This window comes from Pleionea sp. CnH1-48, assembly GCF_024124665.1.
Classification (GTDB): Bacteria; Pseudomonadota; Gammaproteobacteria; order Enterobacterales; family Kangiellaceae; genus JAMXSB01.
Genome location: NZ_JAMXSB010000017.1, coordinates 57672 through 115342, shown reverse-complemented (window position 1 = coordinate 115342; position 57671 = coordinate 57672). Strand labels below are relative to the sequence as shown.

52 protein-coding genes and 1 riboswitch (2 of these 53 cut by a window edge) are annotated in these 57671 nt (G+C 43.2%); of the genes, 24 read left to right on the top strand and 28 right to left on the bottom strand.

Annotated features, from left to right (window positions below; all coding sequences use genetic code 11):
* Window positions 1–814: the 5' portion of a LamG-like jellyroll fold domain-containing protein gene (locus NH399_RS22635; protein ID WP_253043483.1), read on the bottom strand. It extends 290 nt beyond the left edge of the window; only the first 814 of its 1104 coding nucleotides appear in the window; its start codon is at window positions 812–814; its stop codon lies off the left edge, out of view.
* A gap of 788 nt (window positions 815–1602) precedes the next feature.
* On the opposite strand from NH399_RS22635, the gene rimO reads away from it, so the two are divergent.
* On the top strand, window positions 1603–2946 hold the full coding sequence (gene rimO, locus NH399_RS22630) for a 30S ribosomal protein S12 methylthiotransferase RimO (RefSeq protein ID WP_253043549.1): 1344 nt from the start codon (window positions 1603–1605) through the stop codon (window positions 2944–2946).
* 57 nt (window positions 2947–3003) lie between these two features.
* Here rimO and NH399_RS22625 read toward each other — a convergent pair whose 3' ends face one another.
* From NH399_RS22625 to NH399_RS22580, 10 genes are all read right to left on the bottom strand, one after another.
* Window positions 3004–4929 (bottom strand): S9 family peptidase, encoded by a 1926-nt coding sequence (locus NH399_RS22625; protein ID WP_253043482.1) that lies wholly within the window; start codon window positions 4927–4929, stop codon window positions 3004–3006.
* A 160-nt stretch (window positions 4930–5089) separates the two neighbouring features.
* Window positions 5090–7015, bottom strand: a complete 1926-nt coding sequence (locus NH399_RS22620) for a S9 family peptidase (RefSeq protein ID WP_253043481.1) — start codon at window positions 7013–7015, stop codon at window positions 5090–5092.
* Window positions 7016–7144: 129 nt separating this feature from the next.
* Window positions 7145–10033 (bottom strand): TonB-dependent receptor domain-containing protein, encoded by a 2889-nt coding sequence (locus tag NH399_RS22615; protein WP_253043480.1) that lies wholly within the window; start codon window positions 10031–10033, stop codon window positions 7145–7147.
* A 143-nt stretch (window positions 10034–10176) separates the two neighbouring features.
* Window positions 10177–12867: a TonB-dependent receptor domain-containing protein gene (locus NH399_RS22610; RefSeq protein WP_253043479.1), complete on the bottom strand. Its 2691-nt coding sequence runs from the start codon at window positions 12865–12867 to the stop codon at window positions 10177–10179.
* 176 nt (window positions 12868–13043) lie between these two features.
* Window positions 13044–14393, bottom strand: coding sequence for a TIGR00366 family protein (locus tag NH399_RS22605; protein ID WP_253043478.1), 1350 nt, complete (start codon window positions 14391–14393; stop codon window positions 13044–13046).
* Between the two features lie 54 nt (window positions 14394–14447).
* Window positions 14448–14729, bottom strand: a complete 282-nt coding sequence (locus NH399_RS22600; RefSeq protein ID WP_253043477.1) for a hypothetical protein — start codon at window positions 14727–14729, stop codon at window positions 14448–14450.
* A gap of 15 nt (window positions 14730–14744) precedes the next feature.
* Window positions 14745–15488, bottom strand: a complete 744-nt coding sequence (locus NH399_RS22595) for a hypothetical protein (RefSeq protein ID WP_253043476.1) — start codon at window positions 15486–15488, stop codon at window positions 14745–14747.
* A gap of 2 nt (window positions 15489–15490) precedes the next feature.
* Window positions 15491–16042, bottom strand: coding sequence for a hypoxanthine-guanine phosphoribosyltransferase (locus NH399_RS22590; protein WP_253043475.1), 552 nt, complete (start codon window positions 16040–16042; stop codon window positions 15491–15493).
* Window positions 16035–16250: a YheV family putative zinc ribbon protein gene (locus tag NH399_RS22585; protein ID WP_253043474.1), complete on the bottom strand. Its 216-nt coding sequence runs from the start codon at window positions 16248–16250 to the stop codon at window positions 16035–16037. The genes NH399_RS22590 and NH399_RS22585 overlap by 8 nt, the downstream gene beginning before the upstream one ends.
* Before the next feature lie 33 nt (window positions 16251–16283).
* Window positions 16284–18200, bottom strand: coding sequence for an ATP-binding cassette domain-containing protein (locus tag NH399_RS22580; protein WP_253043473.1), 1917 nt, complete (start codon window positions 18198–18200; stop codon window positions 16284–16286).
* A gap of 324 nt (window positions 18201–18524) precedes the next feature.
* Between NH399_RS22580 and NH399_RS22575 the strand changes: the two genes are divergently transcribed.
* A complete protein-coding gene (locus tag NH399_RS22575; RefSeq protein WP_253043472.1) occupies window positions 18525–19937 on the top strand; it encodes a sodium/proline symporter in 1413 nt (470 codons plus the stop codon).
* Here NH399_RS22575 and NH399_RS22570 read toward each other — a convergent pair.
* Window positions 19934–20089: a hypothetical protein gene (locus tag NH399_RS22570; RefSeq protein ID WP_253043471.1), complete on the bottom strand. Its 156-nt coding sequence runs from the start codon at window positions 20087–20089 to the stop codon at window positions 19934–19936. The two genes, NH399_RS22575 and NH399_RS22570, sit on opposite strands and share 4 nt — an antisense overlap.
* Window positions 20090–20297: 208 nt before the next feature.
* Here NH399_RS22570 and NH399_RS22565 point away from each other — a divergent pair, with 208 nt between their 5' ends.
* Complete coding sequence (locus tag NH399_RS22565) at window positions 20298–21692, top strand: Na+/H+ antiporter NhaC family protein (RefSeq protein WP_253043470.1); 1395 nt, start codon at window positions 20298–20300, stop codon at window positions 21690–21692.
* A 7-nt stretch (window positions 21693–21699) separates the two neighbouring features.
* On the opposite strand, the gene NH399_RS22560 is transcribed toward NH399_RS22565, so the two are convergent.
* The gene (locus tag NH399_RS22560) at window positions 21700–21951 is read right to left on the bottom strand and encodes an accessory factor UbiK family protein (protein WP_253043469.1); all 252 of its coding nucleotides are present in this window, start codon (window positions 21949–21951) and stop codon (window positions 21700–21702) included.
* A gap of 59 nt (window positions 21952–22010) precedes the next feature.
* On the opposite strand from NH399_RS22560, the gene NH399_RS22555 reads away from it, so the two are divergent.
* The 4 genes from NH399_RS22555 to NH399_RS22540 are packed head-to-tail and all read left to right on the top strand — an operon-like array spanning window position 22011 to window position 25535.
* Window positions 22011–22487, top strand: a complete 477-nt coding sequence (locus NH399_RS22555) for a DUF4124 domain-containing protein (RefSeq protein ID WP_253043468.1) — start codon at window positions 22011–22013, stop codon at window positions 22485–22487.
* Window positions 22488–22494: 7 nt separating this feature from the next.
* Complete coding sequence (speA, locus tag NH399_RS22550; RefSeq protein ID WP_253043467.1) at window positions 22495–24375, top strand: biosynthetic arginine decarboxylase; 1881 nt, start codon at window positions 22495–22497, stop codon at window positions 24373–24375.
* Window positions 24376–24396: 21 nt separating this feature from the next.
* On the top strand, window positions 24397–24636 hold the full coding sequence (locus NH399_RS22545) for a DUF6489 family protein (RefSeq protein ID WP_253043466.1): 240 nt from the start codon (window positions 24397–24399) through the stop codon (window positions 24634–24636).
* Window positions 24637–24644: 8 nt separating this feature from the next.
* Window positions 24645–25535, top strand: coding sequence for an acyltransferase (locus NH399_RS22540; protein ID WP_253043465.1), 891 nt, complete (start codon window positions 24645–24647; stop codon window positions 25533–25535).
* A 56-nt stretch (window positions 25536–25591) separates the two neighbouring features.
* Here NH399_RS22540 and NH399_RS22535 read toward each other — a convergent pair whose 3' ends face one another.
* A complete protein-coding gene (locus tag NH399_RS22535; protein ID WP_253043464.1) occupies window positions 25592–26083 on the bottom strand; it encodes a GNAT family N-acetyltransferase in 492 nt (163 codons plus the stop codon).
* Window positions 26084–26092: 9 nt separating this feature from the next.
* On the bottom strand, window positions 26093–27322 hold the full coding sequence (locus NH399_RS22530) for a Xaa-Pro peptidase family protein (protein WP_253043463.1): 1230 nt from the start codon (window positions 27320–27322) through the stop codon (window positions 26093–26095).
* A 111-nt stretch (window positions 27323–27433) separates the two neighbouring features.
* On the opposite strand from NH399_RS22530, the gene NH399_RS22525 reads away from it, so the two are divergent.
* Entirely contained in the window at window positions 27434–28318 is an 885-nt protein-coding gene (locus tag NH399_RS22525; RefSeq protein WP_253043462.1) for a LysR substrate-binding domain-containing protein, read from the top strand.
* Between the two features lie 741 nt (window positions 28319–29059).
* Window positions 29060–31954 (top strand): M14 family zinc carboxypeptidase, encoded by a 2895-nt coding sequence (locus NH399_RS22520; protein WP_253043461.1) that lies wholly within the window; start codon window positions 29060–29062, stop codon window positions 31952–31954.
* A 41-nt stretch (window positions 31955–31995) separates the two neighbouring features.
* On the opposite strand, the gene murI is transcribed toward NH399_RS22520, so the two are convergent.
* Both murI and NH399_RS22510 read right to left on the bottom strand, forming a co-directional pair.
* Window positions 31996–32766: a glutamate racemase gene (gene murI / locus NH399_RS22515; protein ID WP_253043460.1), complete on the bottom strand. Its 771-nt coding sequence runs from the start codon at window positions 32764–32766 to the stop codon at window positions 31996–31998.
* Window positions 32763–33656, bottom strand: a complete 894-nt coding sequence (locus NH399_RS22510) for a LysR family transcriptional regulator (RefSeq protein ID WP_253043459.1) — start codon at window positions 33654–33656, stop codon at window positions 32763–32765. Before NH399_RS22510 ends, murI begins: the two co-directional genes overlap by 4 nt.
* A gap of 109 nt (window positions 33657–33765) precedes the next feature.
* Between NH399_RS22510 and NH399_RS22505 the strand changes: the two genes are divergently transcribed.
* A complete protein-coding gene (locus tag NH399_RS22505) occupies window positions 33766–34365 on the top strand; it encodes an FMN-dependent NADH-azoreductase (RefSeq protein ID WP_253043458.1) in 600 nt (199 codons plus the stop codon).
* 78 nt (window positions 34366–34443) lie between these two features.
* Window positions 34444–35385: a pirin family protein gene (locus NH399_RS22500; RefSeq protein ID WP_253043457.1), complete on the top strand. Its 942-nt coding sequence runs from the start codon at window positions 34444–34446 to the stop codon at window positions 35383–35385.
* Window positions 35386–35437: 52 nt separating this feature from the next.
* Here NH399_RS22500 and NH399_RS22495 read toward each other — a convergent pair whose 3' ends face one another.
* From NH399_RS22495 to NH399_RS22480, 4 genes are all read right to left on the bottom strand, one after another.
* Window positions 35438–36553 (bottom strand): type 1 glutamine amidotransferase domain-containing protein, encoded by a 1116-nt coding sequence (locus NH399_RS22495; protein WP_253043456.1) that lies wholly within the window; start codon window positions 36551–36553, stop codon window positions 35438–35440.
* Window positions 36554–36636: 83 nt separating this feature from the next.
* Window positions 36637–37773, bottom strand: a complete 1137-nt coding sequence (locus tag NH399_RS22490) for a HAMP domain-containing sensor histidine kinase (protein WP_253043455.1) — start codon at window positions 37771–37773, stop codon at window positions 36637–36639.
* A gap of 104 nt (window positions 37774–37877) precedes the next feature.
* A complete protein-coding gene (locus NH399_RS22485; protein ID WP_253043454.1) occupies window positions 37878–38549 on the bottom strand; it encodes a response regulator transcription factor in 672 nt (223 codons plus the stop codon).
* Entirely contained in the window at window positions 38546–39949 is a 1404-nt protein-coding gene (locus tag NH399_RS22480; protein WP_253043453.1) for a S41 family peptidase, read from the bottom strand. Before NH399_RS22480 ends, NH399_RS22485 begins: the two co-directional genes overlap by 4 nt.
* 126 nt (window positions 39950–40075) lie before the next feature.
* Here NH399_RS22480 and NH399_RS22475 point away from each other — a divergent pair, with 126 nt between their 5' ends.
* Together NH399_RS22475 and NH399_RS22465 are read left to right on the top strand one after the other, a co-directional pair.
* Window positions 40076–41461, top strand: a complete 1386-nt coding sequence (locus NH399_RS22475) for an AlkA N-terminal domain-containing protein (protein ID WP_253043452.1) — start codon at window positions 40076–40078, stop codon at window positions 41459–41461.
* 42 nt (window positions 41462–41503) lie between these two features.
* Window positions 41504–41956 (top strand): methylated-DNA--[protein]-cysteine S-methyltransferase, encoded by a 453-nt coding sequence (locus NH399_RS22465; protein ID WP_256489776.1) that lies wholly within the window; start codon window positions 41504–41506, stop codon window positions 41954–41956.
* Between the two features lie 79 nt (window positions 41957–42035).
* Here NH399_RS22465 and NH399_RS22460 read toward each other — a convergent pair whose 3' ends face one another.
* The 4 genes from NH399_RS22460 to pepQ all read right to left on the bottom strand — a co-directional run bounded on the left by NH399_RS22460 (window position 42036) and on the right by pepQ (window position 45268).
* On the bottom strand, window positions 42036–42752 hold the full coding sequence (locus tag NH399_RS22460; RefSeq protein ID WP_253043451.1) for a YIP1 family protein: 717 nt from the start codon (window positions 42750–42752) through the stop codon (window positions 42036–42038).
* Between the two features lie 195 nt (window positions 42753–42947).
* A complete protein-coding gene (locus tag NH399_RS22455) occupies window positions 42948–43322 on the bottom strand; it encodes a SirB2 family protein (protein WP_253043450.1) in 375 nt (124 codons plus the stop codon).
* Window positions 43316–43915 carry a YigZ family protein gene (locus NH399_RS22450; protein ID WP_253043449.1) on the bottom strand — a complete coding sequence of 200 codons (600 nt, stop codon included), beginning with the start codon at window positions 43913–43915 and terminating at the stop codon, window positions 43316–43318. The genes NH399_RS22455 and NH399_RS22450 overlap by 7 nt, the downstream gene beginning before the upstream one ends.
* A 15-nt stretch (window positions 43916–43930) precedes the next feature.
* Window positions 43931–45268, bottom strand: coding sequence for a Xaa-Pro dipeptidase (gene pepQ / locus NH399_RS22445; RefSeq protein ID WP_253043448.1), 1338 nt, complete (start codon window positions 45266–45268; stop codon window positions 43931–43933).
* A gap of 96 nt (window positions 45269–45364) precedes the next feature.
* Between pepQ and NH399_RS25675 the strand changes: the two genes are divergently transcribed.
* The 3 genes from NH399_RS25675 (at window position 45365) to fadA (ending at window position 49420) form a co-directional block, all read left to right on the top strand.
* Window positions 45365–45487 carry a hypothetical protein gene (locus NH399_RS25675; RefSeq protein ID WP_256489775.1) on the top strand — a complete coding sequence of 41 codons (123 nt, stop codon included), beginning with the start codon at window positions 45365–45367 and terminating at the stop codon, window positions 45485–45487.
* A gap of 616 nt (window positions 45488–46103) precedes the next feature.
* Window positions 46104–48248: a fatty acid oxidation complex subunit alpha FadB gene (gene fadB / locus NH399_RS22440; RefSeq protein ID WP_253043447.1), complete on the top strand. Its 2145-nt coding sequence runs from the start codon at window positions 46104–46106 to the stop codon at window positions 48246–48248.
* 5 nt (window positions 48249–48253) lie between these two features.
* The gene (fadA, locus tag NH399_RS22435) at window positions 48254–49420 is read left to right on the top strand and encodes an acetyl-CoA C-acyltransferase FadA (protein WP_371876112.1); all 1167 of its coding nucleotides are present in this window, start codon (window positions 48254–48256) and stop codon (window positions 49418–49420) included.
* A 51-nt stretch (window positions 49421–49471) separates the two neighbouring features.
* Here fadA and NH399_RS22430 read toward each other — a convergent pair whose 3' ends face one another.
* A complete protein-coding gene (locus tag NH399_RS22430) occupies window positions 49472–49888 on the bottom strand; it encodes an ACT domain-containing protein (RefSeq protein WP_253043445.1) in 417 nt (138 codons plus the stop codon).
* A gap of 179 nt (window positions 49889–50067) precedes the next feature.
* On the opposite strand from NH399_RS22430, the gene tusA reads away from it, so the two are divergent.
* Window positions 50068–50301: a sulfurtransferase TusA gene (tusA, locus tag NH399_RS22425; RefSeq protein WP_371876111.1), complete on the top strand. Its 234-nt coding sequence runs from the start codon at window positions 50068–50070 to the stop codon at window positions 50299–50301.
* A gap of 2 nt (window positions 50302–50303) precedes the next feature.
* Here tusA and NH399_RS22420 read toward each other — a convergent pair whose 3' ends face one another.
* Complete coding sequence (locus tag NH399_RS22420; RefSeq protein WP_253043546.1) at window positions 50304–51959, bottom strand: PAS domain S-box protein; 1656 nt, start codon at window positions 51957–51959, stop codon at window positions 50304–50306.
* Between the two features lie 277 nt (window positions 51960–52236).
* Here NH399_RS22420 and NH399_RS22415 point away from each other — a divergent pair, with 277 nt between their 5' ends.
* The 5 genes from NH399_RS22415 (at window position 52237) to NH399_RS22395 (ending at window position 54474) form a co-directional block, all read left to right on the top strand.
* A complete protein-coding gene (locus tag NH399_RS22415; protein ID WP_253043444.1) occupies window positions 52237–52785 on the top strand; it encodes a DUF1285 domain-containing protein in 549 nt (182 codons plus the stop codon).
* A 19-nt stretch (window positions 52786–52804) separates the two neighbouring features.
* The gene (locus tag NH399_RS22410; RefSeq protein WP_253043443.1) at window positions 52805–53023 is read left to right on the top strand and encodes a hypothetical protein; all 219 of its coding nucleotides are present in this window, start codon (window positions 52805–52807) and stop codon (window positions 53021–53023) included.
* Window positions 53020–53394 (top strand): VOC family protein, encoded by a 375-nt coding sequence (locus NH399_RS22405; RefSeq protein ID WP_253043442.1) that lies wholly within the window; start codon window positions 53020–53022, stop codon window positions 53392–53394. Before NH399_RS22410 ends, NH399_RS22405 begins: the two co-directional genes overlap by 4 nt.
* Window positions 53384–53890, top strand: a complete 507-nt coding sequence (locus NH399_RS22400) for a M23 family metallopeptidase (RefSeq protein ID WP_253043441.1) — start codon at window positions 53384–53386, stop codon at window positions 53888–53890. The genes NH399_RS22405 and NH399_RS22400 overlap by 11 nt, the downstream gene beginning before the upstream one ends.
* 89 nt (window positions 53891–53979) lie before the next feature.
* The gene (locus NH399_RS22395) at window positions 53980–54474 is read left to right on the top strand and encodes a thioredoxin family protein (protein WP_253043440.1); all 495 of its coding nucleotides are present in this window, start codon (window positions 53980–53982) and stop codon (window positions 54472–54474) included.
* An 82-nt stretch (window positions 54475–54556) separates the two neighbouring features.
* On the opposite strand, the gene NH399_RS22390 is transcribed toward NH399_RS22395, so the two are convergent.
* Window positions 54557–55165 carry a hypothetical protein gene (locus NH399_RS22390; protein WP_253043439.1) on the bottom strand — a complete coding sequence of 203 codons (609 nt, stop codon included), beginning with the start codon at window positions 55163–55165 and terminating at the stop codon, window positions 54557–54559.
* 386 nt (window positions 55166–55551) lie between these two features.
* Here NH399_RS22390 and NH399_RS22385 point away from each other — a divergent pair, with 386 nt between their 5' ends.
* On the top strand, window positions 55552–56679 hold the full coding sequence (locus NH399_RS22385; protein WP_253043438.1) for a hypothetical protein: 1128 nt from the start codon (window positions 55552–55554) through the stop codon (window positions 56677–56679).
* A gap of 168 nt (window positions 56680–56847) precedes the next feature.
* Window positions 56848–57029, top strand: a riboswitch (cobalamin riboswitch).
* Between the two features lie 124 nt (window positions 57030–57153).
* Window positions 57154–57671, top strand: partial view of an ABC transporter ATP-binding protein gene (locus NH399_RS22380; RefSeq protein WP_253043437.1) — the 5' portion only. 289 nt of this gene lie beyond the right edge of the window; the window shows 518 of its 807 coding nt (coding positions 1–518); its start codon is at window positions 57154–57156; its stop codon lies off the right edge, out of view.

Genomic DNA, 57671 nt, shown 5'->3' with positions numbered 1-57671 from the left:
CCTTACTAATATAATTAGTGCAAGAAGACTGCTCAGATTTAGGGGCGCAAACCCAGTCTCCATCTCCATCAGCTAACTGCATAGACAAAATACCCTTGTACAGATGAAAACTAAAGCCTTTAACATTGCCACTGCGTTGTTCAAATCGTTTATCTACAATAACCACAAGATCCTGAGATTCCGTCTTGATCCACGCACTCATGGAGAAGTCGTTCTCACCAAAATTCAAAGAGGCATGGTTTTTTATCTCAACATAATCATCAATGCCATCAAAACAAAATGCCATACTTTTATCATCGGGCGCCAAGGTAATACTGGTTTTAGGAAAAATCGTTGGCAGAACCGTCATACTTTCTAGTTCTTCTTTCACATATAAAAACAGATAAATACTGAAAGCAAACATAGAGGCTACGATAACTGATGCAATGTATATAAACTTTCTACTACTGACATCAGAGCCTTGAGTGTCTAAAATTTCCTTCCGCTCTGATCCTTGTGGAATAACTTTAGCTTGTAAAACATAACCTCGTTTGGGAACCGTTTTTATACGGCTAGGCAAATCTGGTTGATCATCAATGACTTTACGCAGCGATGCAATATTGCGATTGAGAGAGTTTTCATTAACGGTTTGTTTTCCCCAAACATTACCGTAGATAGTTTCTCTCAATACCAATTGTCCCGCATGAGTCGCCAGCAATACAAGAACGGCCATCACTCTTGGTTCAATTGAAATGACTTGCTCACCATTAGTAATACGATTTTCTTGTGGTTCAACAAGTAAATGATCAACAAGAAATGGTTGAGACATATCCATGAAGGTAAAACCTCTGAAATCCCCTATTTGCTATACAAACTCTGTTTTAGAATAAGAGCATTAATTAAATATCAATGTTCTTTATTCGCCTAATATAGCAGGCTTACATATAGATTAGGATAGCAATAGTAATATTTAACATTACGAATACTCTCACAAGTACTCAATAAATCAACTTATGATTTACGAGTTTGAGAACAATCTAGAAAAATTCTCATGTCACTCTCTATAAGCTTACTAATGGATGGATATTTATTAGGGTTATTCACTCTCCTAATTTTGAAGCCATTTAACGACAGCTCTTGAAAGAGAATATCGAACACTATGCTCACATAATCACATAGGAGAATATAAAGTTTGATAAAACATTACAGAGCCATAAAATAAACTCCAAAGTACCCACTTTAATATCTGATAATGAAACAATAGCGAGCTCTCTTCTTAACAAAGTGACTTTATACGAGAAACTGGCATAAGTACTTATAGATCTTCCATCGCCCATTGATTAAATGACACAGAAACCACTTCAATTTTTAAAGACGATATGGGTTCTATTTTATGTATTGGTTTTCATCAACTGAGGCCATGTTGCTTCAGTCAAGGGAGCCTTTCATCCAGGTACTTAGGTGATAATAATGATTATTACTATCGTCTTTGTATTAAATTTCCAGTTAATCCGCTTTGCTGTATAATTCGCGCACTAAAATTTACCAGCTTTCGGATAACCTATGTCAGTCGAAAAATTTGATCCCAAGCAAACTACCACCATGGAAGCACCTAATAAGATGATGGGTGGTCAAGCGCCAACAGCTGGGAGCACTGCAAAAGACTCAATCCCTCGAGTAGGCTTTGTCAGTCTGGGCTGCCCTAAAAACACCGTCGACTCAGAGCGGATTGTCACGCAGCTAAGAGCCGAAGGTTATGAATTATCAAATAGTTATGAGAATTCTGATGTAGTCGTGGTAAACACTTGTGGTTTTATCGACGCAGCTGTTCAGGAGTCTTTGGATACTATAGGAGAAGCCTTAACCGAAAACGGCAAAGTCATTGTCACCGGTTGCCTTGGCGTTAAAGAAGATACCATTCGAGAAGTTCATCCCAACGTACTGGCAGTAACAGGCCCTCACGCCTATGACGAGGTGATGAATCAGATTCACGAGCATTTACCTCCACAACACGATCCCTTCATGGATCTGGTGCCACCCGCAGGCCTTAAACTTACGCCTCAACATTATGCCTATCTGAAAATCTCAGAGGGATGCAATCATAAATGCACCTTTTGTATTATTCCTTCGATGCGTGGCAAACTGGTCAGCAGAGATATCGGAAGCGTGCTACAAGAAGCTCAAAACCTTGTCGAATCAGGCGTTCAGGAGTTGTTGGTTGTCTCACAGGACACCAGTGCTTATGGAATTGATACCAAATACCGTACCGGTTTTTGGAACGGTATGCCCGTTAAAACGCGTTTTAAAGAACTGTGCGCTGAATTAGGTAAACTCGATGCCTGGACGCGTTTGCATTATGTCTACCCTTATCCTCATGTTGATGACATCATTCCCTATATGGCTGAAGGAAAAATACTTCCTTACTTAGATATCCCTTTCCAACACGCTAGCCAAAGTGTATTAAAAAACATGAAGCGACCAGCTGCCAGTGAGAAAGTGCTCGGCAGAATTAAACAGTGGCGAGATTTATGCCCAGATATGACCGTTCGTAGTACTTTTATTGTCGGCTTCCCAGGTGAAACCGAGGACGACTTTAAAGAACTGATCGATTTCTTGTATGAAGCTGATCTCGATCGAGCTGGCTGCTTTAAATATTCTCCAGTCGAAGGCGCCAAAGCTAATGATTTAGCTGATCATGTCGATCCAGACATTGCTCAAGAACGCTGGGAAACGTTTATGGCTGTTCAACAGGAAATCAGTGCCAATCGACTGGCAAAGAAAGTAGGAAAAGAATTAGATATTCTAATCGACGAAATCACCGAAGAAGGCGCCATCGGCAGAACAAAATACGATGCGCCAGAAATTGACGGTGTTGTACATATTAAAACGGAAGAAGAGTTAGAGGTAGGTGATATGGTGACAGCAACCATCACAGGCTCTGATGAATACGATTTGTTTGTCGAATAAATGATTCCAAAAAGATAGAAATAAAAAAGGAGGCTTAAGCCTCCTTTTTTATTGTAACTAACTACCGATATGCTTCTCTAAAAACTTTTCAATTTTTGTATACAGCTCGTAGTTGTTTTCTGGATTTCTAAAGCCGTGTCCTTCGAAAGGCTTCACTAATGATTCGTATGGATAATCAATTTCATCCAACGCTTCAGTTAATGAATAGTAATGCTCCATAGGACAAATAGGATCGTCTTTACCATGAACTAAGAACAAAGCGGCTTTTAGCTTATTCACGTGATCACGTGGTGAACGCTCTGCCATAAAGGCTTCATCACCGTAACCCCAAGCTTCTTCTTCGTTCTTTCGGCCATAGCGAGATTTATGATAAATATCATATTTAAAGGCTCGAATATCGTAAACACCTACATAAGGAATTGCGCACTTATAAAGATCAGGTTCGCGGATCGGGCCCATCATCGCAGCATAGCCACCGTAACTTGCGCCATAAATACACACACGCTCTTTATCAACGATGCCTTCCTTTACTGACCAAAGTACCGCATCGGTCAGATCGTCTTGCATTTCGCGACCCATTTTTTTGTAGTTATCATAGATGAAATCGCTACCACGACCACCAGAGCCACGATAGTTAACCTGCATTACCGCATAACCACGGTTAGCTAAGAATTGAACGGCTCTGTCATATCGCCACTCATCTTGCACACCAAAAGGTCCGCCGTGAACATACTGTACCAAAGGCAAGTTTTTCGATTTACCTTTTGGTAGAGTCAAATAACCACGGATTTCTAGACCGTCTCTAGCTTTGAAGGAGAATGGTTTCATTTCTGCCATTTCTTCTGGCTTAATCCAATCTCTAACATCCAACAAGTATTCTAATTTGAAAGACTTAGTGTCCATCATAAAGAAACGACCCGGACGACGATCACTCCAAACACGAACAAGTGCTTTGGTGCCATCAGCAACGTGGTTAATGATATCAACCTGCTCACCTGGGAAAGCCGCTTGCAAACCTGCTTGTAACTTTGCACGAGGATGTGATGGATCAAAGAAGTGTGTCTCAAGATAGCCAGGCATCATTTGAATACCCACTAACTCAGGAGTTCTATAATCACCATCGAAAACTGAACCAGAGAGGTCTGCATCACCTTCGATTTCGTAAACCAGATCCATTTTTTTGGTATTCAAGTTTAGCAGGTAAATACCTCGCTTTTTCCCTTTTTCGCGAACATTCAGATAAACATGATCATTGTCTTTGGTAAAGCTCATCGGGCTAATACCAACTGACTTGTCATCATACTCGTTTAAGAGTTCCCATTCTTTGGAGTTCTTTTTACGAGTGTGGATGCGAACTTTCTCTTCATCAGGATCTCGAGAAACTGAAACTCTGACTTCATGGTTATGGTCAGCGCGCAGGCTCGCATTCTTTTCGGGGCTTTTGTCGACCTTGCGTCGTGAACCCGTATAAACATCTAACTTATAAACTTCGGTAAAGCCACCTTTGCTCATGCTGATCAAGATATTACGAGGCTCATCTCGTAAAAAGTTCATAAAGTTATAATTTCTTGGGCGCTCTGCGCTTCTACCTGGCTTTTTTGGAGCTGGAAGAAGTTGAACTTTTTTGGTGCCATCAATGCTACCAGCAAACAAATAGCCTGTTCGAGCAGCCTGTGCTAATGGACCAATTTTTCGGATCATAGTGGCGTAAATACGCTCATTATTGAACCAACCAAAACGGCCAATTTCTAAATTATCACGCTTAAAATTAAAACGTGCCTTGATTTGCTTAGTCTTCGCATCTAACACCGCTAACTGGGTGTTACCATTAATTTTGACTGTTGCAGCATAATGTTTGCCATCTGGCGAAACATTCAAGCTGATGATGGTTGAGTCTTTAAAAAAGTCTTCAACCGGAATTTCTCTTGCCTCAATAACTGTCGTTATCGATAAACAAAGAAGAAAAATAAATAACTTTTTCATCCTTATTCCTCAAAAGTTTAAATAGGACTAGTGATCAACCCAATTATCTCTAATTCTGATTATTAGTGAAGGGAATTAATAACAAAACTCCGTGATTGCTTATGCCGCTCGCAAATAACGAACGGCATTTCACAGATAATGAACTGGATTCAGGTAGGGTTTATTTACCGATGTGCTTTTCTAGGAACTTTTGCAGCTTGGTGTATAGCTCATAGTTATTTTCTGGATTACGGAAACCGTGTCCTTCAAATGCTTTAACCAACGACTCATAAGGGTAACCTCTTTCATCTAAGGCTTCTGCCAAATCGTCATGGTTATCGATAACCACTCGCGCATCATCTTTACCATGTACCAGGAAGATAGCCGCTTTTAGCTTGTCCAGATGATTAATTGGAGAACGTTCCTTCACAAACTCAGGATCATCGATACCCCAAGCTTCTCGAACAAAACGGCGACCATACTCGCTTCTCCAGGTGTCAGCTTTTTTCCATAGGTTGATGTCATACAGACCAACATAGGCAATGGCGCATTTGTAAAGATCAGGCTCCTTCACAACACCCATCATCGACGCGTATCCACCATAGCTCGCGCCGTAGATACACAGACGCTCTTTGTCAGCATATCCCTGCTCAACAGCCCATAGAGTCGCATCGGTTAGGTCGTCCTGCATTTCCATACCCATTTGCTTATAGGCATCATACTGGTAGCTTGAACCACGACCGCCTGATCCACGATAGTTCACTTGAAATACTGCATAACCTCGATTGGCAAAAAATTGTACTTCACGGTTGTAGCCCCATCGGTCTTGCACGCCATAAGGACCACCATGAACCATCAGAATCATAGGAAGATCTTTTGACTTGCCCTTAGGTAGCGTTAGATATCCGCGAACTTCCAAGCCGTCTCTTGCTTTAAAGCTAACAGCCTTCATCTCCGCCATTTCTTCTGGCTTGACCCAATCTCTCACATCCAAAAGGTACTCAAGCTTAAATGTCTTAGTATCCATCATGAAGAAACGGCCTGGTCGACGATCACTCCATACTCTAACCAACGCTTTGTTACCATCGTCAGTCAAATTAACAAGGGAAACTTCATCTTCAGGAAACGCCGCTCTTAAACCAGCATCCAGTTTTGCTCGAGGATGGCTAACATCAAAAAATTGAGTTTCATACTTGCCAGGCATCATTCGAATGCCAACAATCTCTGGTTTATCCGTATCGTTATCGTAAACAGAACCTATAACATCAGCGTCACCTTTTATTTCATGAATGAGCTGCATGTCTTTTGTTTTCAGGTCTAGCAGATAGATACCACGTTGCTTACCTTTTTCACGAACGTTTAAGAAAACCTTCTGGTTGTCTTTCGAAAAGCCGAGAGGATCGATGCCAACAGATTTATCATCGTATTCCGCAAAGGCTTCCCAGTCGTCAGCTCCCTGCTTACGGGTGTGAATATATACTTTCTCTTCGTCGGGGTCCGTCGACACAGAAACTCGAACTTCTTTGTTATGATCGATGAGCAGTGATGCGTATTTCTTCGGGCTTTTATCAACTTTCTTTCTTGAGCCAGTATAAACATTAAGTTTATAAACTTCGGTAAAACCACCCTTGCTCATGCTAATCAGAATATTACGCGGGTCATCTTTCAAAAAGCTCATGAAGTTGTAGTTTCTTGGACGCTCTGCACTTCTGCCCGGTTTTTTAGGGGCTGGCAATAGCTGAACTTTTTTGGTGCCATCAATGCTGCCCGCAAACAAGTAGCCTGTTCGTGCTGCTTGAGCTAGTGGGCCCACTTTGCGGATCATGGTTGCGTAAACACGCTCATTATTAAACCAACCAAAACGGCCGATTTCTAAATTATCACGCTTAAAGTTAAAACGAGCTTTGATCTGTTTGGTCTTTGCATCCAATACTGCTAGTTGAGTGTCGCCATTAATTTTTACAGTAGCGGCGTAGTGCTTGCCATCAGGCGAAACATTAAGACTGATGATAGTCGAGTCTTTAAAAAATTCTTCAACAGGGATTTCTCTTGCTTCAATAACCGTTGTTATTGACAAACAAAGAAGAAAAATAATTAACTTTTTCATCCTTATTTCCTTAAAACTTAAGTTGAACCAACGATAACTTGATTATTATTAATTTTGATTCTAATTGAGGGAATTAATAACAAAAAAGCCCCTGAAACAGGGGCTTTTTTAGACTTCGATCAAAGGATCTTAGAAACGGTATTCTGCTTCTAATGACCACTCACGACCTAAACCAGCACCACCGTACATGTAGATGTTGTACCATGGGTATTGGTAGAAGTAATGAGTTGAGTCTGATGGAGGCTCACTATCGAACAAGTTAGCTACACGTAAACGTAAACGCATGTCATCGTTAAAGAAGTAAGATGCAGTGTAGTTATACGTGATGTGTGGCCCTAAGCGTGGCGCATCACCAGCAGCTTCATCAACTTCTGAACGGTTACGTTTTGGCGTAGAACCACGACGAATACCTGTTAAAGTTGTTGAGAAGTCACCGTTTTCGTAAGTGATAGAGCCAGAGAAACGTGAACGGAATGTCTGAGCAAAACCGCGAGTATCACGAGCATTAAACCAACCGCTTTCAGGGGTATTCTTATTAATTAACTTCATTACATTAGAGTAATCTAAGTTAGTACTGAAAGTACCAAACTCTGTATCCCAATTGCTAGTCAAGCTAATATCAAACGATTGAATACGAGTCTCAGCTGTATTGATCGGAGAAGCGGAGAAATCATCTAACTCACTAATCGTGTTACCATTAAGGTCAGTCTCTGTTGTTCTACTGATACGAGCAGCAACATAATCACAGCGACCTGCCTCTCGTAAGTCACGTTGAAGCTGAGTTTGGCCTACTTCATTACCATACTTACAGGTATAGTCATCATTCAATAAGCCTTGAATAGACTCAGTAGCAGCCTGATCTTTCAAATACTGCTCATTCCAAGTCATGGTTAAGCTAGTGTCATCAGTGATGTCTTTAACAAAACCTAAGAACATGCTGTAACCAGTCTCATCACGCAGAGCTTCTGCCGTGTCAGAGATTAAGTTAGCTGGATTACGTAAAGCAAAGATACCTTGGCTTTCACAGTCAGTCACATCGAAGTTAGCGCTATCACCACCATCTGCAATAAACTGCTCAAAACATGCAGTGTAGTCAGTTGCCCTAGTGTAGAAACCAGAACGAACAAATACTAAGTTCAAGTCAGGAGCACGGAAGCTACCAGAATAACCACCACGGATTAACAAGCTATCTTCTGGACGCCATTCAAAGTTAGCAGCAGGAGTGAAACGAGTTCCGATAGAAGAAGAAGTGCTATCATAGCTATCAAAACGGCCAGCTAAGTTAACAGTGAAGTTATCAGCTACTGGGATGCTTACCTCAAGACCAAGAGCAACACGATCACGCTCCCCCTGACCTTCGTAACCAGTCAGTCCCCACCAGTAAGAACCACTAGCGTTAGGGTGTGGAGGCTCTTGAAGAAGACCAGCATCTGGCTTCATTTCAATTTCAGTATTTTCGAACTCAGCAACGAATGCGTAACCGATAGGGCCGGCGTCCATTTCGCCTAACTCACCAGACATAGTGAACTGAGCTTGTTGAGTGCTAGTTTCGTTACCGTAAGTTTGGTTACCAACTAAACGATCAGCATACTGAGAAGGAAGAGGGTTGTAAAGGTTATCAATCAGACCCCACTCACCTTGACCATCCCAACCATCAATCCAAGACAAGGTGCCTGGAAGGTTCCAGAAATCACCAAGGAAGATATCGATAACTTCTTGAGATACAAATCTAACTTCACTGCTATTAAACTCATAATTACTGTGATTGAAGGTTAACTCCCAATCATGGGTGCCCCACATTCCACGAAGACCAGCAATAAGGCTAATAGATTTATCTTCAAACTGAGTAGACAGATCACGACCTAACTCAGCTGATGTGAAACGACGCTGAGTTAAAGACCATTGAGGCAAACCATAAGTAGCGTTAAGGTTTGTTGGATCAAGCGTATCTTCACTGATAGTTAAGTAATCACGACGTCTTTCTGCATCTGATTGGTGATAAAGAACAGTACCGAACATTTCTAAATCGTTGTTTAACTCGTAACGGCCATCAACAAAGACAGAGTGTTTAGTTGAAGGATTACGGAAGCTGTGCGACTGAGCATAGTCAAGACCACAGAATTCACCTGCATCTGGACGAGTCGCATCTACCATACCAAGAGTAGAACAAGCACCAGCTGGAGGGGTGACATAACGCAAATCACCTAACGAACGATCACCAAATTGATGGTAGTTGTTCAGGTCAAGCACACCACGAGTCAGAACACCATCACCAAAGGGATAGTCTAACTCTGAGTCATACTTTGAGTAATCAGAACCGTAAACACCTTCACGGTCTTGGTATTCGTAAGCGAAAGTAATGTTACCGCTTTCGAAAGATTTACCCGCTAACAACTGAACACGAGTCGTTGCTTTACCAGCGCCTTGCTGACCGTACAATACGTTAGCAATAACGTCGTCTACGTCTTGACGCAAGATGATGTTTACAACACCCGCAATCGCATCAGAACCGTAGATAGCAGAAGCACCCGTAGTCAAAATTTCGATACGGTCAACGGCTGCTGAAGGAATAGCACCGAAGTTAAATACAGTACCGTCACTCTGGTAAGCAGCTGGGTAGCTAGCTACACGGCGACCGTTGATCAAAGTCAACTGAGTACCAACACCAAAACCACGGAAGTTTAATGTTTCAACGTTTGGAGTAAAGCCGCCAGTTTCTGCGCCTTCAAGTTGAACACCGGTGTTTTGAGATAAATCGTTAAGAGCTTCAAAAACCGTTACATAACCACGAGCTTGCATGTCATCGTTAGTGATAACAACAACTGGCTGGGCAGATTCGGCTTGATTTCTTTTGATACGAGAACCGGTAACAACAACTTTCTGTTGCTCTTCCGCTTCTTCATTTTTAGATGTGTCTTCTTCAGCTGACCATACTTGGGTAGAAAACGCCAAGCTGGCAGCTGAGGTTGCTAACAAAGCTGCACGAACAGCTGTAGCAATCCTGCTTTTTTCACTCATTCTCTGTTTCCCCTAATTAGATTATTAGTACAACAAATGTTCTAATTTAGACACGACAGTTTTGCACAAGGCGATTTAACCCCGATTTATTATTTTCGAACGTGCCAACAGACATCTCGCGCAGAAATTGTACACTAACAAAATCAAAATTTCATATTAATTTCTGCAAAAAATTCTCGACCCACAGCATCGTATTGTCCCCTAAAAAAGTGTGGCCATTGTCCTAGGCTGTCATCAATAGGAGGACGCTCATTTGTTAGGTTACGAATCGTTAAAACAAAGTCATTATCATCCAAAAACTTCCGTTTAATCATGAGATTAGCGGTGTACCACGATGACAGACGCCCGCTTCCATCACTTTTTGGAAATGAACCTTTGCGGAAAATGGATAAAGCCGAACCCCAATTTTCTGACGCCCAAGAGAAGGTGAAATTGCTTCTTGTACGAATTTCGTTGTTCGATATGTCATCACGAAAGTTTTCATTTAATGTGGAATATTCACTTGCTATTTCTTGTATCTCGGTATTTAAGATGTGTGAATAACGTAAATCAATACCGACCTTTCCCCAATCATAAACGTCTGAATAGGCACTCAAACCTAAATCAATACCCGATTGTTTACGAAAAGCACGATTCACTGGCGTGTTTACAATTTGATCAATGACTCGATTACTCAGGTCATTTCTTTGAATTCGATTATCTAAACACAATGGATGGGATTGAGGATCAATCGTCTCGCCAGTGCGGAAGTTTGTTCCTGCGTTGCACTGTGCTTCCCAGATCAAAAGCTCAGATTCCAACTGCAACAACACCTGATTTCTCAGTTCAATGTCATAATAATCTAACGACACAATGAAATCCTGGCTGGGCTGATAGATAAACCCTACAGTCTGAGTAACCCCTTCTTCCTCTTGCAGATCTAAAGCACCGGCCCACTCAACTTGTACATTTGATTGATAGCTTTCATTTTGAACACAATCACTGAATGCGTTGCCGTCTTGATTAACACACTCATCAATATCAATGACATTGGTAAAATAACGGGTCTTATTAGCGAACAGATAATTTAAGTCAGGAGCTCTGAAACTGGTACTGCGTACCGCTCGAACACTGAGATCTTCGTTAGGTTTCCATTGCAGTGCTGTTTTCCAGGTTGTTGCGCCGCCGACATCACTTTTGTCTGAGTAATTATCATGACGTAATGCCAAGGTAGCTTCTAGCACTCCAAAACTGTCATCTTTTATTAGTGGCAACCACCACTCAAGGCCCAAAGCTAAATGACGACGCTCACCACCCCCACTAGCGCCTCCCAGACCATACCACTCAAAATTCGCGCTGCGTTGATCAACATCGATATCATAATCCGATTGGTTCCACTCAAAAACGGCTGCGTAAGTTGATGTTCCAGCAGGCAGTTCCAATGCATCGCCTGACATCCAGTAGGACAACGAAGTCATCGTAGAGTTAGCGTCATTAATACCTTTACCAACAAAATCCGCTAACTCTTCATTACCGTAATACTGGAAAATATTGCCTTCGGGATTACCAAATACAGGAAACAAAGGATCGTTAGATACATCATTAATAAAGAAGTTAAGAATTTCATCTCTCTTTAGACGTAATGTTTCCCGATAGTAGTTATATCGGCTGTAAGTAAAACTCACATTGTAATCGAAGCTGGCACTGGCTCCTTCAAAGCTCGTCATTAATGACCAGGAATCTTCATCAAACAGCAAGGTCTGATTGCCCGTTTCTGACGGGTGGAACTCTCTTAATATTTCAAAGGCATTGCCACTGGGATTGTTATTACCATCATTGGCCCAAAACGTTTCTTGAATAAACAGCGGGCTTCTTAAGTTGTTGGTTTGGCTATCCCAGTAGAGTAGATCCAAATTCCAGTGACCATTTTTGAACTCAACATCGCTGTGCGCAAATAATGACAAACGATTTCGTTCATTACGAATCGTACCGTCGCCAGTAAAGTTACGCCCACAAATATCACCGATATTATTGCCGCCACGGGTCACCTCTAAGGCAATCAATCCAGGATGGCTTTCGCACACCTCATTGGCGTTATTCAACCAGTATCGTTGGTTGGTAAAATCAAAAAGATAGATGGAGCGGTCAAAGTCATCATCATCGACATCTGCAAGCCACTCTCTATCACCAGCAAAAATAGGATCGCGTCTTTCCCACTCAAAGCCCAGGGCAAAATTATGGCGATGGAAATTCCAGCCTTTACCACCAGTTAATCGGAAAGAGTCACCTCCACCCTCTGTGGTACTGCCATAACGAACGCTAAATTGTGGCGCCTCATAATCACTACGCAGGATCACATTGATCACACCCGCAACGGCATCAGACCCATAAATGGCTGAAGCCCCATCGGTTAAAACATCAACGCGTTCAATTGCGGTCGTCGGGATGATGGCAAAGTTGAAGAAATTTGATTCACTTTGGTATGGCGTTGGATTAAGCGCAAGACGTTGGCCATTGACTAAGACCAAGGTACGCCCAGGCCCAAATCCTCGTAAGTTCAGCGCTTGTGCCGCCGACGTAAAGCCGTTGGGATATTGGTCACCTTCTAACAGCGCGCCAGTTTGTGCCGTCAGCGATTGCAGTGCATCATACAGGCTAGAATGTCCCAGCATGATAAGGTCATCGGCTGTTAAAGAGAGAATAGGAGAAGGACCGTTATCATCTACCTTTTTGATCAGCGAGCCGGTAACGGTTACTTTTTTTTCTTCCTTTTCTTCTGTCTCAATTTCAGCTGCACACACACCTGTAGTCAAGGTTGTTAAAGTTGCGTACGCCAAAAATTGCAATCGCTGCATTGAATCATCTACCCCAAGTGAATGTCGTTCTAGTTGTCTAATAGCTAGAGGTTAGTCGAATTTTTATAATAATTATGTCCAGGAAGCAACCATTGCTTACTCTGAGTGGAAATATATCACAATATATTTTATACCGTTACAACCTTCAGTGACCTATTTGTCTGTATAAATAAGCATCAATATAAACACCAAAGCCCAATACAGATCACTAAACCTGACCACAGCAAAATAACTGTGCAGTACCCCATAATCTGCCGAATTGATAACCCCGCAATCCCTAATAATGGCAGCGCCCAAAACGGTTGGATCATATTTGTCCATGCGTCACCAAAAGCAACGGCCATAGCAGCCTGATTAAGTGGTACCTGCAAAGACTCCGCAGCTGGGATGATGAGAGGAGCCTGTATGGCCCATTGACCGCCACCCGATGGTACAAAAAAGTTTACGACGCCTGCACTTAAAAACGTGTAAATCGGAAAACTTTCTCGTGTAGAGATATCAACGAACCATTGTGAAATTTCAGCAGCTAATCCTGACTGAGTCATCATGCCCATAATTCCAGCATACAAGGGAAACTGCAACACAATTCCAGAACACCCCTTGATCGCGGTTTGGGCTGCGTTCAAAAAGTGAGTAGGTCGCCAATGTAATATTAACCCCATCACAAGCAAAATAAGATTCACCTGGTTCAGCCCTAACCCGGCATCGCGCTGTATAAAGTGCACCCAACAGTAACTCATTATCAGAGTGGCTAATAACAAGTTAATAACCGGTGAGTGCTCCATCTTCTGAGCCGGGGTATCCAAACTTGCCTGGATGGGTGAGCTTTGCTGGTTTGGCTCCGTCTCAATGTATGGTTGAGCCTTTTTTGGCATCATCATCCAGTTGACCAAAGGAAGGGTAATAACCAAGGCTCCTACGATGATAAGAACCTGCCCACTGAATATCGTTTGCGACAATGGAATAGCTTGTTGATTTAATAGCAATCCAAGAGCGTCGTTTCCTGGCGAAGCAATCTTTAATGGAATAGAACCACTCAACCCTGCATGCCAAATTAAGAAACCTGAATAAGCAGAAGCGACTAACAAAGGGTAATGAACATTCTCTACGCGACGAGCAATTTCCTTCGCCATCACCGCACCAATAACTAGACCAAATCCCCAGTTAAGCCATGAGGCAAGCATAGCAACCACCGTGGTGACCACAATAGCTTGTCCAACAGACTGAACATAGCTGGCAATACTACCAATAAGCTTTTGCACAGGAGCAGCAAGTGCCAGGATATGTCCCAACACTAAGATCAACACCATCTGCATAGCAAAAGTGAGTAGACGCCAAATACCATCCCCCCAATAAGTGGATGTATTGATGAGCGCCTGGGACATTGCTAACTCTTTATCTAGCTGAATGCCCGTAGCGGCAATAAACACCAGGATAGTTATCAAGACTGCAAATAAAAAAGCGTCTGGTAACCAACGCTCCATCACACGCGAAAACGAATCCGCCATCGAAGAAATAACTGTCACTGTACCCTCAAAAGCTTTGCTAAAAAATAAATTATTGTTTTTATATACTCAGAACTAAAAATAAAGTTTTTCTATCGATGCAATATAGGCTTTAACTTCATCATTCAAAGGCGTGCTTTTGGCTTTTTCTAGCACAGAAGCTAGTACACGTTTTTCGTCGTCATTAATTTGCCCATCATCAAGGGCTATCAACAAAACACGTTCAATTTCTTCGATAGAATAACGTCCATCATTCGAAAATGATCGAATAGATTCCATCACCATATTAATGTGAGAAGGGATCTCCTGATCCGTTAGCGTTCTTTTTTCTCCTACAGAGCCATTATCTTTTGTCATGGTTGTTCTCCTTATTTAATCTGATAGTTCTTCAATCGAGCGAGATGATAAATAACTCATCACCTCGCATACTTTATGCTTTAATTGCTCACAAGAATATTCAAGGTTCTTTAAAAACTGATCTTCTGAAGCTCCGGCTTCGTCCAGCAAGTTAGTGATTGACTTGATCGCAAAAAAAGGCACTTTTGTTATCCAGCAAACCCAGGCAATGGCAGCGGCTTCCATTTCTTTTGCCACTGCTTTATTCGCTTCGATAACTTCGATGTCTTTGGGACTTTTTTCTAATGAGCTACCACTGGATACAACACCAAAGGGCAAGTTTAAATCATTAGCCATCGCCCTGACATTAAGAGTGGGATAATACCCAATAGATGATTGATCAAAACCAGGAAGGGGCACTCTTCTATCATGAAAAACAAAATGCTGGTCGCTTAAATAAACAGTACCAATATCAGCACCACGAGATGCAAAACCACCTGCGGTGCCTGCGCTAATGATAATATCAGGCGTTAAGTTTTTTATCGTGGCAAACGCGCTTAAGGTTGCCGCTTGAGTGCCAATGTTATCAACGTCATAACGAGAGTCTTTTCCACTAACAACAACAGATACCTCTAATGAACCAAGCATCCCATCAAAGATCTTCATGGGTAACAAAGGATCAAGTTTATGAGAGTTTTCACTCAAACCCAAAGCATCAATAATAGGTTGAGCTTCTTCTTCCATTGCCATTAACACAGCGACTCTTTTAATTTTCGCCATGTTTACATTCCTTTAACAGCAAAGATACCGGGAGCATTACGCCAGTAGTGTTTGTAGTCCATACCAAAACCAAACACATAGCGATCTTCAACAGTCAGCTCACAATAATCTGCGACTAAATTTTCCGTTGCTTTTCTGTCATGTTGTTTATCAACTAATACCGCTGTTTTTACGCTCAAAGCGCCGAAGTTTTCGCATGCTTTAACAATTTCGATGAGTGTATGACCTTCATCCAGAATATCATCCACAACAATGACATGACGTCCGCTTAAATCAACGGAGGGCTCGACACGCCAATGTATGTCTCGGCCAGATGTTTCACCTCGATAACGAGTTGCGTGGCAGTAAGCAACTTCTAATGGAAAGTTTAAACGCGTTAGCAAATGTCCAGAAAATACCAGGCCACCATTCATAACACATAAAAAAACGGGGCTACTACTCGTGTAATCTTGATTGAGTTGCTCAGCCATTTTATCAAGAGCTTGCTCTATCGCAGACAACTCGATCAGACAATCAGCTTCGTCTAACGTGCTTTTTAACATGTCATTATTCATCGGGGCTAACCCATTGGATCATGTTTTCTGCTGCTGCATGCTTATTATCTGGGGTGTCACTTTTCTGGGATTTCTCATTCATCCCTTCTATGTAGCCGCAGTCAATACATTCAAAAAAATCTTGTTCGTTTTTTTGATACGTCACAATACGATCTTGTGCTTGGCACTCAGGACAAACTGCACCAGCAATGAACCGACGGTTATTCATATTACACCTTCATTTACTCATTTAATCGCAGGATCATTCGATTTCTTGTTGAAGCACCTTCTGCTTTTGCTCCAACTCGTCTTGCGCCTGGAACCACTCGAGCTCCACTTCATCTAAGCGTTCTTTATCTTTGCGCTGAGAGTCTAAAACGCTAGACAACTCGGCTTTATTTTCTTCTTCATACAAACGAGTGTCAGCGAGTTTTTGCTCAAACTCACCTAAACGTTTTTGTAAGGAGTCCATCTCTGACTCCAGTTTATCTAAAACTTTTTTATAGGGTGCCAAAGCTTGACGCATTCTTGCTTCAAGTTGTCGTTGCTGTTTTCTGTCAACCACAACTTCTTTTTTAGATTCTTTGCCTTTGTCACTCTCTTTGCCCCACCGGTTTTGTTTTAGCCACTGCCGATAGTCTTCTGTATCGCCTTTAAATGGCTCAACTTTACCACCTGCAACTAAATAGAGTTCATCCACCGTTGCTTCTAATAAGAAGCGATCGTGAGAAATCAAAATGACAGCGCCAGAGAAATTCTGAATGGCCATGGTAAGCGCATCACGCATCTCCATATCCAGATGGTTGGTTGGCTCATCGAGTAAAATAAGATTAGGCTTTCTATACAGAATCAACGCCAGTACCAGACGGGCCTTTTCACCACCGGAAAAGCCAGCTACCGGATCGAATACTTTGTCGCCATGAAAAGCAAAGCTACCCAGATAATTACGCACAGCCTGCTCTGGTAAGTCAGGCTCTAGCTCCCAAAGATGTTGAGCCGCAGAATTACCGCCATGGAGCTGTTCAAGTTGATGCTGAGCAAAGTATCCGACATTGAGGTGGCGATTCGCTTCACGAACGCCTGATAACACCACTTCTTTACCAACAAGAGATTTTAATAGGGTTGATTTTCCGGCACCATTACGTCCAAGTAGCCCAATGCGACTATCACACCGAACGGATAGTTTTACATCTGACAGTACTTTGTGTTCACCATAGCCAGCCATGACCTCATCCAGTTTTAATAGAGGGTCCGGTTTTTTTAGAGGCTCTAGAAAATCAAACGAAAACTTCTCGCGTACAGCAATGTTTTCTACCGTTGCCATTTTTTCTAGTGCCTTAACCCGGCTTTGTGCCTGTTTGGCCTTACTGGCTTTGGCTTTAAAGCGGTCAATAAATGACTGGAGATGTTTTACTTTAGCTTGTTGTTTTTCGAACTGCTTTTGTTGTAACTGTTCTTGCTCAGATTTTATGCGGATAAACTGAGAATAGTTGCCACTATAATTGCGCACCTTTTTATTTTCAAAATGCAGAATACGACCAACAATAGCATCCAGAAAGTCTCGGTCGTGAGAAATAATCAGCAAAGTACCCGCATAGGCTTTTAAGAACCCTTCAAGCCATAAAACAGCATCCAGATCCAGGTGGTTGGTGGGTTCGTCCAGCAGTAAAACATCAGAAGGTTGTATTAGTGCCTGGGCCAAATTTAAACGCACCTGCCACCCTCCAGAAAGCTCTTTTACCGCCGACTCCATTTGTTGCTGACCAAACCCCAGCCCAGTGAGTAATCTGGCTGCTCTGGCTTCAGCGCTGTAGGCATCGGCTGCCTCAAGTAGCTGATGGGCACGAGCAATCGCCTCACCATCATTTGCCGTTTCGGCTTTAGCCAAAGCTTTTTGCGCTGCTCGCAATGTTGCATCACCATCGAGAACATAGCTTATGGCATCTTTGTCGCCTTCTAAGACTTCTTGCTTTGCATGAGCAATGCGCAAACCCGAAGGCGCCTCATAACGCCCTTCATCACAGGCCAGCTCTCCCAGGATCATCTGGAACAAAGTCGACTTTCCGCAACCGTTAGCGCCAACAATCCCCACTTTTTCGGCATCAAAAAGTGTGAGATCTAAGGCTTCAACAAGAGTGTTGGCACCACGAGAATAAGAGACCTCAGAAAATGTCAGCATAAAACACATGCTCCCTGGTCGCTTATTGAGAACCCAGTCAATTGATTAATATTCGCCATCTTATACATCAAATTTCGAAAACACTTATGTAGTATTGATACCCATCGCCATTCAAGGTGCAGCGGTATTGGCTGCGCGCACTCATCCTAATTACTTAGCGTATCTAAGCTCAAGGGATTCGCTTGCTGCCTGCACTATGAAATACTTTGGGTATAGTAGCCCAGCACCGTTAATTTCTGGCAGAAAGAACGCAAGTCATTCCATCGGTACTTTTTTTACGGCTTTAAGCCTGATATGGTCACAGAAAAAAAAAGTGTCGCCATTATGTCAGATTCAAATACCGTATTAATTACTCTTCTGGTTTATAAAATCATCCTCATAGCCATCGGGCTATGGGCCAGTCGTCGCAGCCATTCTACCACTGATTTTTTCTTAGGTGGACGTCAATTCGGTAGTTGGGTAGCAGCAATCAGCGCCTCAGCCAGTTCTAGCTCCGCCTGGACCCTGCTGGGTGTCAGTGGCGCAGCTTATCTGTGGGGATTATCTGCCATCTGGTTATTCCCTTCGGTGTTGCTTGGTTTTCTCTTTAATTGGCTTTGGGTTGCTCCGCGTATTCGTAAGCTGTCAGTACAAGAAGATGCCCTTACCCTCACCTCACTGCTCGTGACTGAGCCTCATCAGCCTTTAGCAGATACCATACGTAAAGCTGCAACCCTGATTATTGCGTTTTCATTCATCTTTTATATTGCCGCTCAATTCAAAGCCGCAGGCACCAGCTTTACCAGTGTTTTTAATATAGGCATGCCTGCTGCCATTGCCACCGGGGCGCTCATCATTATGGTGTACACCCTGCTCGGTGGATTTTGGGCTGTCAGTGTAACGGATACTCTGCAAGGTCTATTGATGGCTGCAGTGGCTATCATTCTGCCGGTTGCCGCGGTTATGGAAGTAGGAGGACTGAACCAGCTGTTTACACAGATGGGCACAACAACCATCCCACACTACATGGATTTAGCTGGCGCCAACTCTGGCATTGCCGCCATTGGCTTTGCTATTGGCCTGTTGGGAATTGGCAACGGTTATCCAGGCCAGCCTCATGTGGTCAATCGCTTTATGGCACTGAAGGACGAAAAAAGCCTGCGTCACGGCAAAGTGATCGCCATTACCTGGGCCGTTGTGGTGTATAGCGGCATGTTGTTATTAGGCTGGGCTACGCGAGTGTTGATTCCTGTGGTTGATAACAACGAAGATATTTTCTTTTTAGCCACGAACAGTCTGTTTTCTCCTGTGATTGCAGGCATTGTGATAGCCGCCGTGTTGTCGGCAATTATGTCGACAGCCGATAGTCAGATATTAGTGGTGTCTTCTTCAGTCGCCTATGATCTTAAGAAACGCAATGATGAAAGAATGATTCTGAGGTCACGGGTAGCCGTGATTGGTGTGTGCTTACTTGCGGTATTGCTCGCGCTATGGGTTGACCAGAGTATTTTCAATCGAGTCCTCTTTGCCTGGCACGCAATAGGCAGTGCCTTTGGTCCCGTCCTGATCATTCGGTTGATGCGTAGGCATATCAGCAATAAGGCCGTCCTTGGCTCTATGCTGACTGGATTTGCGCTAACGGTCCTTATTAATAGTCAACCCAACCTACCAGGCGATATCGCCGAACGTTGGATTCCTTTTATTACTGCACTGATGATTGCCTGGTTTGGCTCTCAGAAAAAGAGCGAGAGCCCCTAGTGCTCTCTAAATACAACGGGCTCTTCTTTCGCTGACGACTTCGAAGAGCCATTGCTCCATTCTGCCATTTTGGATTTAGCCTTATTAAACAGGTCCATCCAAAATTCATGAAACGCTACTCCTAAAACAATTCCGCATATTAATGCCAACATCCTGCTCTCCTGTAGTAATGACCAATTCAGTAAAAGATAATGCAGTCTGCGTGCCAAAACGTAACTTGTTGTTTTTTCTATACTTGTTGAATTTCGCTCTTAGATTTATTAGTGATTAGAACCAAAGATTGGCAAATTTGAAACTGACATCCATTAAAATTCCTTTTACTATCCCCTGAGCCAACTTCAAATAAAGAGAACAACAAACATGCAATGGTGGACATTACTGCCTCCTTTGGTGGCCATTATTCTTGCAGTGTGGAAAAGAGAAGTCATTTTGGCGCTATTGGTCGCCCTTTTCACTGCAGAAACCTTACTTGCCCAGTTCCACCCAGGACTGGGATTTATTCAGACTATTGAACGTACCGTTTCTGTATTTGCCGATGGTGGCAATACTCGAGTCTTAATGTTCAGTCTGCTAGTGGGAGCCCTACTCACCCTGATGCAAAAATCCGGTGGTGTCAGCGCCTTTGTGCAATGGGTTTCGCAACGCGGCCTGGCCCGCTCTCCTCAGCAGGTCGGTATGCTGCCGTCCTTGATGGGGATCTTCATCTTCATTGAGACTAACTTAAGCATCCTAACCTCAGGTATTTTGGCCAGAAATCTATTTGATCGTTGGAACATGAGCCGCGAACGTCTGGCCTTTATTATCGATTCGACTTGTGCGCCTATATCCGTCTTGTTGGTTATGAACGCCTGGGGAGCCTATGTACTCAGCTTGATAGGCGACTATGGACTCGACAATACAACCAGTGTGCTGGTTGGCTCGATTCCACTGAACTTTTATGCCATTTTAGCCATTGTGATGGTGTTTTATACCGTGCTTACCAATCGTGTTCACGGCCCGATGAAACATATAGAGAATCGCACTCAAACAGAAGTCACCGAAACCATCGAAAAACCGACTAAAGTGCGCTTCATGATGATGCCATTAGTCACTATGTTCATCGGTATCATCTTCTTTATGTGGTTTACTGGTAGTCAATCACTAGCCTCGGCAGGACAAAGTGCGGCGGGATTTTTTGATACCCTGCTTAAAGGCTCTGGCTCTCGCTCGGTATTATGGGCAGTGATCAGCGCCTTGATGGTAGCCTACTTGCTACTCAAGTTTGATCAAAAGCAATCTCATAAGACTCTGGTCACCTGGTCGTTTGAAGGCATGGGTAAGTTATTGGGATTAGTTACCACGGTCATGCTGGCTCTGGCATTAGGAGCGAGCATGAAGCAGTTAGGAACAGGCCAGTTTGTTGCTCAAATGTTGAGTGATACGCTACCCATTTGGGCAATTACTCCGCTTATCTTCCTTGCTGCGGCCATTATTTCTTTTACCACAGGAACCTCCTGGGGAACCTTTGGGATCTTGGTACCCATCGGCATTCCGGTTGCACTGACCCTTGGTATTCCACCAGAGCTGGTGCTCGCAGCCATCCTTGGTGGGGGTGTCTTTGGTGATCACTGCTCGCCCATATCAGATACCACCATTGTGTCTTCCTTGGCTGCAGGCTGTGACCATCTGGATCACGTGAAAACCCAGCTCCCGTATGCATTATTGGGAGCCAGCATCACGATCCTTCTGTATCTGGTCGCAGGCTTAATGATTTAGTCCTTACCTACGGTTGCTCGAGTTGTTTTTCCAACTTAGCAACCGTCGCCTCAAGCTCCGTTAATTTAGCACGTGTTTTTTGCAAAACACGTGTTTGAACATCAAATTCTTCTCGCGTTACTAACTCTAAATGAGCTAATGAAGACTGCAATACCTGACGAAATTGTTGCTGCATTTCGTCGTGCATAGTTTTGACGCCAGGCGGTGTTATCTGAGACAATTTGGCGGCTAGATCATCGATTATTTTTGCATCTATCATATTTAAAACAAACTATAGTTGAAGTTACTGCCACTATAACCAACCACAAGGGAATTTCAATGCTCAGAAGCCTTATTAACATCAGTCTGGTGAGCTTACTGGCACTTTCTCTGAGCCAAGAAGCCCATGCTGGTAAGATCTATAAGTGGGTCGATGAAAATGGCAAAGTCCATTACAGTGACAAGCCGCCTCCCAAACAACATAAAAGTGAAGAAATCAAAGTCAAAAAATCTGCAACCACTAAAAATCAAGTGGATACCCGCTCTGCTCAGCAACGAGTAAAAGATGCACAAAAGTGGCTCAACTCAACACAAGAAGAAAAAAAACAGAAGCGACTGAAACAACAACAACAGGCGGCAGAACAAAAACAAGCTCAAGAAAAATGTGCCAAAGCACGCAGAGCTTATCAAGAAGCCATTCGTTCGAATGCGCTCTATGACAAAGATAAAAAAGGCAACACCTACGTGATGAATGAAGAACAGCGACAAGCTGCATTTAAGGTGTTGCAACAACAGATTAAAACCTTCTGTAAGTAATCCCAAAATGACCAAAGAAACACGTAGCGCAATTAACAACTACAATGTTCCTCATTGGAGCGATGGCTTTTTTAATATTGATGATGACGGAGACTTGATTGTTGTTTCTAATCAGGGCAAACAACAACATAAGTTAGCTCATATTACAGAACAACTTACACAGGCAGGTACCCCAGTCCCCTTGTTACTAAGGTTTGGAAACATCTTGCGTGAGCGCTTTGATCAAATTAACCACGCTTTTCAACAAGCCATTGAGCAACAAGAATATAAAAGTCGATATACCTGCGTCTATCCCATCAAAGTAAACCAACAACGCGTTGTTGTTGATGAGTTGGCCAACCACGGCGCTATCGACTTTGGTTTGGAGTCAGGCAGCAAGCCTGAGTTACTAGCAGTACTCGGAACACCAATGCCAAAAGACAGTATCGTGGTATGTAATGGATACAAAGATCGCGAATACATTCGTACTGCACTCATTGGTCAAACGATGGGACGTCGAGTTTTTATTGTTATAGAAAAGTTAAACGAGCTGGATATCGTTTTAGAAGAAGCTGAGAAACTTAATATAGAGCCAACTCTCGGAGTAAGGGTAAGAATGTATGCTGTCAGTAAAGGAAAGTGGCAGGATACCGGAGGTGAGAAATCCAAATTTGGATTATCGCCGAGTCAGCTGCTAAAACTGACTGACAAACTAAAGTCTGTTAATAAAGCGCATTGTCTTAAATTACTGCACTGTCATCTTGGCTCACAAATATCCAGTATTTCAGATATCCACAACGGTGTAAAAGAATGCGCTCGCTATTATTCTGAACTGCACCGAATGGGGATCCCAATTGAAGTCGTCGACGTTGGTGGCGGATTAGGCGTTGATTATGAAGGTACACAGTCACACTCATACCATTCAATTAACTACTCAATTCAAGAGTACGCCAATATGGTGGTGCAAACGCTAAAAGACACAACCGAGCAAAACGCACTGCCTTGCCCTGAAATTATTACAGAGTCGGGTCGCGCTTTAACAGCCCACCATGCTGTTTTGATTGCTAATATCATTGATATCGAAAGAGCGCCAGGAATTAATGACCCTAAGAAAGCCAGCGAAGATGATGTCCCTGTTTTAAAAAACCTTTGGCGACACTATGATTCAGTCGGTGAAGAAACCGCTGTCGAAGCTTACCATGCAGCTAGTTATCATCTCAATGAAGCCTTAATGTTATACACTCATGACTCTATCTCATTAGAAGACTGGGCCCGATGTGAACAACTGTATTTTGCCACTTGCCGTAGTGTTGTTGAGCTCTTAGATGAAAACATTGTTGGCCACGAAGAAATTATTAAAGAGTTAGAGAGCAAGCTTGCTGATAAACTGTTTTGCAACTTTTCACTTTTTCAATCATTGCCTGATGCTTGGGGAGTGGATCAAGTCTTCCCAGTACTCCCTATCCACAACCTGGATAAGCCACTGACTCGACGCGGTATTATTAAAGATATCACTTGTGACTCAGATGGCCGCATCGAACAGTACGTAAATGGACGAAATATAGAAAGCAGCTTGTTTATACCTGAATATGACGAAGAACAGCCTTTTATGATAGGTATCTTCATGGTAGGCGCATATCAAGAAATTCTAGGTGATTTGCATAATCTGTTCGGCGACACTCACTCCGTTCATATCGAGCTTAAAGAAAATGGTGAATTTGTCGAGATAGAGCATACTGATGGCGATACCGTATCAGAAGTCTTATCGATCGTTCACTTTGAACCCCAAACACTTATCGAGCATTATCGTTCTCAACTAAACCAAGAAACCTTGACTTTAGCTCAGCAACAACAATATCTTGAAGAGTTACAACAAGGTCTGGTTGGATACACCTATTTTGAGAAGTAATATGACCATGAGGATTTAACAATGAAAGTAAATTTTGAAATTGATGCATCACCTGAAGAATGGAGACGTTTCTTTGGTATGCCAGATGTGTCATCCTTTCATGAAGAACTCATCAACCAAATGAAAGAAAAGATGGCTTCGGGCGAAGCAGGCTATGATCCAGCGTCACTGATGAAACAGTTCATGCCTGAGAATATGCAGCAGTTTGCAAACTTACAGCAAAACTTCTGGGAAAATATGTTCAAAACCAATAATAAATAGAAGAAATAATGATTAAGACTCGGTTAATCCAACCTTTGGTTGGCAGTATCTCTTTTGCTTTACATACAGTTAATACACTAACAATTTGTATTCCACTTTTTGTACTCGCTTTCTTAAAGCTACTATTGCCATTTGAGTCTGCGCGTAACTTTTTTAATGCTCTATTAAACTGGCTCGCCACAGCCTGGATCTCCATCAACAACATTATTATTAGAACAACAAAAAATACTAAAGTTGAATGTCATGGAGGTGAGAGCCTATCTGAAAAAGATTGGTATCTGGTGTTAGCAAACCATCAAAGTTGGGTTGATATTCTTATTTTGCAAATGGTGCTTAATAAGAAAATACCTTTCCTAAAGTTTTTTCTTAAAAAAGAACTCATTTTTGTACCAGTATTGGGACTAGCCTGGTGGGCTTTGGACTTTCCCTTTATGAAGCGCTATAGCAAAAGCTATCTAAAGAAAAATCCTCATAAAAAAGGAAAAGACTTAGAAACGACCAAAAAGGCCTGTGAGAAGTTTCAGCATATCCCGATATCGGTCATGAACTTTGTTGAAGGCACTCGCTTTACACAAGAAAAAGCCGACCGCCAAAACTCGCCTTACAAAAAATTATTAAAGCCTAAGTCAGGCGGTGTCGGAACCGTATTGTCGATACTTGGGGAACAAATGAGAACGGTTGTTGACGTTACCATTGTGTACCCAGGAGGCATTCCGACTTTCTGGGACTTAATGTGTGGACGAATCGATAATATTAAAGTGTTTATTAAAACCCATGATATTGCACCAGAATTGATTGGTGATATGAACAATTCCGAAACTCGCTTAAACGTACAAGCCTGGCTTAATGAAATATGGCAAGAGAAAGATCAGCTCGTACTTACGCACCAAAAAAGCTAAGGGAAATCCCTTAGCTTTATTAGAACCGACGCATTTTAATAACTTAAAATATTACGTCATTTAAATAAGAGATCTTCTCGATCATCAACTGCTACTTTTCCCTGTTCAGACAAACCAATTTTCTGTAATACTCTAATGGACGCGATATTGTCAGGACAGGTAATTGCTACAATGGTCTCGATTTTCAGTTCTTCGTAACCGTACTTCAATGTTGCCTTTGCAGCTTCGGTGGCATAACCATTGCCAGCATAATCTTCAAGAAAGCCATAACCAATATCAACATCGGTTAGAGCTGGGCGTTTTATTAATCCACAAGTACCAACAGGTGCATCATTTGATTTTAAACTGACAAGAAATAAACCAAAACCATATTGCTGATAACTGGCAATAGGTCCCTCGAGTAAATATTTCTTTGCAGCATCTAAGTCATGTATGTTTTTATCGCCGACATAACGAAGGAAATCGGGCTCGTTGGTCAACTGATAGATAAACTCAGCGTCCTCTTCATTGAACTCGCGCACTCTCAAACGTTCGGTTTCGAATAGCATAAGCGACTCCTAAGCCACATTTAGACCAAAAGGATCATCAATAGAGCGACTAGGCTCGGTAAACCATTTGGGCCCTTGCTCAGTCATATAAAAATGGTCTTCTAATCGGATGCCAAATTCTCCAGGCACACATATCATCGGCTCGTTACTAAAGCACATGCCCACATCTAGAGGCGTTGTGTCATTGCCAACAAGATAAGGCCACTCATGAATATCCAATCCAATGCCATGCCCTGTTCGATGAGGAAGTCCGGGTAACTCATACTCAGCACTTAGACCATTAGCAGCCAAGGATTTTCGCGCAGCGGCATCCACTTGCATACATTGAATACCCAGTTGTGCCGCTTCAAAAGCCGCTTGCTGTGCTTGTTTTTCGTAGTCCCAAATTTGCCGCTGGCGTTCGTTTGGTTCGCCGAACACATAAGTTCGTGTTATATCCGAAATATAACCATGAAGTTTGCAGCCAGTATCAATCAAAACAACATCGCCCTTTTTCAAATACTGTGGCTCTTTAACACCATGAGGAAAAGCGGTGGCCTGGCCAAATAAAACAATACAAAAATAAGAACCCGCGGGCGCCCCCACTTTCTTATGAGCTTCGTTAATAAAAGCTTCTACCTCCGTTGTAGAAATACCTTCTTGCAGAATAGCTGCTGCGGCTTTTTGCACACTTAGCGTCATATCTTTGGCTCGCTGCATCAAAGCAATCTCATTGACAGACTTCCTCGTTCGGCAATGAGCTGTGACTTCCTTCGCATTAATGATCTCCATATCAAATGCCAATTCTTGAATACCGTTAGCAACAAAAAAAGCGGTACTCTCATCAATCCCAACACGCAAAGATTTGCTTGTGTCTTTATTCATTCGCTGCAAGATTTGAATAAACAACTCATAGGGGCTTTCGTGCTCATGCCAGCCATTAACCGCCCCCTCAAGTATCATGAAGTCTTGTAACGAGCCTATTTCGAATACTGGTGCAATATATTCAAGTGGACCTGATGCGGGTAAAACAGCACCGACCATGCGCTCACTGGCATACCATTGTGTGCCAGTGAAATAGGTCAAATTGGTTCCGGCATTAAGATAAATAGCATCAATCCCCTGAGCCTGCATATAAGCTTGAGCCTTTGCAACTCGCGCTTGATGCTCTTCTAGAGTAATCGCTACGGCCTTGTCTGTCATATTACTTAAAGATGCTAAAGCCTGTTGCTGAGTGCTTCCTCCAACCCCTATAGTCATATTATTCGCTCCTCTTGTTGTATTTATTTGATATTAAGAGAAATTTGTTATTAAATAAAATGATAGTATTTCATCATAAGATGAGAAATTCTAATACACTTTGGCAAGCCGATGACAACAAAACGAACTCCCCCACTTAAAGCGATACAAGCATTTGAAGCCACCGCTCGCCATTTGAGCTTCAGCAAAGCGGCCGAAGAGCTCTGTGTTACACAAAGTGCTGTTAGCCATCAGCTCAAGGTATTAGAAGATTTTTTTGGCAAGCCGCTGCTAATAAGAAAAGGAAAACGTATTGCTCTGACTCAGGACGGAGATGACTTTCTTTCTGTAGTGGGTGATTGTTTTCAACGTATCGCTTCTGTCACCAATCACATACTAGAGCAACAAACTGTCCATTTAAAAGTGATGGCACAAACCTCAATTGCGACAGAATGGTTAGCTCCCCAGATCACCGAGTTTAAGCAGTCTTATCCCGACATATCCATCATGCTCAATATGGAGACCTTTGCCGCTAACTTTGTTGCCAATGATTACGACATCATTCTGGGCACCTGGCCAACTCCAGATGGCTTTGTCACACAAACACTGACCGATGAAGAATGGTTTCCGGTGTGTACGCCTGCTCTTTATCGTAAGATTGATGAACGCGATCCAGAATCCATTACGCAACAGATACTGAATACTTCAGAAAATGGCGAAGATTGGAATCTGTGGATGCAACACCAACAAATACGTAGGCCTACGCATCTAGACTTTCAATATTTTAGTTTGGCGCTGTTAGCCACCAAAGCAGCCCTTGGTGGCCAAAGTATTGCTCTTAGCAACCGTTTTATTGCAGGAGAGTTTATGGCAACGGGCCGACTAAAAGCGATTGAATCAATGAGCTACCCGCTTCCCTGGGGTAATTATCACATCCACTATCGGAGTGATAGCCATCGCAGCCAACCCATCAATGATTTTATTGACTGGATAAAGTCGACAATGAAATATCTGTAATGCTTTTTTGATTAAAATCATAAAGAAGATATTCATCATTAATTTTTTAACCAGCAACTTGTCATTAGATACTTTATGAAACCCCAGCACATTGTCAGAAATTAACGTAAGCTCTGTTCCGTCCATATTAGAAGTATAAATTAGCTTACTATCATTGTTGATACCATCCCTATTTGAACTCTCACTTTCTATTAGATAAACATTCCATTTTGAAAACGCACTATCCATATCTTCATCAGCTAACGAGAAGCTATAGACTTCTCGGTTACGCTCAAAAAGTCGATGCTTGTTACCTAAATAATCAACAAAAATAAAGTTCAACACCTTTGTTGTAACAAAACTCGATATCTTTTTGGTTAGAAAATTATTATTGCAATGAGCCTCTTCAAGATACTCATTGTCTACTAAGGAAAAACGAGTGACTTATTATTTGAAGATATAAGCTGTGTCATTTCTTTATGACATTTTTCACTTTGATGACTTTCTTCCTCCTTATCTTGAAACTCATTTTTAAATAAATACTACCAATAATAGACATCAACAGAATGCCGATGAGCCCAATCATTTTTACCATGTATTTCGTTTCCAGCTTATTCGTTTAAAGTTAATTTTATCGGTATTTAGTGGCTGGTATGTAAAGTTTAGGTAAAGAATGGAAATCGCATTACGCTACAGTGAACTGGTGTGAAAATGAGCTAAACCAAGGTATAGTGACTCTAAAGTCAATAAACGGGGCTCTCAATGAAAATAAAAACAATGATTCCGTTAGCATTAAGTTTGCTGGCAGGGACTCTAAACGCAGCCATCAAGTTAACACCTACTCCGCTTGATGAACTGAATTACCAAGGAAAAATGTTAACTGGTGAATACAACAAATCAATTACTTTGCCTGAGGATATTTTAGGTTTCCCAGTCGGTCAGCGTGTTGCATCGCCAGAACAAATCAGTCAGGCCGTTGTTCATTGGGATCAACAAAGTGATCGTATTAAAGCCTTTGAATACGCTCGCAGTCACGAAGGGCGGCCCCTGCATTATTTACTCATATCCAGCCCAGAAAACTTAGCTAAAGCCGACGAAATTAAAACTCAACTGGCTAAACTCTCTAATCCAAAACAGATGACGGAAAGCGAAGCAAAGTCCATTATTAAGCAGCTCCCTGGTGTTGCCTGGATGTCTTATTCGATCCACGGCAATGAATCATCTGGAGCTGATGCAGCTCTTGCTGCCATCTATCATCTTGCGGCCTCCGAAAGTGCCGAAATTAAACAATTACTCAAGGATTTAATCATCATTGTTGATCCTTTGATGAACCCCGATGGACGCGCTCGATTTTCGCAAGAGCTAGAAATCAACCGCTCTGTTGCTGCCAACGTCGACAACCAATCCGTATTACATACTGGTACCTGGCCTTATGGACGAACCAATCACTATTATTTCGATTTGAACCGCGATTTTATTCTCGGTGTTCACCCAGAAACTCGTGGCCGCGTCACCATGATCAACGAATGGCATCCTCAACTTATGATCGATGGTCACGAAATGGGCCCGATGAATACGTATCTCTTTGCGCCAGCAAGGGAACCTATTAACACTCATATTTCTAAGGCAAGAAAACAATGGGGCCTCGTATTTGCTAACGACCAAGCAGAAGCTTTTGATCAAGAAGGTTGGCGTTACTATACCGGCGAATGGTTCGAGAACTTGTACCCAGGCTATTCCAGTTATGCAGAGTTCCGTGGTGCGGTCCACATACTCTATGAACAGGCACGCATAGCCGAAGATGGTATACGCAGACCTGAGGGACGCATCGAAACTTATAAAGAAGCGGTCCATCACCAGTTTGTAAGTACTTTTGCTAACTTAAAAACGTTACAGAAGCATTCTCAGGCAATGTATCTGGATTATTTTAAAGAGAAGAAAGAAAATATTTCGAGTAAAGGTCCTTATGCAGATAGAAGTTTTGCTATTCTCCCTAGTAACAATCATTCGAGAATAAAAAACTTTATTGATTTAATGCAACTGCAGGGATTCGAACTCTATGTCACGACCAAAGAATTGGCGGTGAGTGACGTAACCGATCAGTTAGGTCGCAAGCAAAGCAAAAGGAAATTACCCAAAGGCACTCTAATTATTCCCAACAGGCAAGCCGAAGCGCGCTTAGTCGCTGCAATGCTAGAGTTTGACACTCCCATTAAAAAAGAAGTACTGGTAGAAGAACGCCAGCGTAACCTGCGCGATGGTTCATCACTTATGTATGATACAACCGCCTGGAACATCACCATGATGCATGGACTGGAGGCCGTCAGCTTTAACCAATATCTGACGTCGTCAATTGAAGCTTACAAACCAGCACCCACAGCACCAGTGTCACTTGCTTCCGAATCTACCATAGCCATTGCTGTTCAAGGCGATGACGATGCTTCTAATGGATTTGCAGCGCGCTTAATGGAACAAGGTATTCAACTGCGTGCGCTTGATAAAAAAACAACCCTGGGTGATATCGAATTAAGTCGAGGTTCTATCCTCATAACAAAGACAGACAATCGTAATTTTCAGCAAGCGATCGCTCTTGCACAGAAAGAATCAGAAACACTCTCTATTACATTATTTTCTGTTGAGAAAGGTCTGGGTGAAGGTGATCTACCGGATTGGGGCGGCAAACACTTTAGGCTCCTAAAGCGTCCTCAAATTGCCTTACTTTCTGGTAATAACTACTCTTCTTATGATGTGGGCGCTATCTGGCATTCAATTGATAGCCATTTGGGTATTCGATTTTCTCGACTCGACTCTAGCGTTGTCGATGGAATGGATTTGCGTCGCTACAATGTACTGGTGCTGCCTCATAAATACGGAAAAACACTTAGCAAAAACGCCTACCAGCGTATCGATCAATGGGTTAAGAATGGAGGAACCTTGGTCGCTATTGATGGTTCCGTTAGAGATGTAATAGAGAATAACTTAACCACTGTTAAACAACTTTCGGATGTTCTTGATAAAGCAGAAGATTATGATATATCCCTGCAACGAGAGCGCTTGGCACTTAGTGACGAGATCGATATGGAAGAAACCAATCAGCACATTGTTTCTGATGAGTTGAAATATCCCTGGGATTTAGAAGTAAAACGATTTAAAAAAGACCAACTGGAAAAACGTGATCAATGGCAACAACGTTTTATGCCATCTGGCGCCATGATTGCAGCTCGCAGTGATCAGAAGCACTGGATGAACTTTGGCATTCACCGTCACTTTCCTCTATTGTTTGCCGACAATCCACTGTTAATGTCGGACGATTCCAGTGAAGCCACTGCACGTATCGGTATTTTACAAGATAAAGAGAGTGGCAAGATCATTCAGCTTGCTCAATCAGTACTGGGTAAACGCAAAGCCATCGGTTGGTCAACACTGCCAGAGGATCATGATCTTATTGTTAGAATGAGTGGACTATTGTGGCCAGAAGCTGCGCAGCGTATTGCCAATACCGCAGCGGTGACACGAGAACAAAGAGGCGCAGGGCAAGTCATTTTATTTGCTGCACAGCCTAACTTCCGAGGCTCGACCAAAACAACCAATAGAATGCTTTTAAATGCACTCATTTATGGACCGGGACTAGGTACTCGTCCAACCATAGCACTTTAATAGCTTAGATAAGGCTCGCTCTTAATGGAATAAGAGCGAGTTTAATCAATCGATAAGGTTTCTATGTTAAAAAAACGTTCGATAAAAGGATTAGTAACACCTTTTTTGGTCGAATAAAAAGTAGCTTCTTTAGTCGCTTCGTCCGTTGTTAGATCAGCAAGTATAAACTCCACTCGACGAGCAATCGCTTCTCCGGAATCGATCCACTGGATATCTGGTGCTATGTGTTTCAGTTCCTCTCGAAACCATGGAAAGTGTGTACACCCTAGAACAACCACGTCTACCTTTGCAGCAATCAAAGGAGATACGATTTCGCGCAGAGGTTCTAGTGTCGAAAGCTTTCCTTGAATTTTTTCTTCCGCCAAATGCACCAAATCACTTGAAGCGACTCGTGTTACCTTACAATCTCTGGCAAAATCCTGAATCAACTGTTCGGTATACTGTCGATTAACGGTTCCTTCTGTTGCTAACAGTCCAATGGATTTTTTCTGGGTCAGTTCTGCTGCCGTTTTAATAGCTGGAACAACGCCAATAAATGGAATAGCAAACTCGGCCCGTAATTCATCAAGAACCGCTGTACTGGCAGAATTACAAGCAATCACCACGGCATCAAGTTGATGCTTATCCAGTGCCCACCGCAACAGTTCTTTCATGCGCTTTTCTAAAACTTTTTCTGTTTTGGTGCCATAGGGAAAGTAAGCATGATCAGCAATGTAATGGCATACCACCTCAGGCAACTTCTCTCTAATCGCATTAAAAACCGTTAAGCCGCCTATCCCGGAATCCATAATCAGAATTTGATGTTGTTTCATAGTGATTGGTCAATCGGTTTGTTAAGTAAAATATTGGCCATCAGTTTGGTCGCAGGCCCGCTACGTTCACCACGAGCATTGATCAGATATAGATTGATTTTACCACGTTCACCACCTTCCAGCGGCAAAACCATCAAGTTATTCAAAGCTAACTCTTGCTCTACATAAGAGCGCGGCAAAAAGGCAAATGCCAAGCCTCTCTTTAACACCTCGATAGAAGTATGAAAATGCGACACCGTCAAACGCTGTTCGCTTTTGAGCCAACCCGCATCCTGATTACGTCGAGAGCCTGTGTCTCTTAATACCACCTGACGATATTGCTCCAGATCCTGCATAGAAATAGCTCGCCCCAGCTGATGCAATTCATGTTGCGGATGAGCAACCGGAACAAACTCGGCCTCGGCCACATTTTGCCCAACAAAGCCAGTAGGTATACGCGGCGTTAATACTAAATCGGCTTCACCGGCAAATAGCATCTCGTCGGTTCCAGACAATGAGGTCTCCATCAACTTAACACGAGTACTACGACCATGAATGGCAAAAACCTCTAAAGCATCCAGCACTTTTTGCAGCGGATACAGAGCGTCAATAACCAGAGTAATTTCGGATTCCCAACCTTCATTGAGACAAGCCGCCAAAGACTCAATACCCGCAGCATCTTCGAGTAATCGACGTGCTTTTCGCAACATCACTTTACCCAGATCCGTCAATTCGGCTTTGCGGCCCTTCATTTTTAACACCGCACCGCCCAGTTGCTCTTCGATTCGAGAAATCGCATAGCTGACTGTCGATTGGCTCTTGCCAAGCAATATGGCCGCTTTTGAATAGCTACCTTCATCAATAACCGCAACAAAGGCAGCCCAGTGTTCCAGAGTAATTTTAGGATTCATCGTCCATACCATCGAATTATTCGATACTAATGTTCGAATTTCAGGGGTTATAAATCGAAATTTTCTATCTATTATACCTATCAACGCTTCAACAATCTAAGGCCAAATTATGAAACTACTCCATATCGAATCCAGTCTGTTCGCTGACCAAGGTGTCTCTACTCAGCTTTCTCGCGAGTTCATAGATGGTTTAAGACAGCAACATCCAGGCTTATCCATTCAGCACAAAAGCTTTGCGTCTACTCCGATACCTCATTTAGATGCGGAGTACCTGGGCGCCCTGATGACACCAGAAAGCGAACGTAGTGCAGACCAGCAGGAGAAGGTTCGTTTTAGCGATCAACAGATAGCAGAGGTTCAAGAGGCCGACATTTTGGTTATCGGTTTGCCCATGTATAACTTTGGTGTGCCTTCTACCTTAAAAGCCTGGTTCGATCATATTGCTCGCGCAGGTGTGACTTTTCGCTATACCGAAACAGGTCCAGAAGGACTGCTCAAAGGTAAAAAGGCTTATGTGATGGCTGCACGAGGTGGGCTCTATCAAGGTACTGATCTTGATACACAAACACCTTTCGTTAAAAACTTTTTAGCTTTTATTGGCATTACCGATGTTGAGTTTGTTTATGCCGAAGGACTCAACATGGGTGATGAGAGTAAAGACAAAGCGCTGTCTTCTGCCCGAGAGCAAATAGACGCGCTCGTCGCCTAAACCTAAAGTCTTTCATGGTGCAGGTAGGCGGTCAGTAAGCAAATCCCCTGAGCTTAGCTTTACTAAGTGATTGGGTGAGTGCGTGCAGCGCTGCAACTTGAACATCAGCGCTGCACCTTGAAAGACGACGGGTATAAATATCATCAACTAGAGGAGGAACTGACAATGATTCGCACCGTTAACACCCTATTCCATGCAAAAGCCGCCTCAGATGGCGATGGTGTAAAACTCAGTCGAGTATTTAGTCCTCGGCATGTAGCCCAACTCGATCCTTTCTTATTAATGGATGAGTTCAACTCGGATGCTGCCAGTGATTACATTGGAGGGTTTCCACCTCATCCTCATCGTGGATTCGAAACGATTACCTACATGTTGGATGGCAAAATGTTGCACGAAGACAGTATGGGTAACAAAGGCGAACTGTCTGCTGGTGATGTGCAATGGATGACCGCAGCTTCGGGAGTGATCCATTCTGAAATGCCTCAACAGTTAGAGGGCAGAATGCGCGGGTTTCAATTATGGCTTAACTTGCCCGCAGCAGAAAAAATGCAGACACCTTCTTATCGTGATATCCCTACCTCAGAGATACCACGAGTTCAGATAGGTCAGTCGAGTATTAAGCTCATTGCAGGTGAAATAGATCTGGAAGATAAGCTTTATACCGGGGCGGTCAAAAAAAATGCCACTCAACCTTTGTATTTGGATGTTCATATAGAAGCGAATGCATCCTTAACCTTGCCAGTGCCTTCAGAAAAAACAGCGCTTATCTATGTGTATGAAGGCGATGTAGAAGTAGAACAGCAAGAAGTGTTAAGTCAACAGCTGGCACTGCTTAATGAAGGTGATAGGGTAAACTTAAAAGGTGGCAATCAAGGCACCAGGCTACTTGTATTGGCAGCCAACCCACTCAACGAGAAAGTGCAACACTGGGGCCCCTTTGTTATGAATACTCGTCAAGAGATCGACCAGGCCATTAATGATTATCGCAATGGCGAGCTAGTTAAAGTAGCCAGCGCATAATCTTATCACTCAACTCAATGAGCCACTTTATCACAGTGGCTCTATTAAGAGTTTATTTATCCGTTAACATTTTAACTAAGCTATCACTGACAGAATGTTTGGGAAATTTTAACTTAAGTTGCTTAATATTTTTCTCAGCCTTTGTTCTATCGCCCTGCTCCCACTGTGCAGCGATCATTTTTTCCATATATACCGGGTGATCAGCATATTCGGCAATGGCCTCCATTAATTCAAGCTCTGTTTTCTTATCTTCTTTTGTCTGTGCCAAAGCATAAGCATAAAATCCATATAAGGCTAAATAGTTCGTATCGTACTTTCCTGGATTTTTATGCATGGCCAGATGGATAAGATAAGAACCAGCCTTTCTCGCTTGAGAAACTAGCATCAGAGTCGCTTCATCTTTGTAAAGTGTTCGAGGTTTAACGGCAACACCCATTTTCATAATTAAGGCTTCTGTAGCCTGCCCGACAGCGCCAGGGTTTTGTGCTGTGATCAGATTGCCATCAACAGCTACATAAGGCAGCATCGGTGCATTACTGACAAAAGCGGCTCCTCTTTGTTTTAACTTATCTTCTAAAAGAAAAGGAAGAGCATCTATAACATCACTTCCAAAGGCTTTTTCTTCACGGTTAGTAAAGGCATTCACTTTTTTATTCTTAATAAAAAACTCACCATTCTCCAGAGCGACATTGATAAGCGCAGCAGGACCATGGCAAACTGCGGCAATAGGCTTATTACCTTGAGCAAAGTGGCTCAATAATGACTGAGTATATTTGTCGAAAGGTAAATCAAACATGGCCCCATCACCACCCACCACAAAAACAGCATCATATTTTTGTAATACTGCTTTTTTTGTCGATATCGTTGACGCAAGTTTCTTGAGCGCTGGGGTCTTTGTTTTAAACCGCTGAATATAGTCTAGATGGTCTTTATTATTTTTAACAAAAACGGAGCCCCCCTCAGGGCTCAAAATATCTATGTTAACATCATGTTCATGTAAGATAAGGTATGCCTGAGCAAGCTCTTCCAAGTCATAACTTAGCTTATCCTCTTTATTTTTTGCATGACTAGAAATTAACATAGCTACTGTTTTCTTTTTGGCTTCGGGTGTTGCGCTAGCTACTGGAACCCATATAAGAAAGCTTAAAGCAATAAAAAGTACACGCATAATCATCTCCTAATATTTAATAGCTAATAACTAATGTATCAGCACACTCTTCTGAGTTTTGTGAAGATGAAGTGGTTCGATAACTATCCAGCAGTATCAATAATCAAACAGAAGTTGTTTTGTTCACTCTGAGTAGAAACCTGCCACCCGAACAGTTCACATATACGCTTGACTAAAAAAAGCCCTTGTCCGATTCCTTTGCTGCTTTCAGCCTTAGAGTTACATGCTAGAGGTTCCGAGACATTAATATCAGATTCATTGCTGAAAATGATGGCTAGTCCGTTTGATGAGATAGAGAGGCTACCTGATGATGAGTATTCAAGCGCATTTGACAGTAAATTATTGAAGAGGATTTTTAACAAATTTAGATTGGCTTTAACCATAAAATCATCGGGCAAATGGATATCTAATAAAAAATCATCACGATTAATAAGACCATAATGATCGACGATGCAATTTTCAAGAACATGCAATATATTTAGCACCTCGACTTGCGCAGACTCTTCTCTCGCCAGAGCCAGCAAAGTCTGTACTGTTTGTTCAATGTTAGAGATGCTCAGAGAATACTGTTCCCGTTGCTTTTCTGATAAGTTCGGGTGTCGTTTAATTTCTGACAGTAGATTTTTTAGAATTGTGATAGGTGTTCTTAGCTCATGGCTGACATCCCTGGTAAAATTAGCTTCTCGTTGCAAAAGCTCTTGATTATGCAAAATGCTTTCTTCTATTTTTTTAGCTAAGAAACCAACCTCATTACTTGGAAACTGTTTATAAAACCCCTTTTCTAAGACAGCTCCTTTGCTTTTCTCAACTTTATAAGTCAGTATTTTTAAAGGCGATACCGCTTTTCTTCCTACGATAAAAGCCAGAGCTAGAGCAGCAAGCAATATCACTAGCATAATGACGATAAGACTCACTGATACAAATGGAAGGTAAACTTTCCCCACTTCAAACTTAGATACATCAGCGACCAGCACCCAGGTTTTCCCATCCAGATGAATCGGCTTTACATGTATCGTTTGCTTGTTACCAAGCTCAAACTCGACTTGTTCAGGATCTTTTAAATGCTGTTGATAAACAGAAACGGGCAAATCGCTCCAACCAGAATAGAGTTTAAAAAAAGGAGAGCGAGGGCTTTTAATTTCTTCCTCCTGACGATAACCTCTCTCCAGAAATTCAGCTTCTTCTGCCACCAGCCTATTAAATACGTTATCTTCAACCATCCAAGAATAACCCATCAACAATAGACTATAGGCAAAACAAATGAACAAGGTAAAACCAACAAATAGGCGAATAATTCTCTGTTGAATGCTCAGACTCATAGTTGTCAGGACTCTACCAGACGAAAGCCGACACCATGTATCGTTTTAATCATGGCATAAGAAAAAGGTTTATCGATGGCTTTTCTTAAAGTATAGATATGGGAACGTAAAACATCACTGTCAGGGCAGTCGTCCCCCCAGATGGAAGATATCAATTCATTACGACTCAGCGCTCTTGGGTACGCCTGTGCAAGCTTAATAAGGATGTCGTAATCGGTAGCACTTAGATTAATATTGACGGAAGCTCGGGTTACTGTTCGTTTTTGACTATCTATTATCAAGTCTCCAACCTGCACCTGTGTGTCACTATGCAACTGATGGCGTCGAGACAGAGCCAGGCAACGTACAGCGACTTCTTCAAACTCAAAAGGCTTCGTTAAGTAGTCATCCGTTCCTGCATTGAATCCCATGATTTTATCACTGAGACTGTCTCTGGCTGTTAACATCAAAATAGGTATCCGACGAGAGCTTTGTTGATGAATCATTTGACACAGCTCAATGCCATCAATATCGGGAAGCGTCAAATCCAGAATCACCACATCATAATGATGTTCACGAATTAAATTTAGTCCTAGCTTCCCATTATGGGCATAATCGACAGTAAACGATTGATTGGTTAAAAAATCAATCAACTGTTCTGCTATCGACTGATTATCTTCAATAATAAGAATATTCATTGGGATTTGCTATTTTTAGCATTAATAAGTTCTAGTGCTTTTTCTATTTCAACATCGATATTATCTGACAATGTTTTTTGAGTCGACAACACCGGATAATGTGGCTTAACTCCCCCAGGCGACAAAGATCCGTTGGGCCGAACTAGAATTCGGGTAGCAACATAAGCTCTTAATTCTGAGTGAGGCAAATTAAACAGATTACCTTGTGCTGTCTGATTGGCATAACCTCCCGTCTCTTGACCAATCAAGGTAGCAAACCCATGATCTTTCATTGTTGAAGCAAAAACAATACCTGACGAATAGGTAATCGGACTTACTAAAAGATATACCTCTCCACGGTAACGATTATCTTCAATGGGCTCTACCCAATCAACCCACTCTTTTTCAATTAACTTGCCAATCTCTCCTCTGTAATTCAACCAGCCGCGATTATCAGAGTTCAACTTTTCTTTCATAGAAGAAACCATACGGAATCGATCATTCGCCAGATACTGAGTAAGATAAGTTGCTGTATCAGTATTACCTCCCGTATTATCTCGAACATCAACAATGAGTGATTGAATATTCTGCCTATTAATTTCAGCAAAAATGTCATCCATCAAATCTTCGAAAGAATCAGGATCAATATCAAAGTGCCCAATATAAAGATAGCCCGTGCCATCACCTAGCGCTTTGAAATAAAAGTCCTCTTGTATATCTTGACTGTCGGTAGGCTGCCAAGTCTGATCCTTAGTAAGTGTTAAACTAGAGATTTCTCCCTTGTATTTATAAACCAGTTCAAACTTATTCACAAAGCTATATACCGCCCATAGATAGATACCCAATCTATCGGCGATAAATTGTTTTCGAAGATATGCCGATTCGCCACCCGCATATTTTTGCATCGATTCCAACAATGACGCTACATCTATCTTATTGATAGAAAGCAATTGGCCACCCGAAGGTAATTTTAGACCGGAGTCTGTAACGTAAGATTGCTTTATAAACATTTGATCATGGTTATCAACAAAAGTCGTAAAAGGAAAAGCTTTATTGCCTTCCTTTATAAGTTGTTGGTACTCCTGATAAGGCCAAAGCAAGAGTGAATGGCCATCATTAAACTGGTGAGTCAATTGTCCAATAATCCGATAAAACTCAACTCGGGTTAGCGGTTGTGTGAGCTGATTTTTTAGTGCCTTAATTTCTTGTTCAAGACTCGTTTGGTTCGCATATTTCATGAGATCAGGATGTCTTTCTACCACCCCCCAATAAAGTGCATCGATATCCTCTTTTAACAGCTCAGGTTCTATTTTTTTCGTAACTAACTCTGGATCGTCTAGCTCTGGAAAAATCTCCAAGTGAGAGTTTGAGCAACCCACCAACAATCCTATTAATAAAACAGCGAACTGAAACTTCAACATCGATTTCTTCTACCTATAGTCAACATCAGCCCATAGCTTATGTGAAACCCTGTGAAGGTTTTGTAAAGACAGCATTAAGTTCCGTTTATGGCTAGTGATACTGGCAACAGGCGTTACAATAGAAGCATGAATACACAAACAAATAATCAATATCGGCAGGCACGGCTATCCAGAGATGCACGGTTTGATGGCATTTTTTTTATTGCGGTAAAAACCACTAAAATTTATTGCCGACCAATCTGCCCAGCATCCTCCCCCAAAGAGGAACACGTCACCTATTATGAGTCGGCGATAGAGGCAGCCAATGCGGGCTACCGACCTTGTTTGCGTTGCCGTCCCGACAGCGCTCCCAACTCCTCAGCCTGGAATGGCACCAACACCACTTTCAATCGGGCGCAACGTTTGATTCAACAAGGTATTTTACAAACTCACTCAGTTGAAGAATTATCAGATAAGCTCGGAATTACACCACGTTATTTAAGACAGTTGTTTCAAAAAAAACTGGGAGCCTCTCCCAAGCAGTACGCTTTGTATTATCAGTGCTTATTTGCCAAGCAATTACTGCATCAAACTCAACTGCCGATCACTCAAATCGCCCTTGCCAGCGGCTTTAATAGCCTGCGTCGCTTTAATGACTGTTTCAAAAAAACCCTGGGCTTAGCCCCCTCGGCTTTACGCAAGAACAAGGCGACTCAAGAAAAATCCCTAGAAATCACGCTTAGTTACCGCCCCCCATTCAATTGGTCACGCATGATGGCATTTTTACAGCGACGCTGTATTCCAGGGCTTGAATGGTGTGAAGCAGAGTTCTATGGACGCACCATACAATATGGCGACTCACGGGGTTATTTTACGGTCCGCCCACAAAAAGACCGCTCAACGGTCAAAGTCGAGTTACATATTGATCGGCCAGACAACCTGCAAGCCATTGTTAACAACATACGCAGAGTGTTTGATCTGGATGCCAATATTGAGCAAGTCGATGCCCATCTCAGCAAACTGTTGCCCGCAGGCCAGTACATAGAAGGTATTCGTCTTCCTGGGATCTGGAGTTTATTTGAAGCGGGTGTTAGAGCTATTCTAGGGCAGCAGGTTTCCGTTAAAGCAGCCCACAAATTGGTGACTCTTTTGGTGACACACCTTGGAGACCCCTTAGCGTCTGATGACCGACGCCTGTTTCCTAACCCCGAAGCGGTGGCCGCCTCATCCCTGGATTTTTTGAAAATGCCCGACAGTCGTCGCCAAACATTACGTCGTTTTGCCCAGTGGTTTAGCGACAACCCAGATGAGAGCGAAAACTGTGAGCAATGGCTGGCGCTCAAGGGTATTGGTCCCTGGACCCTGGACTATGCGCAAATGAGAGGGCAGAACAATCCCGACATTTGGCTGATGAGTGATTTGGGCGTCAAAAATGCGCTAAAACAACAGGAGCTCGCTATCACCGAAGAGCAAGCATCCCCCTGGGGTAGTTATCTAACCATGCAGCTATGGAATCAGTTAACCACTGACTAAACACTACTTAATCAATATTTACACACAGGATTATCCACAACAATGTTTATTGATTACTTTGAATCACCGATAGGTACCATCGAGCTCACAGCGACAGAAAAGGGTTTGAGTAGTCTGTACTTTCACGCCAAAAAACACACGCCTAAATCGACACCATTATTTGCCAAAGTGAAGCAACAACTCAGCGAGTATTTTGCTCAAGAACGCACGACTTTTGACATAGCACTGGATCTCAAGGGAACCGATTTCCAACAACAGGTTTGGGCTCAACTGCTTACGATCCCCAGTGGCGAGACCAGTACCTATGCCCAGATAGCCAAAACCTTAGATCGACCCAAAGCGGTACGGGCGGTTGGCGCAGCTAACGGCAAAAACCCAATATCGATCATAGTGCCCTGCCATCGAGTGATCGGCAGCAATGGAAAACTAACGGGTTACGCCGGTGGGCTGGAGCGCAAGCAATGGCTACTGGAGCACGAAGGAGCCGTTGCCTAATCGATACCTAAAAACGTATACCCAAAGCATTTCAAGGTGCAGCCAACACCGCTGCGTCTTGAAAGGCGAAGGGTATAGCTTATAACGAAGAGCCCATCAGAAAAGCAGCCCCAAAGCCAATAACTAACGCCGCCACCATGCCAAAAATCATCAACATCACCATTAACAACAGCAAGGCTATCAACCACACAGCAAAGCCTCGCCAAGCGCTGGTGAAACCGCTGACTTCGGCAATGGCGTGACTGCAAACAACCGTCGACCAGACAAAAAATACGGCGGTGTACGCCAATAGACCAATGACCGCTAAGGGAGGGTTATTAAACAAATGCAGGGCAAAATCATCGGGTACAGGGCTATCAATACCCCAAATAACGGCAAAAGCGATAACAGCAAACAATACAGGAAACACGACCACAAAACTCCAGACCAATGCTATACGCATGTCTCGAGCCGATGTTTTGGCACCAAACCAGCCGCCAACCCACTTTAGACATAATCCATAGGCGAACACATAAATTAGATTACCGACAGTACCGTATCCCAACCAACCGCCAACTCGGGCGGTCAGCCCAAACTCAAACAAGGCTTCATCCCACAACATACCAGCAGAGGTGATCAGTCCATATAAAATAATGATGGGGTAAAACAGATAGTTTGGCTTCTCTCGAGAGATATAAAGCACCGTGCGACGGGGAGCAGTAAAGATAGCAAGCAAGGGATATTTAACGGGCGTAATCACCTCGTCATTGGTGAGATCGATAATATCGGCCTGCGGTGTTTCATACAGATTAGACACTATGTTCTTTCCTTCATCAGTACTGGTTGAGATGCTGTGGTGTTCTCCTTAACATTTAGCACCCGCTATACCCAGAGTCTTCCAAGATGCTGCTGGCAGCGACACATTGAAAAGCGATGGGCATATTTATACCCAAAGTATTTCAAGGCGCAGCCAACACCGCTGCACCTTGAAAGGTGACAGGTATAGTTTAACTTAAAATGAGGGCTTCATGCCTGCCACGGCAAATAATCCAAAGACAAGTGCTACAGCAACCACAAAAGCGACGGCGCGTACTTTTTTAGTTCGGCCACGTTTCAGCGCGATGGTTCCCACAACAATGTAACCAACCAGCAAAATGATTTTTAATGTAACCCAGTTAAACCAAGTAGGATACCAGCCACTCATGACCACCAGAGTGATTGCGCTGATCAACAATACGGTATCTATGACATGAGGCAGGATCTTAACAGGCTTCTTGCTTAACATTTTGGAGCCTGTCAGCATCCAATAACCGCGAATTAAAAAAAACAACAAGGTTAAAACAGCACAGCTCATGTGAATGTGTTTAACCAAAACGTAACTTACCATTTTACTTTCTCCCCAAATCGTACGGCTAAACCTTCTTTGAAGGCTTTTTCATGTTCAGTAGGTATTCGAATCGACAAAGTCAGGCCAGCCCCATATTGAGTGTCGATCACGCTCCCCTGATATTGTTTTAATTGATGATGAATGTCTTTTTCACATTCATAATGGGTCTCTATAACCAATTGGCTGGTTTCTATTTTGGCGGTGGTTTCCAGCTCTTCGAGTGCTAGCTTAACACCTCCGCCATAGGCTCGAGCCAGACCACCCGTGCCTAATTTTGTGCCGCCAAAGTACCGTGTACACACCGCTGTGATATCACCAATATCACTGTGTTGAAGAACATGCAGCATAGGTTTGCCTGCTGTTCCAGAGGGCTCGCCATCATCACTGCATCCTAGTAAGGTCGTCGACGCAGGATTGCCAACAATATAAGCCCAGCAATGATGATTGGCATCAGGCTCCTGTTGGTTCAGCTGTTTGATAAACGCTTTGGCTTCTTCAACAGTGCTGGTGGGTAAAATACGTGTAATGAAGCGACTGTTTTTAATCACTTCTTCTACTTCCAGCGGTGCTTTGGGTACTTGATATCCAGACATAAATATTCGCAATGATTAATCGAGTTCAGCAAAAGCTTCGCGCGACAGATTGCGATGCCCTTGCTCGGTTACTACAACATCATCTTCGATGCGAATGCCACCAAAGTGTTTAAAGGCTTCGATCTTATCCCAGTTAATCGCCTTGACATGCTCACTCTGCTGCAGAGGCGCCACTAGCGAATCAATAAAATACAGCCCTGGCTCAATGGTCACTACCTGCCCTTCTTCTAATACGCGGGTATTTCTTAAGAACGGGAACATTTCGGGTGGAGGCGTAACGCCACCTTCTTTTGCGGTTTGATGACCACCTACGTCATGCACCTGAAGTCCAATCTGATGACCTAACCCATGAGGGAAGAAAACACCCGACACTCCCGAATCAACCATGGCTTCGGGCTCCATATCCACAAAACCGAACTGTTTCAAAATGGCTGCGGTTCTGAGGTGAGTATCACGATGCAAATCAATATAGGATTTGCCAGGAACAATTTGCTCAACCAGAGCCAACTGCATCTCATCCATCGCCGTGATCATCTCGGCAAATTCATTATCTTGCTGGTAAGCATAGGTGCGAGTGATGTCGGAGGCATAACCATGAACTTGGGCACCGGCATCAATCAAAAATGAATGTCTATCGGCTTCTGCAAACACCTGGGCACTGCTGTCGGTGTAGTGAAGAATGGCAGCATTATGGTTAAGTGCGACTATGTTGCCATAAGGCATGTCGTTTTCCATGGCACCCGTCGCCTTAATGTAGGCCAGATTAATGCCTTGTTCGCTTTCACCCGCATAAAAAGCATCACGTGCTGCATTGTGGGCTTTGGCCGCAATTCGATTCGCTTCGGCCATGCATTCGATTTCATAAGCTGACTTATAAGCACGCTGCCAGTACAGAGGAAACACCAAGGACTCAGGGTTATGAGCAGAAAAGTCCATCGCCTTTAACAATTCACTGGATTGCCCCAGCAATACACCGCGTCCTTCTTTCTTTAACAGCGGTAATGCTTTTTGCGGCTGGTCAATAAGATGAATGTCGACATGGCGCGTCCAGGGCCCAGCGGGATCTTCTGGTACCGAATGCCAGAAATCTACTGGCTGATAATAAATAAGCTCGGGCTTGCCCTGCTGGGTCATCACGATATAGCTATGAGGTAACGCAGTTAATGGCAATACCGCCTTAAAATGGGGATTAGGCTTGAATGGATATCCCATATCATCGAGATACTGGCCAATCGGCTCACCCGAAGGGATCACTAGGTAATCATAATTTTGCTCTGTCAGTAGTGTCTGATAGCGTTGTAACAACGCTGGGAAATGCTGATCAAACAAAGCATCGTAATTGCTCAGATTCATGGTGATCCTCTCAATCGGTAAACGGCTAAAATTTAAGCTTCGCAGGGCATGTCGCCTAATGCCTGCGCTTGAACTGTCAGGAAGTGCGGGTTTGTTATGCGCTCTTATATACCCGTCGCCTTTCAAGGTGCAGCGGTGTTGGCTGCGCGCACTCACCCCAATCACTTAGTAAAGCTAAGCTCAGGGGACTCGCTTGCTGGCCGCCTACCTGCACCTTGAAATACTTTGGGTAATAGATAGCAGTCAGTTGCCGCATTATTCCAGAAACTGGCCATGGGGAAAACATTTGCTGACAGACCGTCACAATAAGCACACGAGATTGTCTATATTATGTGGGCATCGCATCTCGAATCGCTCGAGTATTAGGCAACCCCCGATACTTGTCAGACCAGTAGACTGTGTTACTATGGGCTGATTACCGCACTGCAAAAGAAACAAATTTAGCGTGACTCAACGCCAAAAGCGGTAAAGTGGACAGCCATATTTCGTAATGAGAACAGACGGTGTCAGACGCAAAATACTGCGCTATGATGTTGCACTGGCTCATGTTATATAGCCAAAGTATTTTGAATGGCATCTAGGCGGCAAGCCAATAAGTCCCCTGAACTTAGATCACTAAGTGACTGGGGTGAGCGCGTGCAGCCAACAATGGTGCCGTTCGAAAGACAAAGGGTATAGGCGCTCGTACACAACGCCTGGGAGATTCCAAGGCAGAGTAGTTACAACCTTAATAACTTAATGATAAATAACCAAAATCCTTGTTATTGCATCCTCCTAAGGACAGCGGACAAGGGTCGCGGATAAGAATTTCACAGTTCAGGACGGAGAGAAATCAATGATTTTCGAAGGCCAATCCCTGACCTGCCAGTTGCTTGAAGACGGCATCGCCGAAGTTTGCTTCAACAACCAAGCAGAGTCAGTCAACAAATTCGACCAAAATACCCTCGCAGAGTTGAGCAGCATCAACGAAGCCCTACAAGGGAACTCCGATGTAAAGGGAGCCATTGTAACCAGTGGTAAGCCAGTTTTCATCGTAGGTGCTGATATCACCGAATTTTTAGGGTTGTTCGCCCACACTCGTGAAGAGTTGCTGGATTGGACAGCAAAAGCTAATGCTGTTTTTAACGCATTCGAAGACCTTCCCTTCCCAACCGTCGCGGCCATTAATGGCATCGCTCTTGGTGGCGGCATGGAAATGGTGCTTTCCTGTGACCTACGTGTAGCTTCTAACGACGCTGCGGTTGGTCTTCCTGAAACCAAACTGGGTTTGATCCCAGGCTTTGGTGGAACCACTCGCCTGCCTCGAGTCATCGGAGCGGATAATGCGATTGAATGGATCGCAACAGCTAAGCAATTTAAACCACAAGATGCCCTCAAAGTTGGCGCTATCGACGCATTGGTAGAAGCCGATGTATTGCGTGATGCCGCAATTCAAATGGCAAAAGATGCCGCAGCCGGTCAGATTAACTGGCAAGCACGTCGCGAGCAGAAAAAAGCCCCACTTAAGTTGAACAAGCTTGAGTCAGCAATGGCCTTCACCACTGCCAAAGGCATGGTTGGTGCAAAAGCAGGCCCTCACTACCCAGCACCAATGGAAGCCATTCGAGTCGTTGAAGAGTCTGCCCGCTTAAGCCGTGATGAAGCCTTGAAAATTGAGCACGAAGGCTTTGTTAACGTTGCGCAGACCCCTGTTGCCAGCTCTTTGATTCAAATCTTCCTGAACGATCAGCTATTAAAGAAGAAAGCCAAGATTGCGGCGAAGTCTTCTTCTAAAGCGATTAAGTCATCAGCCGTTCTGGGCGCAGGCATCATGGGTGGCGGTATCGCTTACCAGTCTGCCAGCAAAGGCATACCAGCGGTGATGAAAGACATCAACGATCCAGCACTTGAGCTAGGTATGTCAGAAGCCACCAAATTGCTTAACAAAGGTGTTGAGCGTGGCAAGTTGACCACCGCCAAAATGGCTAAAGTTATTTCTAGCATCAAACCTACTTTGTCTTACCATGATGTAGAAGGCGTTGATGTTGTAGTAGAAGCGGTTGTTGAAAATCCAAAAGTTAAAGACTCTGTCTTACAAGAAGTCGAAGGCATCATTGCCGAAGACGCAATCTTGACGTCTAACACTTCAACGATTTCAATCGACCTACTGGCGAAAAACCTGAAGCGCCCAGAAAAATTCTGCGGTATGCACTTCTTTAACCCAGTACACAAAATGCCATTGGTAGAAGTTATCCGTGGCGAGAAAACCTCTGACGATACGGTCGCAGCGGTTGTGGCTTACGCCAGCGCGATTGGCAAGTCGCCTATCGTTGTTCGCGACTGCCCAGGATTCTTCGTAAACCGTGTGTTATTCCCTTACTTCCGAGCGTTCAGCCAGTTGTTGCAAGATGGTGCCGACTTCCGCCAGGTTGATAAAGTGATGGAACGTTTCGGTTGGCCAATGGGCCCATCTTACCTGCTTGACGTTGTTGGTATCGATACCGCAGCTCACTGCGTAGGTGTGATGGCAGAAGGCTTCCCAGAGCGCATGAGCCCACTGGCTAACGACCCGGTTGAGCTGCTTTATAAAGCTGATCGCTACGGTCAAAAATCAGGTAGCGGCTTCTTTGCTTACACCAAAGATAAAAAAGGTCGTCCGAAGAAAGACGTCGATCCGGCTATCTTTGACATCATTGGTCAGCCATCTAAAGAAATGGACCCACAGGACATTTCTGATCGCATGATGTTACCGATGCTATTCGAAGTCATTCGTTGTATGGAAGAAGGCATTGTTGAAACCGCAGCCGAAGCCGATATGGGTCTGGTTTACGGTCTTGGCTTCCCTCCATTCCGCGGTGGCGCATTGAAATACGCTGATGAGTTAGGCGCAGCCAAGCTAGTAGAGTTGGCCGAAAAATATGCTCACTTGGGCGCGGCTTATACCGCACCAGAAAGCCTCAAAGCCAACGCGGCTGAAGGCAAAACCTTTTATTCCGCGTGAGGAGAATGACTATGAAAGATGTCGTAATTGTTGATGCGATTCGTACTCCAATGGGTCGCTCCAGAGGCGGAATGTTCCGTAATGTTCGTGCCGAAGAATTATCTGCCCATTTGATTGAAGGCTTATTAGAGCGCAACGGTCAGCTTGATCCTGCTGACGTTGAAGATGTTGTTTGGGGTTGCGTACAGCAAACTCTGGAGCAAGGCTTTAATATCGCTAAAAATGCTTCCTTGATGACCAGTTTGCCACGCACTGTTGCAGGCCAGACGGTAAACCGTTTATGTGGTTCATCAATGCAAGCTTTACACACTGCTGCTCAAGCGATCATGACGGGTAATGGCGATGTGTTCATTGCTGGTGGTGTCGAGCACATGGGTCATGTTCCTATGAACCACGGTATTGATTTTGCCCCTCAGTTGGCAAAATACGCTGCTAAAGGTTCTGGCTTCATGGGCTTTACCGCAGAAATGCTGGGCAAAATGCACGGTATCTCGCGTCAGCAGCAAGATGAATTTGCTTACGCTTCACACCAGAAAGCCCATCAGGCAACCCTTGATGGTCGTTTCAAGCGTGAGATTCTTCCTATCGAAGCTCACGATGCGAACGGCGCATTAAAGATGTTTGATTTCGACGAAGTGATTCGTGCGGAGTCTACTGTAGAAGATCTGGGTAAACTGCGTCCAGCATTCGACCCAACAGGCACAGTAACGGCTGGTAACGCGTCTGCTATCTCAGACGGTGCTTCGGCTCTGTTGGTTATGAGTGCCGAGAAAGCAGCAGCCATTGGCGCCAAGCCGATTGCTAAAATCCGTGCCATGGCATCAGCAGGTTGTGATGCAGCCATCATGGGTTATGGTCCTGTTCCTGCGGTTAATAAAGCATTGAAACGTGCTGGTCTAACCGTACAAGACATTGACTTGTTTGAGTTGAACGAAGCTTTTGCTGCTCAGTCTCTACCAGTATTAAAAGACCTGGGTCTACTGGAAGTCATGAACGACAAAGTTAACCTTAATGGTGGCGCAATCGCTCTTGGACACCCACTAGGATGTTCCGGTGCGCGAATCACCACAACGTTACTTCGTTTGATGGAAGACAAAGATGCTACATTAGGCGTTGCCACTATGTGTATCGGTCTTGGTCAGGGTATTGCGACGGTTTTCGAACGCGTTTAATCCTTGATACTCTCCCCTCGTTTAGAGGGGAGTTTCCCTTCTGTAACCGCCTTAAGAATCTTTCTGGTAACTCTCGCTCAACTGGGTCAGGCAATTGTACGCCTTGGTTGAATCTTTTACGTGAACAAACAGGTGATCATGGTAGTAAGCTGATATGACATTGCAGCTAATATTCACCTTGCTCAGCTCTTCGGCAATCGTCGCCAGAAATCCAACAGCATCCAAACTGGAATGAACCGACAGAGTGATCTTGTTAAATACCGAGGCATACTCTAATTGTTTTTCATCAGCGGCAGCACGCGGCACAATAAGTGTGAGGCCTTCTTCTTCGACAAAACTGGCGATGGGTTCAAGTGTGGAGCAATCACCGTAGCGCCCTACAGGCATAGAAACAAAAACATATTCCTCCATAAACAAATGAGGGGTCATTTCTTTGATCAACTCAGCCAACTCTATCTTTCCTGGCATACACAGCTCCGCCTTCAATCCAACCTTTATAAACTAGTTTACTCTAGCTCCGTCTTACTGACTATTGTTCATCGCAAGCTTTGATTTTCATTGTCTACAGTTGGATGCAGACAACGTCATTGCCCAATAACAATGCTTTGATTAAAATAGTCTTATTATTCTGTTTGATATTATTTCCAGTGCAATCATTTGACCACCAGCTAGACACCCTTGGCCTGCGTTGCCCAGAGCCTGTCATGATGATCCGAAAAAAGATGCGTGAGATTGAAGAAGGCTCATTGCTTTGGGTTATCGCCGACGATCCTTCTACAACACGGGACATTCCTAAATTTTGCCAATTTATGGATCATCAACTGGTAGAACAGTCTGAGCAAGACTCTCAATACCATTACCTGATCAAGAAAAAAGGTTAAATTTAAGAATCCGCCATATCCGAGAAGAAAACGCAGTGCCGATCTTCATGTTGTTTTGCCCGATACATGGCTTTGTCGGCCGCCTGTAACAATGCGTACTCATCCTCGACATCATTGGGATACATGCTCACTCCAAGGCTGGCCCCAATACTCACATTCAGTTCATTAATTAAGATGGTCTGCTTTAACACTTGGTGCACACGATCAACCAACTGCTGAACATCATCCTGATCCATCACACTGGGCATCAGAATAGTAAACTCATCGCCACCCAAACGAGCCACGGTATCTTCATCACGAACACTGTCCTGAATACGCTCGGCAACCACTTTCAAAACCTCATCACCAATATGATGGCCATACCGATCATTAACGGGTTTAAAGTCATCTAGATCAATAAAGATGAGTGCCACGGCATGACGATTACGACGTGACACACGTAGCGACTGATTAAGATTGGCAAAGAAGAGTGTTCGATTAGGTAATCGTGTTAGAGGGTCATGATGAGCAAGGAAATTCAGTTGTTGCTGTTGCTTTTTGATGCCCGATATATCGGTGAGAATAGACACATGATAGCGTAAGTTGCCTGTATCATCTTTAACGGTTGAGATGTTTTCCCAAGCGCAAAATAACTCGCCGTTTTTCTTACGATTGTATATCTCGCCTTCCCAGCAACCACTCTCTCTCATTCGTTGCAGTATCAGCTGACAAGTATGATCGTTTTCGCCACCAGCACGAAACATCATAGGCGATTGCCCAACGGTCTCACTAACTGAGTATCCTGTTAGTTGATAGAAAGCTGGGTTTGCTTTAACGATCTTACCATTGGCATCTGTAATGTAGATGGCATCTCCAGCATTCAGGTAAACCGCCTCTGACAAACGCAATTCGTCTTCCATCTGGTGCCGCTTAGAGCTGTCAATAACGCCGATCACAAACCCGGTGTGCATACCCGAAGCAGATGATAATTGCTCGCTGACCACGGTCGCAATCATGCGACCACCATCTTTTCGGATCAACTCTATGTCATATTGATTCGCATAACCCTGCTTATTGAGCTTTAACTGTTGAATCAATGCGGGTTGCTCTTCCTCAGCAACAAAATCAAGCAGCGACAGATGAGATAGTTCCTGAATATCGGAGCCTAACATGGAACACAATGCTGGATTGGCGTAGCACGTCTTGAAGTTTTCATCTAAACGCCAAACTCCTTCTCGCGTAGACTCTAATATCTGACGATACCAGGCTTCGCGATCAGCAAGATTTTTCAATGCCGCTTTATGCGCTGTCATATTTTGCGCCAACACCACAATATAGTCAGGCTGTTCATTGCCACCACTGACAAACATATAGCTAGCTGACAGCCATATTACAGAGCCGTCTTTATGTATCCAACGATGTTCCAGTTGACGCTCAGATTGATTGTGTTGAGTGATATTTTCTAAATAATGGCGGACTGCAGAGCGATCATCAAAATGAACGCTTCTTGCTAAATCGGTATTGAGCAACTCTTTTTCGGTAAATCCCAATAACTGCAAAAGAGCAGGGTTAGCTTGGATCCATTTTCCTTTTGGGGTGCAGAAACCCACAGCAACAGTCGATTGCTTAAACAAAGCCTGAGCGAGCGCTGTCTCTGCGACACCACTTTTATTAAACACGTTGTCCAATGATTTAATCCATTGACTACAAAATCAAAACTACTATAGATGATTTTAGTCAATAAAAAGTCATTTAAATCCAAGCCCTTAGTTTATTTGGTACTAAAAAAGTCCATTTTTAAATAAGAATATGTAATATTTCACTTTATTTGATAATGTAATGATTAAAAAGAAGAAAATCTTCCTGATTGAGTACTCAATTAGGCTTAAACTAGAGACAAACTTGCAGTAAATTATCAGCCTCGGCATATATCGCCCCTTGAGAGAGGATGAAACTATGGACCCCAATCAGCTCCTGGCACAAATTCAGCAACCAGGTTTGCCCCCTGTACACTTATGGAACCCTCCCTTTTGCGGAGATATGGACATTACCATCAAAAGAGACGGAACCTGGATTTATATGGGCACGCCGATTGGTCGCAAATCTCTGGTGCGACTATTTTCGACCATCATTCGCAAAGACGATGATCAATATTTTTTGGTCACCCCCGTCGAAAAAGTTGGAATTAAAGTAGAAGACGCTCCTTTTACCGCCGTGCTCATGGACACCGCAGGAACCGGCGACCAACAAGTCCTTAAATTTACCGACAACGTGGGCAATGAGTTTGTCGCGGGTGAAGAACACCCCATACGAGTGGATGTCGATGCAGAAACAGGTGAACCCTCACCTTATATACGTGTCAGAGATAATCTTGAAGCATTGATCTGTCGCAACGTTTTTTATCAAATGGTCGAGCTGGCCGAAGAAATGGACTGTCTCGAGAGCCATGGTCTGGGTATACGCAGCCAGGGTCAGTGGTTCTATATGGGCAGTATTGACGACTAAGCCCCCCTTGGAGACGACATTGATTCGCTTTCACTTTGCTAAACCTCCCAAGGTATCCATTGCCTGTTATGTGCTGGGATTCATAATGATTGCTATCGCAATGGTCAATCAGTTCGCCTCTCTAGGTTTGATGAATCCCGTGCTAACTCAGCAAGTATTCTTGTTGGGTGCCATTATCGTCGCATGTGGCTCAGTGCTAAACTGGCTAGTGCCATTGCTAAAAAGGAACGAAGAATGAATCAATTTGTCTGGATTGATATCGGTGTCAAAGACCTCGATCGAGCCGTTAACTTCTATCGTCATGTACTCAATAACGACCTTTCTATCGAAGAATATGAAGGCTTTAAGTTTGCCGTTTTCGCCCATGAAGGCGCTGATGTAGCAGGTTGTCTGGTCCCAAAAGCTGACTTTGTACCACTACCCGATAGCACTTTGATTTATTTAAATGTTGATGGTCGAATGGCAGAAGCCTGTGAGCTCGTAGAACAAAAAGGCGGAAAGCTACTGCAACCTCCACATGCCATTGGCCCTCATGGCGAGCGCGCCTTAATTTTGGACAGCGAAGGAAACCATCTGGCACTGCATTCCACACTCAGTAATGAAAATTAAAAAACGCTTTTGGATCCCTCTGGCGATTCTAGTTGCAGGTTTCTTAATCCCCGATCCGGGCATCATACCCGTAGCAGGCGCCAGTCGGTCAGATTGGCACGCAGATACCTTTTGGTTTGAACCCTGGGGCTCTTCGGTCACTCACAAAGGCATTGATATTTTTGGCAACAAAGGTACCTCTGTCATTGCGGCAGGCTACGGCATACGACTTTTTGAAGGCACCTTACCCAAGGGCGGGAAGGTACTGATTTATCTTGGTCCCCGATGGCGTATTCACTACTATGCTCACGTTGATAGCTTTGCCACAAGTCCTCATTGGCTAGTAAGTCCGGGAGACAAAATTGCCACACTGGGTGATAGCGGTAATGCCAAGGGTAAACCTCCGCATTTGCATTATTCTCTAGTCACATTAATTCCCTATCCTTGGCGCATCGATCAATCGACTCAAGGCTGGAAAAAAAGTTTTTACCTCAATCCAGTGGATCACTTTGACTAAATCTATATAAAATGTCTGCCCGGCCAAACTGACACACCCTAAGGCCGGACTCAACAATAACAATGACAGAACAACGATAGGATCTCTTGATGAGCCGCTACGCGACTTTTGGCACACTAATACTACTAAGCTTACTTTTTACTTCTCTTGGCTATGCAGGCTCTGACGCCAAAGACCACCCCGAAGGCCCCATTACCCAGCAAAAATTACTGACGCAACACCCTGTTTTTACCACCAATTACACAGCGGCCAAGCCATCCGAAGAATCTTTAAAGCTGATCAGCAGTATCAATAAGCCAGTCGTCTTTAAAATATTTTTTGGCACCTGGTGCCATGACAGTGAACGAGAAGTTCCCCGTTTATTGAAACTGCTAAACCAGACAGCCAATAGACACATTACACTTGAGTTAATCGGCCTGAATCATGACAAAGAAGACAATGCGGGGCTCGCACAGCATTACCAGATTAGTCGAACTCCTACACTTGTCATTAAACATAACGACCAAGAAATTGGCCGCGTAGTAGAAACGCCGACCCAAAACTGGGCGCAAGATATTATCGATATAGTTAACGGCATAAAATAATAACATTACGCTTTTCTTTATTGTAATAAAGAGCATGCCCTAATGAGGGCGTGCTGTGCACTGTTTTCTACTTGGAACTTACCTATCGTTTTTTCTCGAATGCCTCTATCTCTGAAAGCAACTTCTTTAAGTAATACTTCGCTGTTTTTTGTTCGTCCTTAAATTCTTCTAAAGAAAAAATAGCATCTTCATATTGATCAGAATTAATATGCATACGCAGACGCACATCGGAAGTCTCTAAAACTTCTTTAAATTCATCCATAGGCATTTCAATAGAGAGACTGCCTCTAGGAAAAATCTTTTGAGTTAAATGGTCATTAATATTAGGACCATTCATTCCCATAGGAGACGCCCGATACCATCGAATATCACCATCAATGTTAAGAGACATAGCATTCACTCTGACGGGAGTCCTCTTATCATTATTCATGTATAAGTCGTTTACAATAACCAGTGAAATAAGATCAGAAGTTTTAATATTCCAGTAAGCGCCAAGTTTTACGTAGTTTATACGCTCTCCATCGGTTAGATGAGACTGGTTCAATGTGAAATAAGTTGATCGATTAAAAACGTCTGAGTTTTGTTTGATAACGTTGAAGCTACTTGAATCTTTTTGAGTCGACTTCACTGAAGCACAACCGGATAACATCAAAACAAAAGTTATAGTCATTGCGGTTAAAAATTTTTTCATGATTTTTCTTCCTTGTTAAACACTGCGCGGGATTATCCTTTTTGTTGATTCAATTTTCAATAACTATGGAAAAACTAATTACTTCCTCAACTAAAAGTAATTTAAATTTATAATTATCTAGCTGGTTAACCATTAGACTCCTAGGAGTTACCCACGTGCCACTAACGGCCTCAATTTGAGATGTGCAATATCAAGACATTGACTATACCTTAACCCACTTAATAAAATGACACTGCTAGCTAGCACAGGTAAGTAGTCAAGCCATGGGATAAAACTTTTAGTTGGTGATAAGACTTTTTTTGTAGGATGAAAATAGACGTCTTAGATTTAGCTCAATCAAAAGTTTGGCTATCGCGTAGTAACCAATAAATGGAAATGAAGTAACAATGAAAAAATTAATAATGGCCGCCGCGCTTTTATTCTCCACTTTCACATTCGCCTTAGAAAAACCACTCAATAAAGTTTGTGAAGGTTGTACCGACTCTCACATTAAAAAGTTATTTAAAAACTATCTTAAAAAGCAGTATGACGGATTAAGTTGTAATTATGGCAGTAGTACTTGTAGTGATGATGGTGGTGCTGTTTTTTCTGAGCAGTGGTTAGTTTACACTGGAGAAGGTTCAAACAAAGGTGATAAATACATTGGCAGTATTAATAGCTATGGAACGCCTACGATTATTAAAGCTTGGGCTTTGATGCCTGCTGACCGTGACATCTTAAGTCGCATTGACCGTATGATTGAGATTGGTAACGAATTTTTAGAAGCTTTGAAAAATAACCCGCATAATCAGCCTCAAGAAGAAAAACAAACCACAAACGCAGAAGCCTGCGACCCCAGTAAACTACATCCATTTGATTACTTTAATGGAAGAGTCGAGCAGAAAGTTAATGATTATATTTGGAAGCAAGCTCGCTTCTGGGAAGATGAATTAGAACCTATTGGTTACACTTTAGGTGTTCAGTTATTTGGAGGGGGTGTGAGTGCCAATATGAATTTTGGAGTAACTGGTGGGACAGATTATTATCCTATCGGCGGAGGAAGGATCTACTTCACAATGGTTCGTAACGGTGGAGTTTATGTACCTGTTTTGAACATTGGTTATAGCCGAACTCCTACAGGCAGTACCTTGATTTCTTTCTTTAAACCAGATGGCAAAGGTGGCTTTAAAATAAATACATCAGCACATAAGACATTTGCAAATGAGTGTGAAGAAGATAAATTTGAAGAAGCTGTAAAAAAATTAGGATGGGAAGTAGAGGACACAAATAAACAGGACTGGCATCGCGAAATAGGTAGTAATGGTCAATGTGGCTATGTTGGTCATGACCTTGGTGGTTACACCTACCGCTACCAAACTTATGTCTATGTTTGTACTCAAAAAGGCAATGAAGGTAAGTGTGGCAGAGTCTATACCACCCATGAGCATACAGTGAAATTCCCTGTAGCGTCTCAACATGAAAATGAACGTTGCGGTAATGTGTTCCCTCAACAATTCGGAATTAATATTCCATAACATCTTGCTTTAACTTTGTTACCCCAAGCTTTAGAGCCCTGCTATCAACTCGATAACAGTTTTTTTTCGCAACCGATACTTTATTCTAGCTCCTGATCCCGTCCATCATTTAGCACGGCTTTTGGTCTCAACGACCACCCTACCGACATCACGAACTTATGGTGTATAATACGGCCCGATGAATCAGGCGCCTCGCGCTTAATAGGGAATGTGGTGAGAATCCACAACTGTGCCCGCAACTGTAAGCAAAGCGAAAGAAAAGCACCACTGGTGAGCCAATAGCCGCTGGGAAGGTTTTCTGGAGGATATCTTTGCAAGTCAGGAGACCTACCTGTGCATTGACCCAATGCATCATCACGTACCACCCTGTTAATATAATCGAGCGGGTTACTCGGTTTAGTGATCAGTCCGTTGTGCTACCTTTCGATAATCGCACCTCAAGTCACTATCCAGTTGCTCCTGTGAGGCCATGCGATGTCCCAATCATCTCTACAACAGCCGCTGCTTTCTGTGCAAAATTTGCACTGGTCTGCACAAGGCACTTCCATTTTGCATGACATTTCCTTTGCGGTGTCGGCAGGTGAGTTTGTTGGCATTATTGGGCCCAATGGAGCCGGTAAATCCAGTTTGTTACGTTGTTTGTATCGAAAACAAGAAGCCGATAAAGGCCTGATTACTTTTGCCGACAAAGACATTCGACAATACAACCGCAATCAACTGGCCCAAAAGATGGCCGTGGTTTTGCAAGAATCCCCCACCGATTTTGATCTCAGTGTGCTGGATGTTATCAAGATGGGGCTCATTCCTCACAAATCGTTGTTTGAGTCAGATACACCTGCCGATCACCAAATCATTCAAGATGCCATAAAGCAGGTCGACTTATGTGGCAAAGAAAACCAAAGCTTTAATCGTTTATCCGGCGGAGAAAAACAGCGCACCGTGATTGCTCGAGCCATTGTACAACAACCGCAGTTATTGCTGATGGATGAGCC

Coding starts and splice junctions, on each gene's coding strand:
- rimO (WP_253043549.1), top strand. CDS start 1,603: ATGGGTGGTCAAGCGCCAACAGCTGGGAGCACTGCAAAAGACTCAATC.
- NH399_RS22625 (WP_253043482.1), bottom strand. CDS start 4,929: ATGAAAAAGTTATTTATTTTTCTTCTTTGTTTATCGATAACGACAGTT.
- NH399_RS22620 (WP_253043481.1), bottom strand. CDS start 7,015: ATGAAAAAGTTAATTATTTTTCTTCTTTGTTTGTCAATAACAACGGTT.
- NH399_RS22615 (WP_253043480.1), bottom strand. CDS start 10,033: ATGAGTGAAAAAAGCAGGATTGCTACAGCTGTTCGTGCAGCTTTGTTA.
- NH399_RS22610 (WP_253043479.1), bottom strand. CDS start 12,867: ATGCAGCGATTGCAATTTTTGGCGTACGCAACTTTAACAACCTTGACT.
- NH399_RS22600 (WP_253043477.1), bottom strand. CDS start 14,729: ATGACAAAAGATAATGGCTCTGTAGGAGAAAAAAGAACGCTAACGGAT.
- NH399_RS22595 (WP_253043476.1), bottom strand. CDS start 15,488: ATGGCGAAAATTAAAAGAGTCGCTGTGTTAATGGCAATGGAAGAAGAA.
- NH399_RS22590 (WP_253043475.1), bottom strand. CDS start 16,042: ATGAATAATGACATGTTAAAAAGCACGTTAGACGAAGCTGATTGTCTG.
- NH399_RS22585 (WP_253043474.1), bottom strand. CDS start 16,250: ATGAATAACCGTCGGTTCATTGCTGGTGCAGTTTGTCCTGAGTGCCAA.
- NH399_RS22580 (WP_253043473.1), bottom strand. CDS start 18,200: ATGCTGACATTTTCTGAGGTCTCTTATTCTCGTGGTGCCAACACTCTT.
- NH399_RS22575 (WP_253043472.1), top strand. CDS start 18,525: ATGTCAGATTCAAATACCGTATTAATTACTCTTCTGGTTTATAAAATC.
- NH399_RS22570 (WP_253043471.1), bottom strand. CDS start 20,089: ATGTTGGCATTAATATGCGGAATTGTTTTAGGAGTAGCGTTTCATGAA.
- NH399_RS22565 (WP_253043470.1), top strand. CDS start 20,298: ATGCAATGGTGGACATTACTGCCTCCTTTGGTGGCCATTATTCTTGCA.
- NH399_RS22560 (WP_253043469.1), bottom strand. CDS start 21,951: ATGATAGATGCAAAAATAATCGATGATCTAGCCGCCAAATTGTCTCAG.
- NH399_RS22555 (WP_253043468.1), top strand. CDS start 22,011: ATGCTCAGAAGCCTTATTAACATCAGTCTGGTGAGCTTACTGGCACTT.
- speA (WP_253043467.1), top strand. CDS start 22,495: ATGACCAAAGAAACACGTAGCGCAATTAACAACTACAATGTTCCTCAT.
- NH399_RS22545 (WP_253043466.1), top strand. CDS start 24,397: ATGAAAGTAAATTTTGAAATTGATGCATCACCTGAAGAATGGAGACGT.
- NH399_RS22540 (WP_253043465.1), top strand. CDS start 24,645: ATGATTAAGACTCGGTTAATCCAACCTTTGGTTGGCAGTATCTCTTTT.
- NH399_RS22535 (WP_253043464.1), bottom strand. CDS start 26,083: ATGCTATTCGAAACCGAACGTTTGAGAGTGCGCGAGTTCAATGAAGAG.
- NH399_RS22530 (WP_253043463.1), bottom strand. CDS start 27,322: ATGACTATAGGGGTTGGAGGAAGCACTCAGCAACAGGCTTTAGCATCT.
- NH399_RS22525 (WP_253043462.1), top strand. CDS start 27,434: ATGACAACAAAACGAACTCCCCCACTTAAAGCGATACAAGCATTTGAA.
- NH399_RS22520 (WP_253043461.1), top strand. CDS start 29,060: ATGAAAATAAAAACAATGATTCCGTTAGCATTAAGTTTGCTGGCAGGG.
- murI (WP_253043460.1), bottom strand. CDS start 32,766: ATGAAACAACATCAAATTCTGATTATGGATTCCGGGATAGGCGGCTTA.
- NH399_RS22510 (WP_253043459.1), bottom strand. CDS start 33,656: ATGAATCCTAAAATTACTCTGGAACACTGGGCTGCCTTTGTTGCGGTT.
- NH399_RS22505 (WP_253043458.1), top strand. CDS start 33,766: ATGAAACTACTCCATATCGAATCCAGTCTGTTCGCTGACCAAGGTGTC.
- NH399_RS22495 (WP_253043456.1), bottom strand. CDS start 36,553: ATGCGTGTACTTTTTATTGCTTTAAGCTTTCTTATATGGGTTCCAGTA.
- NH399_RS22490 (WP_253043455.1), bottom strand. CDS start 37,773: ATGGTTGAAGATAACGTATTTAATAGGCTGGTGGCAGAAGAAGCTGAA.
- NH399_RS22485 (WP_253043454.1), bottom strand. CDS start 38,549: ATGAATATTCTTATTATTGAAGATAATCAGTCGATAGCAGAACAGTTG.
- NH399_RS22480 (WP_253043453.1), bottom strand. CDS start 39,949: ATGTTGAAGTTTCAGTTCGCTGTTTTATTAATAGGATTGTTGGTGGGT.
- NH399_RS22475 (WP_253043452.1), top strand. CDS start 40,076: ATGAATACACAAACAAATAATCAATATCGGCAGGCACGGCTATCCAGA.
- NH399_RS22465 (WP_256489776.1), top strand. CDS start 41,504: ATGTTTATTGATTACTTTGAATCACCGATAGGTACCATCGAGCTCACA.
- NH399_RS22455 (WP_253043450.1), bottom strand. CDS start 43,322: ATGGTAAGTTACGTTTTGGTTAAACACATTCACATGAGCTGTGCTGTT.
- NH399_RS22450 (WP_253043449.1), bottom strand. CDS start 43,915: ATGTCTGGATATCAAGTACCCAAAGCACCGCTGGAAGTAGAAGAAGTG.
- pepQ (WP_253043448.1), bottom strand. CDS start 45,268: ATGAATCTGAGCAATTACGATGCTTTGTTTGATCAGCATTTCCCAGCG.
- NH399_RS25675 (WP_256489775.1), top strand. CDS start 45,365: ATGCGCTCTTATATACCCGTCGCCTTTCAAGGTGCAGCGGTGTTGGCT.
- fadB (WP_253043447.1), top strand. CDS start 46,104: ATGATTTTCGAAGGCCAATCCCTGACCTGCCAGTTGCTTGAAGACGGC.
- fadA (WP_371876112.1), top strand. CDS start 48,254: ATGACTATGAAAGATGTCGTAATTGTTGATGCGATTCGTACTCCAATG.
- NH399_RS22430 (WP_253043445.1), bottom strand. CDS start 49,888: ATGCCAGGAAAGATAGAGTTGGCTGAGTTGATCAAAGAAATGACCCCT.
- NH399_RS22415 (WP_253043444.1), top strand. CDS start 52,237: ATGGACCCCAATCAGCTCCTGGCACAAATTCAGCAACCAGGTTTGCCC.
- NH399_RS22405 (WP_253043442.1), top strand. CDS start 53,020: ATGAATCAATTTGTCTGGATTGATATCGGTGTCAAAGACCTCGATCGA.
- NH399_RS22400 (WP_253043441.1), top strand. CDS start 53,384: ATGAAAATTAAAAAACGCTTTTGGATCCCTCTGGCGATTCTAGTTGCA.
- NH399_RS22395 (WP_253043440.1), top strand. CDS start 53,980: ATGAGCCGCTACGCGACTTTTGGCACACTAATACTACTAAGCTTACTT.
- NH399_RS22390 (WP_253043439.1), bottom strand. CDS start 55,165: ATGAAAAAATTTTTAACCGCAATGACTATAACTTTTGTTTTGATGTTA.
- NH399_RS22385 (WP_253043438.1), top strand. CDS start 55,552: ATGAAAAAATTAATAATGGCCGCCGCGCTTTTATTCTCCACTTTCACA.